46 protein-coding genes, 4 tRNA genes, 1 rRNA gene and 1 pseudogene (1 of these 52 running past the window's edge) are annotated in these 57671 nt (G+C 57.8%); 23 read left to right on the top strand and 29 right to left on the bottom strand.

Annotated elements, in window-relative coordinates; all coding sequences use genetic code 11:
- The 14 genes from rpoC to GPM19_RS11745 all read right to left on the bottom strand — a co-directional run.
- Nucleotides 1–1942, bottom strand: the start of a protein-coding gene (gene rpoC, locus GPM19_RS11810; RefSeq protein WP_160419239.1) for a DNA-directed RNA polymerase subunit beta'. The gene continues 2276 nt to the left of window position 1, outside the view; 1942 of the gene's 4218 nt are visible here — the first part of the coding sequence; it begins with the start codon at nt 1940–1942; the stop codon falls past the left edge of the window.
- Nucleotides 1943–1952: 10 nt separating this feature from the next.
- Nucleotides 1953–6029: a DNA-directed RNA polymerase subunit beta gene (gene rpoB / locus GPM19_RS11805; RefSeq protein WP_160419238.1), complete on the bottom strand. Its 4077-nt coding sequence runs from the start codon at nt 6027–6029 to the stop codon at nt 1953–1955.
- A gap of 214 nt (nt 6030–6243) precedes the next feature.
- Nucleotides 6244–6612: a 50S ribosomal protein L7/L12 gene (gene rplL, locus GPM19_RS11800; protein ID WP_114485796.1), complete on the bottom strand. Its 369-nt coding sequence runs from the start codon at nt 6610–6612 to the stop codon at nt 6244–6246.
- Between the two features lie 99 nt (nt 6613–6711).
- Nucleotides 6712–7215, bottom strand: a complete 504-nt coding sequence (rplJ, locus tag GPM19_RS11795) for a 50S ribosomal protein L10 (RefSeq protein ID WP_160419237.1) — start codon at nt 7213–7215, stop codon at nt 6712–6714.
- Between the two features lie 282 nt (nt 7216–7497).
- Nucleotides 7498–8190, bottom strand: coding sequence for a 50S ribosomal protein L1 (rplA, locus tag GPM19_RS11790; protein ID WP_160419236.1), 693 nt, complete (start codon nt 8188–8190; stop codon nt 7498–7500).
- A 2-nt stretch (nt 8191–8192) separates the two neighbouring features.
- Complete coding sequence (gene rplK / locus GPM19_RS11785; RefSeq protein WP_160419235.1) at nt 8193–8624, bottom strand: 50S ribosomal protein L11; 432 nt, start codon at nt 8622–8624, stop codon at nt 8193–8195.
- A 135-nt stretch (nt 8625–8759) separates the two neighbouring features.
- The gene (gene nusG / locus GPM19_RS11780) at nt 8760–9293 is read right to left on the bottom strand and encodes a transcription termination/antitermination protein NusG (protein ID WP_114485800.1); all 534 of its coding nucleotides are present in this window, start codon (nt 9291–9293) and stop codon (nt 8760–8762) included.
- Between the two features lie 8 nt (nt 9294–9301).
- Nucleotides 9302–9670 (bottom strand): preprotein translocase subunit SecE, encoded by a 369-nt coding sequence (gene secE, locus GPM19_RS11775; RefSeq protein ID WP_160419234.1) that lies wholly within the window; start codon nt 9668–9670, stop codon nt 9302–9304.
- An 86-nt stretch (nt 9671–9756) separates the two neighbouring features.
- A tRNA-Trp gene (locus tag GPM19_RS11770) sits at nt 9757–9832 on the bottom strand.
- Between the two features lie 201 nt (nt 9833–10033).
- Nucleotides 10034–10108: transfer RNA gene (locus GPM19_RS11765), tRNA-Thr, on the bottom strand.
- Nucleotides 10109–10121: 13 nt separating this feature from the next.
- Nucleotides 10122–10195: transfer RNA gene (locus GPM19_RS11760), tRNA-Gly, on the bottom strand.
- A gap of 143 nt (nt 10196–10338) precedes the next feature.
- Nucleotides 10339–10422 (bottom strand) — tRNA-Tyr (locus tag GPM19_RS11755).
- A 136-nt stretch (nt 10423–10558) separates the two neighbouring features.
- Nucleotides 10559–11398: a type III pantothenate kinase gene (locus GPM19_RS11750; protein WP_160419233.1), complete on the bottom strand. Its 840-nt coding sequence runs from the start codon at nt 11396–11398 to the stop codon at nt 10559–10561.
- Complete coding sequence (locus GPM19_RS11745; protein WP_160419232.1) at nt 11395–12378, bottom strand: biotin--[acetyl-CoA-carboxylase] ligase; 984 nt, start codon at nt 12376–12378, stop codon at nt 11395–11397. Before GPM19_RS11745 ends, GPM19_RS11750 begins: the two co-directional genes overlap by 4 nt.
- A 275-nt stretch (nt 12379–12653) precedes the next feature.
- Between GPM19_RS11745 and typA the strand changes: the two genes are divergently transcribed.
- The 6 genes from typA to GPM19_RS11715 all read left to right on the top strand — a co-directional run bounded on the left by typA (nt 12654) and on the right by GPM19_RS11715 (nt 20125).
- Nucleotides 12654–14504: a translational GTPase TypA gene (gene typA / locus GPM19_RS11740; RefSeq protein ID WP_160419231.1), complete on the top strand. Its 1851-nt coding sequence runs from the start codon at nt 12654–12656 to the stop codon at nt 14502–14504.
- 240 nt (nt 14505–14744) lie between these two features.
- Nucleotides 14745–16190, top strand: coding sequence for a sodium-dependent transporter (locus GPM19_RS11735; protein ID WP_160419230.1), 1446 nt, complete (start codon nt 14745–14747; stop codon nt 16188–16190).
- A 45-nt stretch (nt 16191–16235) separates the two neighbouring features.
- Nucleotides 16236–17006: an ABC transporter ATP-binding protein gene (locus GPM19_RS11730; protein ID WP_160419229.1), complete on the top strand. Its 771-nt coding sequence runs from the start codon at nt 16236–16238 to the stop codon at nt 17004–17006.
- A 78-nt stretch (nt 17007–17084) separates the two neighbouring features.
- Nucleotides 17085–17789: an ABC transporter ATP-binding protein gene (locus GPM19_RS11725; RefSeq protein ID WP_160419228.1), complete on the top strand. Its 705-nt coding sequence runs from the start codon at nt 17085–17087 to the stop codon at nt 17787–17789.
- 24 nt (nt 17790–17813) lie between these two features.
- Nucleotides 17814–18818 carry a branched-chain amino acid ABC transporter permease gene (locus tag GPM19_RS11720; protein WP_160419227.1) on the top strand — a complete coding sequence of 335 codons (1005 nt, stop codon included), beginning with the start codon at nt 17814–17816 and terminating at the stop codon, nt 18816–18818.
- The gene (locus GPM19_RS11715; RefSeq protein WP_160419226.1) at nt 18818–20125 is read left to right on the top strand and encodes a branched-chain amino acid ABC transporter permease; all 1308 of its coding nucleotides are present in this window, start codon (nt 18818–18820) and stop codon (nt 20123–20125) included. The genes GPM19_RS11720 and GPM19_RS11715 overlap by 1 nt, the downstream gene beginning before the upstream one ends.
- A 110-nt stretch (nt 20126–20235) precedes the next feature.
- Here the strand turns inward: GPM19_RS11715 and GPM19_RS11710 are convergent, their stop codons facing one another.
- From GPM19_RS11710 to GPM19_RS11700, 3 genes are all read right to left on the bottom strand, one after another.
- On the bottom strand, nt 20236–21444 hold the full coding sequence (locus tag GPM19_RS11710) for an ABC transporter substrate-binding protein (RefSeq protein WP_160419225.1): 1209 nt from the start codon (nt 21442–21444) through the stop codon (nt 20236–20238).
- Nucleotides 21445–21558: 114 nt separating this feature from the next.
- The gene (locus tag GPM19_RS11705) at nt 21559–23052 is read right to left on the bottom strand and encodes an SLC13 family permease (RefSeq protein ID WP_160419224.1); all 1494 of its coding nucleotides are present in this window, start codon (nt 23050–23052) and stop codon (nt 21559–21561) included.
- A 27-nt stretch (nt 23053–23079) separates the two neighbouring features.
- Nucleotides 23080–23328 (bottom strand): hypothetical protein, encoded by a 249-nt coding sequence (locus tag GPM19_RS11700; protein WP_160419223.1) that lies wholly within the window; start codon nt 23326–23328, stop codon nt 23080–23082.
- A gap of 132 nt (nt 23329–23460) precedes the next feature.
- Here GPM19_RS11700 and GPM19_RS11695 point away from each other — a divergent pair, with 132 nt between their 5' ends.
- Together GPM19_RS11695 and rapA are read left to right on the top strand one after the other, a co-directional pair.
- Nucleotides 23461–24264, top strand: coding sequence for a TlpA disulfide reductase family protein (locus tag GPM19_RS11695; RefSeq protein ID WP_160419222.1), 804 nt, complete (start codon nt 23461–23463; stop codon nt 24262–24264).
- Between the two features lie 111 nt (nt 24265–24375).
- Nucleotides 24376–27324 carry an RNA polymerase-associated protein RapA gene (rapA, locus tag GPM19_RS11690; protein ID WP_160419221.1) on the top strand — a complete coding sequence of 983 codons (2949 nt, stop codon included), beginning with the start codon at nt 24376–24378 and terminating at the stop codon, nt 27322–27324.
- Nucleotides 27325–27337: 13 nt separating this feature from the next.
- Here the strand turns inward: rapA and GPM19_RS11685 are convergent, their stop codons facing one another.
- On the bottom strand, nt 27338–28243 hold the full coding sequence (locus GPM19_RS11685) for a TIGR01777 family oxidoreductase (RefSeq protein WP_160419220.1): 906 nt from the start codon (nt 28241–28243) through the stop codon (nt 27338–27340).
- 134 nt (nt 28244–28377) lie between these two features.
- On the opposite strand from GPM19_RS11685, the gene GPM19_RS11680 reads away from it, so the two are divergent.
- The 11 genes from GPM19_RS11680 (at nt 28378) to fabB (ending at nt 39144) form a co-directional block, all read left to right on the top strand.
- A complete protein-coding gene (locus GPM19_RS11680; RefSeq protein WP_160419219.1) occupies nt 28378–29430 on the top strand; it encodes an NAD(P)/FAD-dependent oxidoreductase in 1053 nt (350 codons plus the stop codon).
- Between the two features lie 36 nt (nt 29431–29466).
- The gene (locus tag GPM19_RS11675) at nt 29467–29841 is read left to right on the top strand and encodes a sirohydrochlorin chelatase (RefSeq protein WP_160419218.1); all 375 of its coding nucleotides are present in this window, start codon (nt 29467–29469) and stop codon (nt 29839–29841) included.
- Between the two features lie 183 nt (nt 29842–30024).
- Nucleotides 30025–30945, top strand: coding sequence for a MerR family transcriptional regulator (locus GPM19_RS11670; RefSeq protein ID WP_202114812.1), 921 nt, complete (start codon nt 30025–30027; stop codon nt 30943–30945).
- Between the two features lie 38 nt (nt 30946–30983).
- Nucleotides 30984–32399 (top strand): deoxyribodipyrimidine photo-lyase, encoded by a 1416-nt coding sequence (gene phrB / locus GPM19_RS11665; protein WP_160419217.1) that lies wholly within the window; start codon nt 30984–30986, stop codon nt 32397–32399.
- Between the two features lie 47 nt (nt 32400–32446).
- Nucleotides 32447–32881 (top strand): nuclear transport factor 2 family protein, encoded by a 435-nt coding sequence (locus tag GPM19_RS11660; RefSeq protein WP_160419216.1) that lies wholly within the window; start codon nt 32447–32449, stop codon nt 32879–32881.
- Between the two features lie 39 nt (nt 32882–32920).
- Nucleotides 32921–33718, top strand: coding sequence for an SDR family NAD(P)-dependent oxidoreductase (locus GPM19_RS11655; protein ID WP_160419215.1), 798 nt, complete (start codon nt 32921–32923; stop codon nt 33716–33718).
- Nucleotides 33715–35070: an NAD(P)/FAD-dependent oxidoreductase gene (locus GPM19_RS11650; protein WP_160419214.1), complete on the top strand. Its 1356-nt coding sequence runs from the start codon at nt 33715–33717 to the stop codon at nt 35068–35070. Before GPM19_RS11655 ends, GPM19_RS11650 begins: the two co-directional genes overlap by 4 nt.
- A complete protein-coding gene (locus tag GPM19_RS11645; RefSeq protein WP_160419213.1) occupies nt 35067–35831 on the top strand; it encodes a DUF1365 domain-containing protein in 765 nt (254 codons plus the stop codon). The genes GPM19_RS11650 and GPM19_RS11645 overlap by 4 nt, the downstream gene beginning before the upstream one ends.
- Nucleotides 35828–37135 (top strand): SAM-dependent methyltransferase, encoded by a 1308-nt coding sequence (locus tag GPM19_RS11640; protein WP_160419212.1) that lies wholly within the window; start codon nt 35828–35830, stop codon nt 37133–37135. The genes GPM19_RS11645 and GPM19_RS11640 overlap by 4 nt, the downstream gene beginning before the upstream one ends.
- 263 nt (nt 37136–37398) lie before the next feature.
- Entirely contained in the window at nt 37399–37914 is a 516-nt protein-coding gene (fabA, locus tag GPM19_RS11635) for a 3-hydroxyacyl-[acyl-carrier-protein] dehydratase FabA (RefSeq protein WP_114485825.1), read from the top strand.
- Between the two features lie 12 nt (nt 37915–37926).
- Nucleotides 37927–39144: a beta-ketoacyl-ACP synthase I gene (gene fabB / locus GPM19_RS11630; RefSeq protein ID WP_160419211.1), complete on the top strand. Its 1218-nt coding sequence runs from the start codon at nt 37927–37929 to the stop codon at nt 39142–39144.
- An 83-nt stretch (nt 39145–39227) separates the two neighbouring features.
- Here fabB and GPM19_RS11625 read toward each other — a convergent pair whose 3' ends face one another.
- From GPM19_RS11625 to GPM19_RS11610, 4 genes are all read right to left on the bottom strand, one after another.
- Entirely contained in the window at nt 39228–39962 is a 735-nt protein-coding gene (locus GPM19_RS11625; protein ID WP_160419210.1) for a lysophospholipid acyltransferase family protein, read from the bottom strand.
- Nucleotides 39959–40852 (bottom strand): sugar nucleotide-binding protein, encoded by an 894-nt coding sequence (locus GPM19_RS11620; RefSeq protein ID WP_160419209.1) that lies wholly within the window; start codon nt 40850–40852, stop codon nt 39959–39961. Before GPM19_RS11620 ends, GPM19_RS11625 begins: the two co-directional genes overlap by 4 nt.
- Before the next feature lie 61 nt (nt 40853–40913).
- Complete coding sequence (gene ssb / locus GPM19_RS11615) at nt 40914–41489, bottom strand: single-stranded DNA-binding protein (RefSeq protein ID WP_160419208.1); 576 nt, start codon at nt 41487–41489, stop codon at nt 40914–40916.
- Between the two features lie 115 nt (nt 41490–41604).
- Nucleotides 41605–42996, bottom strand: coding sequence for an MFS transporter (locus GPM19_RS11610; protein WP_160419207.1), 1392 nt, complete (start codon nt 42994–42996; stop codon nt 41605–41607).
- A 174-nt stretch (nt 42997–43170) separates the two neighbouring features.
- Between GPM19_RS11610 and uvrA the strand changes: the two genes are divergently transcribed.
- Together uvrA and GPM19_RS11600 are read left to right on the top strand one after the other, a co-directional pair.
- The gene (gene uvrA, locus GPM19_RS11605) at nt 43171–46008 is read left to right on the top strand and encodes an excinuclease ABC subunit UvrA (protein WP_160419394.1); all 2838 of its coding nucleotides are present in this window, start codon (nt 43171–43173) and stop codon (nt 46006–46008) included.
- Between the two features lie 112 nt (nt 46009–46120).
- On the top strand, nt 46121–46897 hold the full coding sequence (locus GPM19_RS11600) for a Crp/Fnr family transcriptional regulator (protein WP_160419206.1): 777 nt from the start codon (nt 46121–46123) through the stop codon (nt 46895–46897).
- A gap of 1 nt (nt 46898) precedes the next feature.
- Here GPM19_RS11600 and GPM19_RS11595 read toward each other — a convergent pair whose 3' ends face one another.
- The 3 genes from GPM19_RS11595 to GPM19_RS11585 all read right to left on the bottom strand — a co-directional run bounded on the left by GPM19_RS11595 (nt 46899) and on the right by GPM19_RS11585 (nt 50799).
- Entirely contained in the window at nt 46899–47792 is an 894-nt protein-coding gene (locus tag GPM19_RS11595) for a DUF481 domain-containing protein (RefSeq protein WP_160419205.1), read from the bottom strand.
- Between the two features lie 70 nt (nt 47793–47862).
- Nucleotides 47863–48633, bottom strand: coding sequence for a ribonucleoside-diphosphate reductase (locus tag GPM19_RS11590; protein ID WP_160419204.1), 771 nt, complete (start codon nt 48631–48633; stop codon nt 47863–47865).
- A gap of 54 nt (nt 48634–48687) precedes the next feature.
- Nucleotides 48688–50799: an adenosylcobalamin-dependent ribonucleoside-diphosphate reductase gene (locus GPM19_RS11585; protein ID WP_160419203.1), complete on the bottom strand. Its 2112-nt coding sequence runs from the start codon at nt 50797–50799 to the stop codon at nt 48688–48690.
- 191 nt (nt 50800–50990) lie between these two features.
- Between GPM19_RS11585 and GPM19_RS15610 the strand changes: the two genes are divergently transcribed.
- Nucleotides 50991–51191, top strand: coding sequence for a hypothetical protein (locus GPM19_RS15610; RefSeq protein WP_160419202.1), 201 nt, complete (start codon nt 50991–50993; stop codon nt 51189–51191).
- A gap of 46 nt (nt 51192–51237) precedes the next feature.
- On the opposite strand, the gene GPM19_RS15605 is transcribed toward GPM19_RS15610, so the two are convergent.
- From GPM19_RS15605 to GPM19_RS11565, 3 genes and pseudogenes are all read right to left on the bottom strand, one after another.
- A complete protein-coding gene (locus GPM19_RS15605) occupies nt 51238–54024 on the bottom strand; it encodes a bifunctional diguanylate cyclase/phosphodiesterase (protein WP_160419201.1) in 2787 nt (928 codons plus the stop codon).
- 44 nt (nt 54025–54068) lie between these two features.
- Nucleotides 54069–56132, bottom strand: a complete 2064-nt coding sequence (locus GPM19_RS11570) for a sensor domain-containing diguanylate cyclase (RefSeq protein WP_227842384.1) — start codon at nt 56130–56132, stop codon at nt 54069–54071.
- Between the two features lie 5 nt (nt 56133–56137).
- Nucleotides 56138–56254 (bottom strand): annotated as a pseudogene (locus tag GPM19_RS11565) (OmpA/MotB family protein); the annotation flags it as partial.
- Between the two features lie 441 nt (nt 56255–56695).
- Here GPM19_RS11565 and GPM19_RS11560 point away from each other — a divergent pair.
- Complete coding sequence (locus GPM19_RS11560; protein WP_160419200.1) at nt 56696–57436, top strand: SDR family NAD(P)-dependent oxidoreductase; 741 nt, start codon at nt 56696–56698, stop codon at nt 57434–57436.
- 150 nt (nt 57437–57586) lie between these two features.
- Here the strand turns inward: GPM19_RS11560 and rrf are convergent.
- Nucleotides 57587–57671: ribosomal RNA gene (gene rrf / locus GPM19_RS15745) — 5S ribosomal RNA — on the bottom strand; the annotation flags it as partial.

Below are 57671 nucleotides of genomic sequence, written 5' to 3'. Positions count from 1 at the left end.
GGATAACGAAGTCATTGACGCCGATAGAGGCACCCGACCAGGTCGCCAGACGGAAGCCGGTGTACATCAGTTGATCAGCGAAGATCACCGTCGGCTTGAGGCCGGCACGGCGATAGACTTCATTGATCAGCTTGGAGATGGCCTTCTTCTTCATCGGCTGATCGATCAGCGCGAAGGGCACTCCTTCAGGCAAGATGCGGAACAGCATCGCACGACCGACGGTGGTGTCGTAGATGCGACGATGGTCAGTGCGCTCACCGGTCTCTTCGTCAACGTCCACTTCTTCCAGACGGACCTTGACCCGAGCGTGCAGCGAAACGTTCTGAGTGCCGAAAGCGCGCTCCACCTCGTTGAGGTTCGAGAACGCCATGCCCTCGCCCTTGGCGTTGATCTTTTCGCGGGTCATGTAATACAGACCCAAGACCACGTCCTGGGACGGCACGATGATCGGCTCGCCATTGGCTGGTGACAGGACGTTGTTGGTCGCCATCATCAGCGCCCGCGCTTCGAGCTGGGCTTCCAGGGTCAGCGGTACGTGGACCGCCATCTGGTCACCGTCGAAGTCGGCGTTGTAGGCGGCACACACCAGCGGGTGCAGCTGGATTGCCTTGCCTTCGATCAACAGCGGCTCGAACGCCTGGATGCCTAGACGGTGAAGTGTCGGGGCGCGGTTAAGCAGTACCGGGTGCTCACGGATAACATCGGCAAGGATATCCCACACTTCCGGCAGCTCGCGCTCGACCATCTTCTTGGCGGCCTTGATCGTTGAGGCGTAGCCCAGCGACTGCAGCTTGGAATAGATGAACGGCTTGAACAGCTCCAGCGCCATTTTCTTGGGCAAACCACACTGGTGCAGACGCAGGGTCGGACCCACGGTGATCACCGAACGGCCGGAGTAATCGACACGCTTACCCAGCAGGTTCTGACGGAAGCGCCCCTGCTTACCCTTGATCATGTCGGCGAGCGATTTCAGCGGGCGCTTGTTGGAACCGGTAATCGCACGACCGCGACGGCCGTTATCCAGCAGCGCATCGACCGCTTCCTGGAGCATGCGCTTCTCGTTGCGCACGATGATATCCGGCGCATTGAGATCGAGCAGACGCTTCAGGCGGTTGTTACGGTTGATCACACGACGGTAAAGGTCGTTGAGATCCGAGGTCGCGAAGCGCCCGCCGTCCAGCGGCACCAAGGGACGAAGATCCGGTGGCAACACCGGCAGCACTTCCATGACCATCCACGCCGGGGCATTGCCGGAGTGGTAGAAGGCTTCCAGGAGCTTCAGGCGCTTGGAGAGCTTCTTGATCTTGGTTTCAGAATTGGTCTGCGGAATTTCTTCGCGCAAGTGATTGATCTCTTCTTCGAGATCGATGTCCTTGAGCAATTCCTGCACCGCTTCGGCACCCATGCGGGCATCGAAGTCGTCACCGAATTCTTCCAGCGCTTCGAAGTACTGCTCGTCGTTGAGCAATTGACCACGCTCAAGCGTGGTCATGCCCGGGTCGATGACCACGAAGCTTTCGAAATACAGCACACGCTCGATGTCGCGCAGGGTCATGTCGAGGAACATGCCGATACGTGACGGCAGCGACTTCAGAAACCAGATGTGCGCGACTGGCGAGGCCAGTTCGATGTGCCCCATGCGCTCGCGGCGCACGGCGGCCTTGGTCACTTCAACGCCACATTTTTCGCAGATGATGCCACGATGCTTCATGCGCTTGTATTTGCCGCACAGGCATTCGTAGTCCTTCACCGGGCCGAAGATCTTGGCGCAGAACAAGCCGTCCCGCTCCGGCTTGAAGGTGCGGTAGTTGATGGTCTCAGGCTTCTTCACCTCGCCGAAGGACCAGGAGCGAATCATGTCCGGAGACGCCAGGGTAATCTTGATCGCGTCAAACTCTTCGGACTGAGACTGCGATTTGAGGACTTTCACCAAATCTTTCATTCGGAGGCTCCTAGCTCTCTAACTCGATATCGATGCCCAGCGAGCGGATTTCCTTCACGAGTACGTTGAAGGATTCCGGCATGCCTGCCTGCATGGTGTGATCGCCATCCACGATGTTCTTGTACATCTTGGTGCGTCCTTCCACGTCATCGGACTTGACCGTGAGCATTTCTTGAAGCGTATAGGCCGCGCCGTAAGCTTCCAGTGCCCAGACCTCCATCTCACCGAAGCGCTGACCACCAAACTGCGCCTTACCCCCCAGCGGCTGCTGGGTTACCAGCGAGTAAGAGCCGGTGGAACGGGCGTGCATCTTGTCATCGACCAGGTGGTTGAGCTTGAGCATGTACATGTAGCCCACTGTCACCGGACGGTCAAAGAGGTCACCGCTACGCCCGTCGTAAAGCGCCATTTGTCCGGACTCCGGCAGATCGGCAAGCTTCAACAGGTGCTTGATCTCGTGTTCCTTGGCACCGTCGAATACCGGCGTGGCCATGGGAACACCACCTTTCAAATTCTTGGCCAAGGCGATGATTTCGTCGTCGGTCAACGAATCCAGATCTTCGATCCGCGTGCCCGGTGTATTGTAGATCTGCCCCAGGAAGTCGCGAATTTCGGCAACCTGCTGACCACGAGCATCGCGCAGCATGGCGTCGATTTTCATGCCCAGCCCACGTGCAGCCATGCCCAAGTGGGTTTCCAGAATCTGACCCACGTTCATGCGTGACGGTACACCCAAGGGGTTGAGGACCACGTCGACCGGCTCACCGTTATCGTCAAACGGCATGTCTTCGATCGGCATGATGGCCGAGATGACACCCTTGTTACCGTGACGGCCGGCCATCTTGTCGCCCGGCTGAATACGACGCTTGACCGCCATGTAGACCTTGACGATCTTGAGCACGCCCGGCGCCAGATCATCGCCTTGGGTCAGTTTGCGCTTCTTGTCTTCGAAACGCTCGTCCATTTCCTTGCGACGATTTTCCAGCTGTTCATCGGCCTGGGCTAGCAGCTCGTTGAACGTTTCGTCCTGCATGCGCAACTTGAACCACTGTTGACGCGGCAGTTCATCCAGATACTCATCGGTAAGCACGTCGCCTTTGCCAAGCGCAGGACCACCGTTGACTACCTGACCTTGCAGGGTACGCTTGAGACGCTCGAACGTGGCATCTTCGGCAATACGGTAGGTTTCCTGGAGATCCTTGCGTACTTCATCAAGCTGCATGCGTTCGATGGTAAGTGCACGGGCATCTTTTTCCACCCCATCACGAGTGAAGACCTGAACATCGATGATGGTGCCCTTGATACCGGTCGGGGCGCGCAGTGAGGTATCTTTCACATCACTGGCCTTCTCACCGAAGATGGCACGCAGTAGCTTTTCTTCCGGCGTCAGCTGGGTTTCACCCTTGGGCGTCACCTTACCCACCAGAATATCCCCGGGGCCGACTTCAGCACCGATATACACCACGCCCGCTTCATCCAGTTTGGAAAGCGCCGACTCGCCCACGTTGGGAATGTCGGCGGTGATTTCTTCCGAGCCCAACTTGGTGTCACGCGACACGCAGGTCAGCTCCTGGATGTGGATGGTGGTGAAACGGTCTTCCTGGACCACCCGCTCGGAAAGCAGGATGGAATCCTCGAAGTTGTAGCCGTTCCAGGGCATGAAGGCCATGCGCATGTTCTGGCCCAAGGCCAGATCGCCCATATCGATAGACGGACCATCGGCCAGGATATCGTCACGTGCCACTACATCACCGGGGCGCACAATAGGGCGCTGGTTCATGCAGGTGTTCTGGTTGGAACGGGTGTACTTGGTCAGGTTGTAGATATCCACCCCGGCTTCACCGCCGATGATTTCATCTTCGTTGACCCGTACCACAACCCGGCGAGCATCCACCGAGTCGATCACCCCGCCACGCTGTGCCACGGCGCAGACGCCGGAGTCACGGGCGACGAAACGCTCCATACCGGTACCCACCAATGGTTTCTCGGCACGCAGGGTCGGTACCGCCTGACGCTGCATATTGGAACCCATCAAGGCGCGGTTGGCGTCATCGTGCTCGAGGAACGGAATCAGGGCCGCAGCCACGGAGACCACCTGGCGCGGTGACACATCCATCAGCGTGACCTGTTCGGGACGCATGAAGGTGGTTTCACCCTTATGACGCACCTGCACCAAATCATCGCTGAGCTTGCCGGATTCATCCACGGCAGCCGATGCCTGCGCGATAACGTAATCACCTTCCTCGATTGCCGAGAGATGGACGATTTCATCGTTCAGCTGGCGGTCTATCACCTTGCGGTACGGTGTCTCGAGGAAGCCGTAGCTGTTGGTGTGACTGTAGGTGGCCAAAGAGTTGATCAGACCGATGTTCGGTCCTTCCGGCGTTTCGATCGGGCACAGACGACCGTAGTGCGTGGCGTGAACGTCACGTACTTCGAAGCCGGCACGCTCACGAGTCAAACCGCCCGGGCCGAGCGCCGAGACACGCCGCTTGTGCGTCACCTCGGAAAGCGGATTGTTCTGGTCCATGAACTGCGAGAGCTGGCTGGAACCGAAGAACTCCTTGACCGCTGCCGCCACCGGCTTGGCATTGATCAGATCCTGCGGCATCAGGCCTTCGCTCTCGGCCATCGAGAGGCGTTCCTTGACTGCGCGCTCGACACGCACCAGGCCTACGCGGAACTGGTTTTCGGCCATTTCGCCGACGCAGCGAATACGACGGTTGCCCAGATGGTCGATATCGTCGACATTGCCGAAGCCGTTACGGATGCTGATCAATTCCTTGAGCACATCCAGAATATCGCGACGGTCGAGCACACCGGAACCAGTATCAGTATCGCGGCGCAGGCGACGATTGAACTTCATGCGACCGACGCCCGACAGATCGTAACGGTCTTCAGTAAAGAACAGGTTGTGGAACAGCGTTTCGGCAGCTTCCTTGGTAGGCGGCTCGCCGGGACGCATCATGCGATAGATTTCCACCAGCGCTTCAAGCTGCGAGTTGGTGGTGTCCAATTTGAGGGTATCGGAGATGAACGAACCACAATCCAGATCGTTGGTGTACAACGTTTCCAGTTGGGTAATCTTCGCCTGACCCAGACGCTCCAGCAGCTCCGGGGTGATTTCGGTATTACACGGACAGATCAGCTCACCGGTATTGGGGTCTACCTGATCTTTGGCCAACGTTTTGCCGAACAGGTACTCCATCGGCACGTTCAGGCGCTCAAGACCGGTTTTTTCCAACTGGCGGATATGCTTCTGGGTGATACGCCGGCCCTCTTCGACAATCACGTTGCCATCGGCATCCTGAATATCGAAGGTGGCGGTTTCACCGCGCAGGCGCGAGGGCACCAGCTCTACAGAGAAACCGGATTTTTCCACATGGAAGATGCTGGTTTCAAAGAACTCTCCGAGTATTTCCTCGGCGCTCATGCCCAAAGCACGCATCAATACGCTCGCCGGCAACTTGCGGCGGCGATCGATACGCACGAAAACGTTGTCTTTGGGATCGAATTCGAAGTCCAGCCAGGAGCCACGGTAAGGAATCACTCGCGCGGAGTACAAAAGCTTGCCCGAGGAATGGCTCTTGCCCTTATCGTGATCAAAGAACACACCGGGTGAGCGGTGCAGCTGGGAAACGATGACACGCTCGGTACCATTGATTACAAAGGTGCCGTTCTCGGTCATCAGGGGCATTTCCCCCATGTAGACTTCCTGCTCCTTGATATCCTTGATCGCCTTGTTGGAAGAGTCGCGATCATAGATGATCAAGCGAACCTTCACGCGCAGCGGTGCCGAATAAGTTACGCCACGCAACTGGCATTCCTTGACATCGAATGCTGGCGTACCAAAGCGATAGCTGACATATTCCAGCCCTGCGCTGCCGGAGAAGCTCTCGATCGGGAACACGGATTTGAACGCCGCGTGCAGGCCAATTTCATGGCGCTCATCGGGCGAACGATCCTGCTGGAGAAAGTCGTAATAGGAATCAAGCTGGATTGCCAGCAAGTAAGGCACATCCATCACTTGGGGCAGTTTGCCGAAATCCTTGCGGATGCGTTTTTTCTCAGTATATGAGTAAGCCATCTGTATTCCCCAGCTTGTTCACCATGGGTGACCGATGCGTAGTCATCGCTGCCCGGCGGGCTTCGTCAGGCACTGACGGCAAACTCCCTGTGGGGCAGCTCGCCGTCGTAATTCTTGAACGATATATCTTTAACAACAGAAAAAGGCCGACAGCGGGATTTCCCGCCGCCAGCCGTGGAAGCTTACGCAGCGCGTGAAGCCGTGAGCACAAAAATTACTTGAGCTCGACGGTCGCGCCGGCGTCTTCCAGTTTCTTCTTGGCTTCTTCAGCGTCATCCTTGGACATGGCTTCCTTGATGGTAGCCGGTGCGCCGTCAACGGCACCCTTGGCTTCCTTCAGGCCCAGACCAGTGATTTCGCGAACAGCCTTGATCACGTTGACTTTCTTATCGCCGGTAGCGGTAAGCACCAGGTCGAATTCAGTCTGCTCTTCTTCAACAGCCGCTTCGCCACCCGGACCTGCAACCACGGCCGCAGCGGCAGAAACGCCGAACTTCTCTTCCATTGCCTCGATCAGCTCGACAACTTCCATTACGGACATGTCAGCAACAGCGGTAATGATATCGTCTTTGGTCAGTGCCATTTTCATTTCCTAAACTTTGCGGGAGTTTCGACAACGCGAAAACTCAAGGATTCAATGTTCGGCTCGGGCAGTCCAACGACTGCCCACGCAGGTACCGATTTAAGCGGCTGCTTCCTGCTTCTGGTCGCGCAAGGCGGCCAGGGTCCGAACCAGCTTGCCGGCGGAGGCTTCTTTCATTACCGACATCAGCTGAGCGATAGCTTCATCGTACGTCGGCAGTGTTGCCAGGCGGTCAATGTCGCTTGCCGGGATCAGCTCGCCTTCGTAGGCCAGCGCCTTGACTTCGAAGCTTTTCTCATCCTTGGAGAATTCCTTGAACAAACGAGCGGCAGCGCCCGGATGATCAGTGGAAAACGCCAACAGAGTCGGGCCCACGAAGCTGTCGTTCAGGCATTCCCACTGGGTGCCTGACAGGGCGCGGCGTGCCAGAGTGTTGCGCACAACACGGATCTGGACGCCATTCTCACGGGCCTGCTTGCGCAGGTCGGTCATCTTGCCGACCGTAACACCACGAGAATCGGCAACTACGACGGAGAGAGCGCCCTTGGCCGCTTCACTGACCTCGGCAACAATTGCTTTCTTGCCTTCAAGTGCTAGTGGCACAATGATCACTCCTTCGTGCCGGAACCTCGGTAGGAAGGCTCCGGTGGTTACCATCTCTTCCCGCCCTTGATGTGTCGCCTTGCTGTACACACATCGACGGAAAGCCTTGGGGATGGTGCCCACCAGCCTTGGCTAACTGGAGGCGACACCATCTGCGCAGGCGCCTGGGGCGATTAAGCCGCTCGTTCAAGACGAAGAGCGGCACCTGCGGTCTTTGACGGTGCCCCGAACGAATGGCACGGGGACCGCAAAGTTATTGCCTGTTACTCGACCCAGCCTGATTTACACCAGGGCGGAATGGTCGAGAGTCAAACCCGGGCCCATGGTAGAGGACAGGGTTACTTTCTGGAGATAAATGCCTTTGGACGTGCTCGGCTTGAGACGTTTCAGGTCGGCAACCAGCGCTTCCAGATTGCCCTGAATGGCGGCGGCGTCAAAGTCGACCTTGCCCAATATAGTGTGAATGATGCCGTTCTTGTCGGTACGGAAACGCACCTGACCCGCTTTGGCATTCTTCACCGCGGTGGCGACATCCGGGGTCACGGTGCCGACCTTGGGGTTCGGCATCAGACCGCGCGGGCCGAGGATCTGGCCCAGCTGGCCAACAACACGCATGGCGTCCGGCGAGGCGATAACCACGTCGAAGTCCATCACGCCTTTCTTGACCTGGTCAGCCAGGTCTTCCATGCCCACGATGTCGGCACCGGCTTCTTTCGCGGCGTCGGCATTGGCACCCTGAGTAAAGACGGCAACGCGCACGTCCTTGCCAGTACCATTGGGCATGACAGTGGCGCCACGCACGACCTGATCGGATTTACGCGGATCAACACCCAGGTTGATCGCGACATCCAGAGATTCATTGAACTTGACAGTGGACAAAGCACTGAGCAAAGCCACAGCTTCTTCCAGCGAATAGGCCTTGTTAGTATCGACCTTTTCCTTGATCAGCTGGGCGCGCTTGGATAATTTAGCCATGATCAGAGACCCTCCACGTTAAGGCCCATACTGCGGGCACTACCGGCAATGGTACGCACTGCGGCGTCGAGGCTGCCAGCCGTCATGTCCGGCTCCTTGGTCTTGGCGATCTCTTCGAGCTGCTCGCGAGTCACGGTGCCGACTTTCTTCTTGTTGGGCTCACCGGAACCGGACTTGATGCCAGCGGCTTTTTTCAGCAGCACGGCAGCAGGCGGGGTCTTGGTGACGAACGTGAAGCTACGGTCGGAATACACGGTAATCACGACAGGCGTCGGCAAGCCCGGCTCAATTTCTTGAGTCGCGGCATTGAACGCCTTACAGAATTCCATGATGTTGACGCCGTGCTGACCCAATGCAGGGCCTACGGGCGGACTCGGATTGGCTTTACCTGCTGCGACTTGCAGTTTGATATAAGCCTTTACTTTCTTGGCCATCGTTATGCTCCAGTTGGGTTCAAGCGCCTTGCGGCTCCCCGGTAACATTGGGCCGGCATCGGTTGCCGACCCATTATGAACTCAGTGCTACTTAACAGACTATTTTTACGAATTATTTCGACTGTTTTTTACGGGCTATTCTTTTTCCACCTGGGCGAACTCGAGCTCGACAGGCGTTGAGCGACCGAATATCAGCACGCTGACATGTAGACGACTCTTCTCGTAGTTGACTTCTTCCACCACGCCGTTGAAATCTGCGAACGGCCCATCGGTGACACGCACCGACTGGCCCGGCTCGAACATGGTCTTCGGACGCGGCTTGTCGACGCCTTCCTTGACACGATGCAAGATAGCGTCAGCTTCTTTTTGCGTGATAGGTGCCGGTTTTTCCTTGGTACCGCCGATAAACCCCATGACACGCGGTGTTTCGTTGACCAGGTGCCAGGTCTCATCGTCCATTTCCATCTCGATCAGGACATAGCCGGGATAGAATTTACGCTCACTCTTGCGGCGTTTGCCGTCACGCATTTCGACGACTTCTTCGGTCGGCACCAGGATCTCGCCAAAGCGGTCTTCCATGGCGTACATCTTCACGCGCTCGATCAGTGAGCGCATGACGTGCTTTTCAAAACCGGAATAAGCGTGAATGACGTACCAACGCTTGGACATGAAAACTCCTAACCAATGACGCCGGACATCGCCCAGCCAAGAAGGGTATCGATCAACCACAGCATCAAACCGACCACCAATACGGCGACCAATACAATAACAGTGGTCTGCACGGTTTCCGCCCGGGTCGGCCAGATAACGCGCTGAATCTCTTTCTTGGCGCTTACCGCCAGCTCGACAAGGTCACGCCCTTTGGTCGTGGTAAGCGCAATTAACCCAGCGCCCGCACACAGCACAACGACACCCAATACTCGGTAGAGCAGGGCGATATCGGCAAAGTACGTATTACCTACGACGGCTACCACAAGAAGAGTCGCAACTACCGCCCACTTGAGCCCGTCGTGGCGCGGTTGCTGCACCTCGGCGTTATGTTTCATGAAAACGAGACTCCTCAGGGTACGGCAATCGAATAAGGAATTCTTTGAAGATCTAAGTCTTGAAGCTCTACCAATCTGGGGAAGATTGGCAGGCCAGGAGGGAATCGAACCCCCAACCTGCGGTTTTGGAGACCGCTGCTCTGCCAATTGAGCTACTGGCCTGTATTTTTACCGCTAGCATTTACTGCGTTTGCTATCTTTGCGACGGCCTACGCAATAGCGGGCGCCATTATAGCGAGCAAAAAACCGCCTGGCAACCCTTTCCTCGCTGCTTTCTCATGATTACGACCAGATTGCCAGCCGACACATTCTTAGAAAAGCAGTAAAGACAAAAAAGGCGAGCTTCGCTCGCCTTTTGCAATATGGAGCTCATGGACGGATTTGAACCGTCGACCTCACCCTTACCAAGGGTGTGCTCTACCCCTGAGCTACATGAGCACAACTATTTAACTGGAGCGGGCAGCGGGAATCGAACCCGCACCATCAGCTTGGAAGGCTGAGGTTCTACCGTTGAACTATGCCCGCACAACTGCATCTGCAAGCCATGACTCTTAAGCTTCGTACACTGTCATGCCTTACGCAAACCTTTTAGCTGACGGCGACCCAGTAGGCAATGCCCGCTTACCGGCTTGTTTCGAGACACTGACGCAAATCAGTGCCTTTCAATTTGGTGGAGGGAGAAGGATTCGAACCTTCGAAGCTTTCGCGGCAGATTTACAGTCTGCTCCCTTTGGCCACTCGGGAATCCCTCCAACTGTGGCGGCATATTATGCCAGCTCCGAAGTTTTTGTCAAGCAATACCTGCTTTTACTTGATTTTATTCGACAATTTCGCCTTAAATTGAAAATGGACGACCTTGCCGAGCACCTCGGAACGCGCTGCATTCTTTCAAAGCAGCATTGAAAATGCAAGGCCTGCGTGAATTTTTTCCAACGACACTGGCTCAGCCACTTTGGGAGCACCAGCCATTTTCCCCGCCCGCTCCGCCAAGGTCAGCGGAAAACAGGCTTCAAGCCCACCATAAACCATATCCGGCCAGACGGCATGAGGCACCTGCACTCCGCGCGAAATAACGCGCGCATCGCCACCTGTAAGCAACATGGGAAGCGCAACCCCATGCTGGTCGCACACTTCGCAATAGATTCGGTTGATAGCACTCACTGCCGCCATGTAGATACCGTGATTCACCGCCTCGACGGTGCGACGCCCAGGTTCAAGCAATTCTTCGGCTTCACTGTCGGGATCGATTGCAACGTTGCGCGTACCCAGTTTCAGGCTTTCCTTCATCAGGCGCAGTCCCGGCAGAATGTACCCGCCCAGGTGCTTGCCTCCGGGCAGCACGAAGTCAACGGTAATAGCACTACCGCAGTCTACTGCGCAGCAACCTCCCGCTAACTGATAACCCGCCAATGCGCCCATCCACCGGTCGACACCCAGCCTGCCCGGCTCTTCATAGCCATTTATCACCCCTAACGCTTCTGCGGTGGATCGCGCCACATGCACGGCACCCACCCGATGGCGCAACAGCTTGACCGTATCATCAAGCACGGCGGCGCGTGCTACGCTTGAGATACGTACTGCCTCGACTACATCCAAGTCGGGGATGTCTGACCCCGGGCGCCACTCTTCACGGGTCCACACTGCCCCTCGAGAGCGTATCTCACTGCTGTCAGCATCTTTGAGGCGCCATTTCGACAAGGTATTTCCGATATCCAGATCAAGAATCATAAGGCGCCACGCACGCTGATCTCACCGCCCGCCAGGCGCCTCTTCCGCCCCCCTTCGTTGACCCAGAGATTGCCTTTCTCATCCACATCACCGGCCACCGCCTCGGTGACCCGGGTGCCTTGAATCACTTTTACCGGCACGTCGACATAGGCGTGACGCTGATTCCATGCTTGTTGCCAACCAGCAAAGCCCGACGTTTCAAACTCCGCCAGCAGCCCCAATAATGCCGCCAGCACCTCGGCCGCCAGCTGGTTGCGCGAAAGCATCGGCAGATAATCATGCAGGGCCGCCACAGGCTGTTCGATATTCACACGTAGCGATTCGGGCAATGAAAGATTCATGCCCATTCCCACCACCACCTCGCAGGGACCTGCTGCATCCCCGACCACCTCGATCAAGATACCCGCCAATTTGGCAAGGCACCCTTCGGCGTCGGGCAAGAGCACATCATTGGGCCACTTCAATCTCGGGAAAACTCCATGGCTTTCCAGTACCTGGGCAACGACCACACCCACCGCCAGGCTCAAGCCTTCAAGCGCCGCCACACCGCCTTCAAAGCGCCACCCCAGGGAAAGCATCAAGCTTTGCCCCCAGGGAGTCGTCCAGGCTCGACCGCGCCGGCCACGTCCAGCAGTTTGCCATTCAACCAGGCAGACTTCGCCATGACCTGCGCCTTGGGTAAAGCGCTGGCGAATGTATTCGTTGCTTGACGGCAGCTGGTCTTCCACGAACAGGCGTACCAGATGACGACGCGCCCCGGATGGCAGGCGTGACACGATATCGGCGCCATCCAATGGTTCAAGCCGCTGCGCCAATGAGTAGCCCCGACCCTTGACGGCCTGTAACTCGACACCCAGCCCCTCGAGTTTTTTCAACTGTTTCCATACCGCGGCGCGGGAAATGCCGAGTGCCTCACCCAGCTGCTCGCCGGAATGGACCTTGCCATCACTCAACAAGCGCATCAGGTTACCGATGGTCATGCTCTTGCCCCAGCTGGGAAAAATGCCATTCTAGCGGATGCGGCTCTACACCGAAAACATTCCCCACCTAATGGACGAAAAGCAACCAACGGGCACTGCCAGCAATGGCCTGAGATCAGGAATCCTGCGGCGAGTAATATCAGCCACGGCCAGGTCATGATAGAATGCCCGCTGGACGCAAGCCCCGAGCCAAGGCGGTCGGCGTCTGCCCAACCTTGCGCCCCGCATTTTCCGACCCGTGGACGAACGGGTGTTCACAAGAGTTATCTCCCAGCATGCAAAATCAGCAAAATCCTAGCGCGGTCAACAACCTGCGCAATGTCGCCATTATTGCTCACGTTGACCACGGCAAGACCACTCTGGTCGATAAACTCCTGAGCCAATCCGGTACGCTTGACCGCAAAGCTGAAGGCCAGGAACGCGTCATGGACTCCAGTGACCAGGAGAAAGAGCGCGGCATTACCATTTTAGCCAAGAATACTGCCATTCAATGGCAGGACCAATCCGGCCAGGATTACCATATCAATATCGTCGACACGCCGGGACACGCCGATTTCGGTGGTGAAGTCGAGCGCGTGATGTCGATGGTGGACTCCGTGCTGCTATTGGTCGATGCAGTCGATGGCCCCATGCCGCAGACTCGCTTTGTGACTCAGAAGGCCTTCGCCCAAGGGCTTAAGCCAATCGTGGTGGTCAACAAGATCGACCGCCCTGGCGCACGGCCTGACTGGGTCATCGACCAGATTTTCGACCTGTTCGATAACCTCGGCGCTACCGATGAGCAGCTCGACTTTCCGATTATCTATTGCTCGGCGCTGAATGGCGTTGCCGGCATGGACCCGGAAGACCTGGCCGACGACATGACGCCAATGCTTCAGTCCATTGTCGACATCGTCGAGCCGCCCAAGGTTGAGCTCGACGGTCCCTTCCAGATGCAGATCTCGGCGCTGGACTACAACAGCTATGTCGGCGTTATCGGTCTGGGCCGCATCAAGCGCGGTGCAGTCAAGCCCAACCAGCAGATCAGCGTGATCGGTGTGGATGGCAAGGTGCGCAAGGGCAAGATCGGCCAGGTGATGACTCACATGGGCCTGGAGCGCGTGCAAACCAACGAGGCCACCGCCGGCGATATCGTCTGCGTGACCGGCATCGATGACCTCTCCATCTCCGATACGCTGTGCGACCCATCCAAGGTCGAGGCATTGCCGCCACTGTCAGTGGATGAACCCACCGTCTCCATGTCCTTCCAGGTCAATGATTCTCCGTTCGCGGGCAAGGACGGCAAATTCGTCACCAGCCGCAACATCAAGGATCGTCTCGACCAGGAGCTGATCCACAATGTGGCGCTGCGTGTCGAGCAAGGCGAAACGCCGGAGAAATTCAAGGTATCCGGCCGTGGTGAGCTGCACCTCTCGGTGTTGATCGAAACCATGCGTCGTGAAGGCTTCGAGCTTGCCGTGGGCCGCCCTGAAGTGATCATCAGAGAGATCGGCGGCGAGAAGCAGGAGCCGTACGAAGAGGTGATCATCGATTGCGAAGAGCAGCACCAGGGCGCGATCATGGAAGAGTTGGGCTATCGCAAGGGTGAGATGACCAACATGCACCCGGACGGCAAGGGTCGTGTTCGCCTGGACTTCATCATCCCGGCACGCGGTTTGATCGGCTTTCGCGGCCAGTTCCTGACCTTGACCTCCGGTACCGGCATCCTCACCAGTCGCTTCGACCACTACGGCGAGCTCAAGCCCGATGCCTCCATCGAGCGTCGCAATGGTGTGCTGGTGTCGATGGTCGACGGCAAGGCACTGGCCTATGCACTGTTTGCGCTTCAGGAACGCGGCAAGCTGATCATCGATCACGCCACCGAAGTTTATGAAGGCATGCTGATCGGCATCAGCAACCGTGCCAATGACATGATGGTCAATCCGACCAAGGGCAAGAAACTCGACAACATGCGCTCCACGGGTAACGACGAGAACATCGTCCTGACCCCACCGGTGAAGTTCAGCCTGGAACAAGCCATCGAGTTTCTTGACTCCGATGAGCTGGTTGAGGTGACACCGCACCACATCCGGCTGCGCAAGAAGCTACTCAAGGAAAACGAGCGCAAGCGTTCCAGCAAGAAATAAGCGCTGCGCTTCCTCAGTGTACCTATCGGGCCCGCCATGTGCGGGCCCGATTCGTATGCGCTCATTCTGGCCAGCCAGCCTCAAGTCACATTAATAAGCCCCATCAGCCAACGCAGCCTTAACGCTAGGCAGCTGGAAAACCGACGGCTTGTGACGCACAGTGTCGACATCGTTTCAGCTAACCTGCCAAGTACGTTTGCATGTCTCTCCTTTTCAAGCCAACGATACGGATTCTGACTCATGAGTGGTCACAACGTCTGGACACATAAAGGCACCTTCCTGCTGGCTGCGGTCGGCTCGGCAGTAGGCTTGGGGAACCTTTGGCGGTTTCCTTATCTTACCGGTGAAAATGGCGGCGGCGCCTTTATTCTGGTGTATGCAGTGACTATCTTCGCCGTGGGCATTCCCATCCTGATTGCTGAAATCATGCTTGGGCGGGCCAGTCGGCAAAGCCCGATCATGGGCATGCGTCACCTGACCAAAACCCACAATACCTCGAGAGCTTGGGAAACGATTGGCTGGCTGGGTGCCGCCTCGGCATTTCTGATCTTGAGTTTCTACTCGGTAATCGCCGGCTGGGCAATCCATTACACCTGGCTGATGTTGACCGGCTCGCTGGTCGGCGCCGATGCCGCGATCATCGCTGCCGGTTTCGACGCCTTGCTCGCCTCACCGGGCCTTTTGACGCTTTATCACACCTTGTTCATTATTGCTTCCGGCCTGATCGTGGGCATGGGCATTCACAAGGGTATCGAATCGGGCCTGCGCATCATCATGCCGGCCCTATTCGCCATCTTGCTGCTGGTGCTGGCGTATAGCGTGATGCACGGCGATATCGCCGCGGCGGCAAGCTTCCTGTTTACCTTCAACCTTGCGGAATTGAGCCTGGAAGGCTGGTTGCAGGCCGTGGGGCAATCGTTTTTCACCCTGAGCCTGGGGATGGGTGCGATCATGGCGTATGGCGCTTACATGTCCAGCACCGCCTCTCTCACGCGTACCGCGATTGCCGTAGCCATTGTGGATACCGCCGTAGCCATGGTCGCCGGGCTTGCCATCTTCTCTCTGGTGTTCGGCGCAGGGCTGGAAACCGGCCAAGGACCCGGACTGATGTTCGTGACGCTGCCGCTGGCCTTTGCCGAAATGCCTTTGGGCGGACTGGTGGGAGGGGTGTTCTTCATTCTGGTCCTGGGGGCGGCGATCAGCTCCTCGATATCGCTGATCGAACCAGTAGCAGCCTTTCTGGTTGAGCGTTTCGACTTGACGCGCCCTCAGGCGGTCGCCCTGATGGTCATTGCCAGCTGGGCACTGGGGCTGCTCACCGTGGTCAGCTTCAATATCTATGCCGAAGGCACCATCTTCCATACCCTGTTCGGGCGCAGCGCCTTTGATTTCATCGAGCTGCTGACCAATATCTTCATGCCTCTGGGCGGGATATTGATTGCAATGTTTGCCGGCTGGGCGCTGACCCACTCCGAGGTGATGAAGGAAATGCGCACCAACGAAACCTGGTTCAGCATCTGGCGCTTTCTGGTGCGCTTCATTGCGCCAGCAGCGGTGGCGTTTGTCTTTCTGCGCACGATCCCGCAGGTCGACGGCTACTTGATTCCCGCTATAGGGGCGGTACTGCTTGTGGGTGCCTTTGCCGTCGGGCGCACCTTTCTGATGGAAAATAGTCAGGAAAAATAACACTAACGCCTGTGGCAGCCTGCCAAGGCCTGACAGGAATTGCTCATGACAGCCATCATTGACGTCCGCCACCTCAACAAGGCATTCGGTGGTATGCAGGTCATCAACGACTGCTCGATCCATGTGGAAGAAGGCTCCATCACCGGCATGATCGGACCCAACGGGGCCGGTAAGTCAACCCTGTTCAACCTTATTGCCGGTGCCTTGGCGCCGGACAGTGGCCAAGTGCTGTTCAACGGCGAAGATATCACCAGGCTCAGCCCCGACCAGCGCTTTCACAAGGGACTGCTGCGTACCTTTCAGATCGCTCATGAGTTCAGTCATATGAGCGCCCTGGAAAACTTGATGATGGTGCCTCCTCACCAGGCCGGTGAAAGCTTGTTCAACGCCTGGTTCAAGCCTGCCCGTGTTCGCGAGGAGGAAACCATCGTTCGGCGTCGGGCACTTGAGGTGATCGACTTCGTCGGTTTGCATCATGTGCGCAACGAACTAGCAGGCAATCTTTCCGGCGGACAGAAAAAGCTTCTCGAACTGGGGCGCACCATGATGACCGACGCCAAGGTGGTGCTTCTGGATGAAATCGCCGCCGGGGTCAACCGCACCCTCCTGGGTGATTTAGTCGGCAATATCGAGCGCCTCAATCGAGAAATGGGGTATACGTTCCTGGTCATTGAACACGACATGGAAATGATTGCTCGATTATGCGATCCGGTGATCGTCCTGGCACAGGGCAGCGTCATGGTGGAAGGCAGTATCGAGGAAATACAGAACAACCCTGCCGTGATAGAAGCCTACTTCGGCGCTGGGGCCGCTTGACGGCTCGTACTTAAAAAATGACTCGCACTTAAAAAGTGCCTTTAAAAACAATTTCAAGCTCCTTGTCTGGGAACCAGCATGCCATTACTCGAAGCACGTGACGTGCACGGCGGCTATGGCGGCATGAACATCCTCAACGGGATCAACATGACGCTTGAAGCCGATGAAGTCGGGGTCATCGTCGGCCCCAACGGGGCCGGAAAATCGACCATGCTCAAGGCGATTTTCGGCCTGCTCCTCGTCAATCAAGGCGAAATATTGTTACGCGGTGAGCCGATCCATAACCTGCCGCCCAATAAGCTGGTGCAGAAAGGCATGGGCTTTGTGCCTCAGGAAAACAACATCTTTCCCAGCATGACGGTTAAGGAAAACCTGGAAATGGGGGCTTTCCTCAAACCCAATAGCGTCAAGCCTATGCTCAAGCAGGTCTACGAGGCGTTTCCGCCCCTTTATGACAAGCGCCATCAGCGTGCTGGTGAACTTTCCGGTGGTCAGCGTCAGATGGTAGCCATGGGACGTGCCTTGATGGCTGAGCCTAGCGTACTGCTACTGGACGAACCCACCGCTGGATTGTCACCCCTTTACATGAACGAGATCTTCGCCCGCATCAGAGAAATCAACGCCATCGGGGTGGGCATTCTGATGGTGGAACAAAACGCCAAACAGGCGCTGGCCATCGCCGACAAAGGCTTCGTGCTGGCGGCGGGGCAGAATCGTTTCACTGACACCGGTGCCTCTCTGCTTGCCAACCCGGACGTCGCCAAAAGCTTTCTCGGTGGCTAGAGCCCGTATCTGGAGAATTTCGTCTTGAATGAATTCATGTTTTTCATCAATAACGTCTTGGTTGCTGGCAGTGTGTCCGGATCGATCTATGCGATCGGTGCGGTAGGCGTCACATTGGTATTCAGTATCATGCGCTTCGCTCATTTTGCCCATGCCGACATGATGACCTTCGGTGCCTTCATGGTACTGGCGCTGACCACCGCCTTTCCGGCGGCGGGCGCTGGCTTCGGGATGCCCACCGCCGTTGTGATGCTACCTGTTGCCATGGCGCTGACGGCGCTTTTGGCCGTGGGAATCGACAAGGCTTTTTACAAACCGCTGCGTGCCCATGGCGTCAAACCGATCGTGCTGGTGATCGGCTCGCTGGGCGTCACTCTCATGCTTCAAGGAGTCATTCGCCTGTTTGCCGGAACCGGCGGGCAAAACCTCTACGTGGACGACCGCAAGGAAATCTTTCGCATGGTGCTGCCCCTCGAAGGGGTACGAGTGCCGGTGGTAATTACCGAACCGCAGCTCTATCTATTCGTCCTCACTCTCGTGTCGGTGGTGGCATTACACCTGTTTCTTAACCGCTCACGGCTGGGCAAGGCCATGCGCGCCATGTCGGACAACCCCGAGCTGGCTCAAGCATCGGGAATCAATACCAACACCATTGTGGCGGTTACCTGGGTGATTGTCGGTTCTTTGGCAGCAATCGCCGGCACCTTGCTGTCGTTGGATGTGACATTCAAACCTGACTTGAGCTTCTTTCTGCTATTGCCGATTTTCGCCGCCGCGATTGTGGGCGGCGTAGGCCACCCTTATGGCGCGATTGCCGGGGGTTTCGTGGTCGGTTTTGCCGAGACACTGGCGGTCTTCAACTGGAATGTATTGCTGCGCCCTTATCGCGACAGCTTTCCCGACTGGCTTGAATTGCCCAGTAACCTAGCCTTCGTCGGCACCGAGTACAAGATCGTGGTGCCCTTCTTCATCCTGGTCGCCATCTTGATCTGGCGTCCGACCGGCATCTTCAAGGGCAAGGTGATCTGATGAATACGCCAACTGCATCTCCCAATGAAATCGCCGCTCCCCGCCGCTTCCCTCTGCGTGAAGTGGTGCTCTTTGCCATCTTGCTGGTGGCCGTGCTGGGGGTCTATGCCCTCATGGGTGCCGCCTATAGCACCCGCATGCTGGTGGAAGCCGCCTGTTATGCGATTCTTGCCCTAGGCCTGACCATTCAGTGGGGTTATGCCGGCCAATTCAATGCCGGGGTCATGGGGTTCGTGGCGCTCGGGGGTTTCTGCGCCATGTTCTTCAGCATTCCAGTGAACGATGCGTTCTGGAACACCGAGCTTCCCGGTGAACTAGGCCGGGTACTGTTGTACGTGGTCGGCGCTGTCCTGGCAGTCGTAGGCGCCAGCAAGCTCGACCGCCTCGGTGTGCCCAAGAAGTTGCGCAGCGTGTTGACGGTAATCCTCGCCGTGGTGCTTTACATGGTGGTCATCAGTGCATTGCGCGGTGTCACCGGCGAGATTGAATCACGCGCCGGCTTCATCGGTGGCTTGGGCCTGCCCGCCTGGGTAGGCTGGATAGTCGGCGGGGCGCTGGCCGGGGGCGTCGGTTACTTCATCGGCCATGTGTGTCTGGGGTTACGTAGCGACTATCTGGCCATCGCCACGCTGGGCATCGCCGAAATCATCAAGGCCTTTCTCAAGAATTCCGACTGGCTGACGCGCGGTACCGCGACTGTCTCGCCGCTACCCTGGCCCACGCCCGGCCCCGCGGAACTGGGGTTCACCTTGTCGAGGGCATTGTATCTGTCGGTTACCGCCCTCATCATTGCGGTCATCTTCTTTCTTCTGCACCGGGCCTATCACGCCCCTTGGGGACGCATGATTCGCGCCATCCGGGATAACGAAATCTCGAGTGCCGCCATGGGCAAGGACATCAATCGGCGACGCCTGGAAATCTTCGTGCTGGGCTGCATTCTGATGGGTATCGGGGGCGGGGTAATGACCACGTTCAATAGCTTGTTCGACCCCCAGGGTTACTTGCCGCTCAACCACACCTTCCTGGTATTGGTAATGGTGATTCTGGGCGGGCCGGGCAATAACTTGGGTACCATTTTCGGTGCCGTGGCGGTGTACATCATCTGGATCATGTCGGAGCCGTTGGCACTCTTTCTGATGCAGCTGGTGGTCAACCTGGGAGAAGGCGTGTTCGGCTGGGACTTTCCCGCCAACATGGAGAGCCGCGCGCTTCAGGCGCGAGTCTTGGTGATCGGCTTATTGATCACCTTAGTGCTGCGCTTTGCGCCCAAGGGACTCTTGCCGGAAAAGATCAAGCACCACGGCTGAGCTATCTGCATTGATTGGCGAAAAAAAGCCCCGACGGATAAACGTCGGGGCTTTTTCATCACTCAAGCGCTACTTTTCAATGGAGCATCTTGTCAATAGGGCATTCTCGCTCAGAGATCGACCAATCCCTTGCTGACGAAGCTTCCGTCTTCCACCACCATCTCGACCACCACGCCGGGTACGTCGCCGTTATCGTCGAATTCATGCGTACCGGAAGCGCCTTCGTAGTTGATTTCAGTACCCGAAGCGATCAACTCCACGGCTTTTTCCCATTCACCGGGAAGAATCACTTCACCGGGTTCGGAGGCCACACTACGCAGCGCCTCGGAAAGCCCTTCGCGCTCGGCGCTGCCATTCTGTTCGATGGCTAACGCCACCAGGAAGGCGGCATCGTAGGCTTGCGCCGCAAACACTGCGCTGGGATCGATACCCGCCGCTTCTGCCTGCTCGACGAACATATCGGTACCCGGCAGTTCCGGGCTTCCCGGACGGGTGGCGATCATGCCTTCGAGTACATCGGCGCCGATCGCTTCGATCAGGCTATCTCCGACCATGCCGTCGGCACCCACATACTGCGTGAACATGCCGCTTTCATATGCTTGACGCAGCACGGTCTGGCCCGAGGTATCGGCATAAGCCAGCACCACCAGGTTGGGAACGCCGGTGGTGGCAAGTGAGCCCAGTTCGGAGCGGTAGTCGGCACGGTTATCCTCGTGTGCCAGATTTTTCTCCACTGTGCCGCCGCCCTGGGTAAAGGCCTCGGCAAAGGCATCCGACAGGCCACGACCGTAGTCATTATTGACGTAGGTGACCACCACTTCATCGATGCCTTTCTGCAATAACAGCTTGGCCAGCATCTCACCCTGGAAAGCATCCGAAGGCACGGTACGGAACACCAGGTCATTATCATCCAACTCGGTCACCGCCGGTGCGGTCGATGCCGGGGAGACCATGAGCACATTCCCCGGGATGGCCGCATTGTTGGCCGCGGCAATGGTGGCCCCGGTGCATAACGCTCCCACAATGGCGGTAACCTGCTCGGTATTGACCATGCGGTCTGCCGCGTTCGATGCAGCCGAAGCATCACTGCAGGTGGTGTCACCGGTGGGCATTACCAATTCCTGACCGCCGAGAATGCCGTCCTGCTCGTTGACCTGCTGTACCGCCAGTTGTGCGCCATCGAAGATGGGCGGGGTGAGGCTTTCAATCCCTCCGGTAAAGCCCCCCAGAAAGCCAACCTTGACTTCTGCTTGTGCCATGCCCGTGAAGGCCAGTGAAGAAGTCGCTATAGCGACGGCGAGTGCGCGCTTTTTCATCATGTTGTATCGCTCTGCCAGTGAAAAAAGTAAGCCATGCCCTGGCTCAGGGTATAGGGTTAATTTGGAACCCATTGCGCAAAAACACAAGTGGCACTTTTAACGCTAGGCTTACCGTCACGCTGTCTTCCAGCCAAATCCGAGTATCGGCATCGCCAGAGCAAACACGGCCAGGCTGATCATGACGATGGCCACGGCACTGATTAACGCCCCGGCACGCACCATGTCGATGACCTTCAAACGTCCACTGGCGAATACCACGGCATTCGGCGGTGTTGCCACCGGCAGCATGAAAGCACAAGAGGCGGCCATGGCCACCGGCACTGCCAACAGCAAGGGGCTGGCATTCAGGCTAACCGTCAGCGCGGCGGTCAAGGGTAGAATCGCGGCCGCCGTTGCGGTATTGCTGGTCACATGGCTCATCAGCATCACTACCGTGACGACCATTACTACCATGGCCCAGGTCGGCCAACCGCCCAGCCCCGCCAAGGCATTGGCGACGACTTCCGCAAGCCCTGAACTTTCGATAGCGGCACCCAGGCTCAAACCGCCACCCACCAAGATCAACACCCCCCAAGGCAGGTTGCGCGCCGTGTCCCAGTCCATCAAGAACTGGCGTTGCTTCCAGCGTGCCGGCACCACGAACAACAGCAAGGCGCCAATCACCGCGATGCCCCCGTCACTGAGCTGGATTCCCAGCCAGCGCTCGAGTAGCGGACGCGTCACCCAAGCCAAGGCCACCAACCCGAACACCACCGCCACCCGGCGCTCGGGTGAAGCCATTTTCCCTAGATCCCGAGACTGCTGTTCAAGCATATGAGAAATCCCCTGGATTTCATCACGCGGCACCGGATACACCAGCCGAGTCAGCAACCACCAGGCCAGCGCCAGCAATACAAGTGCGGGTGGCACCGCAACCAGCATCCACTGAGCGAAGTCGATCTGGATGGCGTAATTGTCCGCCATGAATCCCGCCAACAAGGCATTGGGCGGAGTTCCGATCAAGGTACCCATGCCGCCAATATTGGCCGCCAGGGCAATTCCCAGCAGCAAGCACAGCGCCATGCTGCGATTCGGTCCCATGCTGTCCTCCTGCTCCAGCAGGACCAGCACGGATAGCCCAATAGGCACCATCAAGGCGGCGGTCGCGGTATTGCTCACCCACATGCTGAGAAATGCCGTTGCCGCCATGAAGCCTCCCACCAGATAATCAGGACGCTTACCCGCCACCCTGAGCACCCCTAACGCAATGCGCCGGTGCAAGTTCCAACGCTGAATCGCCTCGGCCAGCATGAAACCGCCCAGAAACAGAAAAATCAGCGGATTGGCATAGGGGGCGGCGGCCTCGTTGATGGGCGCCACTTCCAGCAGCGGCAACATCGCCACGGGCAACAAGGCGGTCACCGCTATGGGTACTGGCTCGAGTATCCACCATATCGCCATCCAGGCGGTCAGGATGAGGACCTTCCATGCCATGGGCGGCATCTCGGCCGGCGCCCCCATTCCCAGCAAGGCAACCGCGAGCAGCGGCCCGGCCAATAGGCCGACAGTGATCTTTATTCGTTCCCAGCGGGCGGCGTCACTCTTCCGAGCGTCATCTGATTGCAGCATCCTGCTTCCTTTTCATGCTCAAGCTCTTCAGGGCTGGCGAGGTTCATCGTCGGGGTCGCTCACGCGCTGGTCCCAGCGCTTGCGCTGCTTGTTTCGCCGGTACAGCCGCGCCAGGGCAATGAGTAACGCAGCAGCCACCATGGCAGCCAATACAACGCCCTGCCACGGCCGGGCAGTGTCACCCATCACAGTCTCCAATGTGATGATCAAGGTCAGGCCCAGCGCCTGGGAGGCAATCGCCAGGGCGCGCAACCTATCGAAGTTCTTATGGGGCATGCATCACTCCTGCCGGTACGCAATGGATGACAGCGCAGGCCGGCGACAGTAGGCTTGTCGAAAATCGTTTTGCCTAGTGTACCCGCTGCGCCGTGCCTTGTTCCAAGGTCGTCACCTCCACCGAGTCCCTGCATGAATGCGATAGCTCTTGGTCCTGTATTGATTTCCCTTCCCCGCCTGTATGCCATCGGCTGCGCGCTGGCACTACTCTTGGCCAGCCGTTACCTCCTGGGCCTGCCTCGCCACCAACATAACCGCTGGTTCAATGGGCTGGTAGTCGTGTGGCTGCTGGGCGCGCGTCTGGGACATGTGATCATGCAGCTTGAAAGTTATGCGGGTGCTCCACTGGATGTCCTGAAATTCTGGCAACCCGGCTATCACGGCCTCTGGGGCATGGCGGCCGCGCTGGCCTGGACCGCCTGGACCTTGCGTCGCCGACCCCTGGCCATGGGCGGTGCCTTGGCCCTGGTAGTGGGCAGTTCGACGTTATGGCTGGTGCTGGTAATGCTGTCACCCCTGGGAGGGCAGCTTCCCGTCAGTGAACTGCCGGATATTACCTTGGAAGATATCGAGGGCAGGGAAGTCCATCTGCCCGACCTGATTCAGGATGACAAACGTATCATCGTCAATCTCTGGGCTACCTGGTGCCCGCCCTGCCTGCGCGAAATGCCGTTACTCGAACAAGCTGCCCAGCGGGAAGACGTTACGGTGGTGATCGTCAATCAGGGTGAAGACCTCTTGCCCATTGTACGTTATCTGGACGAACAGCAGCTTGAGTTTGGTTACGCGCTGCGCGACCCGCGTCAGCAATTGATGGCTTTATTCGAATCGCCGGGATTGCCGACGACGCTGCTGTTTGACGCCCAGGGACGCGCCATCGAGCAGCATGTGGGTGAGCTTACCCGTGCTCAGCTCGACAGCTGGCTGAACGATTGAGCCAATCACAGCTTAATCCTCCCGCTCCTTTGGGTTAGAATCGCCCGCCCTGTTGCCGTCGGTGGCTAACCTCCGGCGGTGCGCGCACCGTTTTCCGTATCCCGAGGCATCATGAGCGATTTTTCTCCCGGCCAACGCTGGATCAGCGACGGCGAGGCCGAACTTGGGCTTGGCACCGTGCTTAGCAACGATTTCCGCAGTGTCACCATCTTGTTCAGCGCCAGTCAGGAAACCCGGACTTACAATACCCGTCAGGCACCGCTGACGCGGGTCATGTTCGGTAGCGGCGACCGTGTTCTTTCCGCAGACGGCTGGAAAATGATCGTCGACGAGAGCCGCGAAAGCCGAGGTCTCATCACCTATGTCGGGGAAGACGAACATGGCAACCTGCGTGAACTGCCGGAAGCCAAGCTCGCCGACACCATGCAGTTCGATCAGGCGCGTGACCGTCTCCTGACCGGGCAGGTCGACCGTAATGACTGGTTCGATCTGCGCTTTCGCACCCTGCACCATTTTCAGCGTATCGAACGGCATCCGGCGCTGGGACTGTCCGGCCCACGTATCGACCTGATTCCCCATCAGCTGTATATCGCTGACGAAGTCTCGCGCCGCCATGCTCCCCGGGTATTGCTCGCCGACGAAGTCGGTCTGGGCAAGACCATCGAGGCGGGCCTGATTCTCCACCGTCTGTTGCTCAACGGGCGTATCGAGCGCGCCTTGATCCTGGTGCCGGACAGCCTTACCCATCAATGGCTGGTGGAACTGCTGCGGCGCTTCTCGCTGGATGTCAGGCTGCTCAATGAAACTCAGAGCCAGGCGCACGGCCTCGCCAATCCCTTTGAAACCGCTCAGCTGGTGCTCGCAAGCCAGGACTGGCTATTCGCCAATCCTCACCGCCAGGAGCAGGCCGAGGCCAGCCAGTTCGACCTGCTGATCGTCGACGAAGCCCATCATCTGGCCTGGTCGGAAGAAGAAAGCGGCGCCAGCTACCAGTGCGTTGAACGCCTGTCATCAAAGATACCGGGGTTGCTGCTGCTCACCGCCACGCCCGAACAGATGGGCCTGGCCAGCCATTTTGCCCGCCTGCGCCTACTCGACCCCGAACGCTACCATGACTTCGAACGGTTCAAGGAAGAAGAGCAGCACTACGGCGAAGTGGCCGGTGCCATCGATGCCCTGGAACGCCTGCCCGGCGATGCCGAGGCCCGGGAAGCCATCGATGCCGTGGTGGATGATCGCGATAGCCAGGCGCTGCTGGCAACCCTGACCAACCCCGAAGCCGACGCAGCCCAGCACGAAAGCGCTCGCGGCCAGCTGCGCGAGGCACTGCTTGACCGCCATGGCACAGGCCGGGTGATGTTTCGCAACAGCCGCCGTCATGTGGGCGGCTTTCCCGAACGTCGTCTGCACAGGGTGTCACTGGAGATGCCGCCGGCTTACCGCCGCGTGGTGCGCAGGCTGGAGCGCGACGAGGATTACCTTGACGAGCTGTTGATCGAAAGCGAAATGGATCATCCCGATGTGTTGATCTACCCCGATGCCATGTACCGGGCGCTGTCGAATGATCCACTCAATGTGGAGCCCTGGTGGCACATCGACAGGCGCATCAACTGGCTGCTTGAACGACTCAGCGACGATGGCGAGGAAGGCTTCGCCAACGACAAGGTGCTGATCATCGCCCATCACCGCGATACTGCTCTGGGCCTGGCCGAAGGCTTGCGGGTACTCGGCGGCATTCATGCCCCGGTGTTCCATGAAGGGCTTTCCCTGATCGAGCGTGACCGGGCCGCCGCGGCGTTCGCCGACGAGGAGGACGGTTCTCAGGTACTGGTGTGTTCGGAAATCGGTTCGGAAGGACGTAACTTTCAGTTCTGTCGTCACTTGGTGATGTTCGATCTGCCGCAACATCCCGACCAGTTGGAACAGCGAATCGGCCGACTCGACCGTATCGGCCAGAAACACGCCATCGAACTGCACGTACCCACCTTCGTAGGCAGCCCGGGCGAGCGCCTGCTGCGCTGGTACCATGAAGGCATGGATGCATTCAGTGCCCCGCACGGTGTGGGTAGCGACCTGTTCGAGGCCTTTGGCGACGCCCTGGCCGATGCCCTGCTCGACGATGACAGCCTGAACGAGATCATTGCCGAGACCCGCACCCTGTTTAGCGCCCGCCTGGCGGAACAGGATGCCGGGCGCAACCGTCTGCTGGAACTCAATGCCTGCCGCCCGGCCAAGGCCGAAGCGGTCATCGAGGCCATCCGTGAGATGGACCATGACCCCGCCCTGCCGCGTTACATTGAACGTGCGCTGGATATTTTCGGGGTCGATAGCCAGGAGCTGGGAGCGGGCATCATGCACCTTCAGCCCAGCCCGCAGATGCTCGATGGCCTGCCGGGCCTGGCCAAGGGCGAAGAAGGCTTTTCAGCCACCTTCGACCGGGCGCGCGCGCTGAGCCGTGACGATATCCAGCGCCTCTCCTGGGAGCACCCGCTCACCCGCGAAATGATGGGCAGGATTCTCGACGGCACCATGGGCAACACGGCGCTGGCCCTGTTGCGCCATCCTGCGATTTCCAGCGGGCGCCTGATGGCGGAGTTGGTGTTTCGTACTCACTGCCCGGCACCTCGCTCGCTGCACCTGAACCGCTTCTTGCCGCCCACCGCCGTGCGTGTACTGCTCGATGAGTCGGGCGCCAACCTCACCGGCAAGATTTCCTTCACCGGGCTTTCCCAAAACCTGCAGAAGGTCAACAAATCGATGGCTCGCGATCTGATCAAGAGCCGCCACAATCAGCTACGTGAATTGCTCACCCAGGGCGAAAGCGAGGCCGAACGCGAATTGCCCAGCATTATCGAGGCCGGTGAAAAGCGCATGCGCGAGCAACTCGACGGGGAGCTGGCGCGCCTTCAGGCCTTGGCCGAGCACAACCCGGCGGTGCGTGACATGGAAATCGATGCCCTGAGCCGGGAGCGCCAGGCATTGTCTGACGCCATGGAAAGCACCCGCCTACGCCTGGATAGCGTGCGGGTGATTATCACGGCGGACCCCAAGGGACGCTAAGTAGATGTCCAGCTTACTCCAGGATATCGGCTAACGCCTTGTCCAGAGTGGGAAAGTTGAAGCTGAACCCGGCGTCTTCCAGGCGCCGCGGGCGCATGTCGGCCCCGGTAAGCAATAGCCGCGACATCTCGCCGAATATGGTTTCCAAGGCGATGGCGGGCACTGGGAGCACGGCCGGACGCTTGAGCTTATGCGCCAAGGTCTGGGTGAATTCCGCATTGGTCACCGGATTAGGTGCACTGGCGTTGAAGGCACCGTCGAGATCATCGCGCTCCAGCAGGAAAAGTATCGCTCGTACCAGATCCTCCCGATGAATCCATGGCATGTACTGCTTGCCATTGCCGAAGCGTCCCCCCAGGCCGAGTTTGAACGGCGGCAACATTTTTTGCAGCGCACCACCGCCCTCATCCAGCACCAAGCCAATGCGCACAATCGCCAAGCGCGCCCCGTAGGCTTCCACCTCTTGTGCGGTTTTCTCCCAGCGTTGACACAGCCGATGGGCAAACTCGTCGTGAGGCGGCGTCGCTTCGGTGACCACCCGGTCACCCTGGTCGCCGTAGTAGCCCATGGCGGAACCCGAGATCATCACCTTGGGCACGGCTTCTCCCTTATCGCGCAACTCGGCACACAGCGATACCAGATCCTGGGTGATGCCCACCCGTGACTCGATCAGCTTGGCTTTTTGCTCCGAACTCCAACGCTTACCGGCAATCGATTCACCGGCCAGGTTGATCAGTGCTTCGGGTGGCGTGTCGACGAACGCCATCACACTGTCGCGGATATCACAATTATTCGGCAGACGGTCGCGGACGCCCTCCGGGTCACGTGACACCACCTGCACCTCATGACCTTGCTCGACCAGACACCGACACAGGCGTTGCCCGACAAACCCACTGCCTCCGGTTATCAATATGCGCATCGTCATTTCTCTCCTGCTGCCGTTAAACCGCCAGAGTGAGACGGATTTATGTTATACAGATATTGTACGCATCTGCTAGTCTAGAGGAAACTAAACGATTCCGACTCATTTTCCACTAACCATGTGAATAGTGTATGCCTAACACACACTCACGCACGCCCTCTCCAGCGGCTACCGCGATTATCGGGGCCGGCATTGCCGGGCTGGCGTGTGCTCAGAACCTGAATGCCGCCGGCAAGGCGGTACAGCTATTCGAAAAAGCCCGCGGCCCCGGGGGGCGCATGTCCAGCAAACGCCGTCTGCAGGCGATATTCGATCTGGGAGCCCAGTACTTCACGGCCAGAGACGCCGAGTTTCAAGAGGCAGTGGCACGCTGGCAGCAAGCCGATTGTGTCGCGCCATGGCCGGAAAAACTCTGGCAGGCGAGTCCCTTGGGCTGGGAGGCCCAGCATGACGGTCAATTGCGCTACGCTGGAAAACCCCGCATGAGTGCCCTGCCTCGCTATCTGGCCCAAGGGCTGGCTGTCCAGACAGAGACACGTATCGAGATCCTTGAGCGTGACGGTAGCCAGTGGTGGCTTATCGATAGCAACGCCCAACGTCATGGACCTTTCGCCCAAGTGGTCATCAGTACGCCCGCCCCTCAGGCCCAGGCGTTGCTGGGAGAATGGGCGCCACGGCTGAGTGAAATTTGCCGCGCAACGCCCCAGCGCGCCTGCTGGGCGGGCTGGGTAACCTTTACCCAGCCGCTGCCGGTGTTACCCGGCGTACCGGAAACCTGGCAAATAGCGCGCTTGGCGCATCCCGCCCTGCGCCTGATGTCGCGTAACCAGACCAAGCCCGGCCGGGAAGAGCAGGATGAAAGCCTGAGCCTGATCGCTCACCTCGACTGGAGCGAAGCACACCTGGAATCCTCCGCCGATGAAGTGGCAAACTTCCTGCTGGATGCCTTGCGCAGCGTGTTCCCCTCACCCACGCATCTTCCAGAGATTGAGGATCTGGGCGCTCACCGCTGGCGCTATGCTCAGCCCGCCGAGCCCGCCGCCTTCCAGGACGAGGGGCGTCTGGTTGACTTTCATCTGGAAAGCAACGGCCTGGCATTATGTGGCGATGGCTGTCGAGGTGGCCGCGTGGAAGATGCCTGGCTTTCCGGCCATCACCTGGGCCAGGCCTTAGCCAAGACATAATCCACTCCCTTCCCTTCCTCTCAAGGAGCGCCTTACATGGCCTATCATCTGGTATTGCTTGCGCATGGTTCCAGCGACCCCAAGTGGCGCGAGCCTTTCGAAAGCTTCCATCACAGCCTGCGCCAGCGCTTGAGCACTCCAGTACATCTGGCGTACATGGAGCTCAGCGAGCCCTCGCTGGAAACCACGGTAGCCACACTCGAAGCTCAGGGAGCCCACAAGGTGGAGATCCTGCCGCTGTTCTTTGCCGCCGGACGCCACCTGCGCAAGGACGTACCCGGCCAGATCGAGGCACTCACCCGTCTCCACCCCGGCCTGGCATTAACCCTGCTGCCTCCCGTAGGAGAGCATCCCGCCTTTGTCGACGCCCTGGCGGCGGTGATTGCTGAACAGGCCGGGGAAGCTGGATAGAGATACGCAACGGCTGGTTGTGATGGACAGTTGTGATGGACAGTTGTGATGGCAAAGCACAGGTTGTACAAAGTATCTTTGTCCAACATGCTATTGCAGTGACGTTGCATAAAGATTCGGCTTACCGACAACTGTTAGATATTTCACCAAGTAGCACAGACAACTAAAGAGGCACTGGCGCCCATGAGCAACAAGGCGACCCATCCACCCGATACTCCGCTTTACCCCATTCGGGAAGTTTCCCGGATAACGGGTGTGAATTCGGTCACCCTGCGCGCCTGGGAGCGTCGTTATGGTTTGATTCGCCCCCAACGCACACCCAAGGGTCACCGTTTGTATGCGCAGGATGATATCCAGCGCATCGAACGTATCCTGCAATGGCTCAATCGTGGCGTTCCGGTAAGCCAGGTGGTGGATCTGCTCGATCAACCCACCGCACCGGATACACCCACAAGCAACGCCAGTGACTGGAATAGCCAACGTCTACAGCTGCAAGCCGCCATTCAGGCGCTGGATATGCTCAAGTTGGAAGCGCTCTATCACCAGAGTCTAGCGCTATATCCTCTCAGCATCAGTATCAACGAGTTATGGCAACCGGTAATTCATAGCCTGGAAGCCCAATGGAAGGCCCAGCCTGACGACCTGGTACGGCGCACTCTGGAAGCCTTCCTGCGCAGCCAGGTGGGCATACGCCTTTATTACGCTAACCAGGCAACTCGCGGTCCGTTGATATTGCTCAGCACAATGCCTGACGACCCCGGCCCCCTATGGATGTTGATGGCGGCCTTGATGGCCAGCGAACAGGGCTACCGGGTCCAACTGCTGGATGTTCCCTTGGCACTGGATGAGTTGCCGCGGGCCGTTTCACGGTTGCACGTTTCCCTGGTGCTGCTGGCCAGTGGCCAAGCGGAAGATTCAACCTTCATTCAGCAGGCGTTACCCCAGGCCGCTGCCGGGCTGACAGTCCCGTTAGGGATTTGTGGTGAGGTCGCCCGGCTGCGTGCCGCCGACTTGCAGGATACTGAGGTGCATGTCCTTGGCAATGACCTGACCCAGGCCATTTCCCGCCTGCGCCCCTTATTGCGTGAGTCCGGCGTGCTGTAACGCACCGGCCAATTCACTAACATCGAGATGGAGACGCCATGGCCCTGCAGTTGATCTGGCTACGCAGCGACCTACGTATTCATGACAATAGCGCCCTTGCCACCGCGGCCGAAAACGGCCCGGTGTTGGCGGTGTTCCTGCGCAGTCTCGCCCAATGGCGAGCTCATGGGCACGGCGCCAACAAGCTGGATTTCTGGATGCGCGGCGTCGCCGCTCTGAAAGATGCCTTGGAGGGGCTCAACATTCCGCTGTTGCAGCGCGATATCGACAGCTTCGACCAGGCGCCCGCCGCCTTGTTGGCCATCGCTCGGGAACAGGGCATCGAGCACTTGCACTTCAATCATGAATATCCGCTCAACGAAAGCCGGCGCGATCGGGCCGTGGTAGCGGCGTTCGCTCAGGATTCTCGCCGTGCTACCGGCCACCACGACAGCATCGCCTTTGCTCCCGGCAGTTTGCGCACCGGCAAGGGCGATTATTACGGCGTTTTCACGCCTTTCGCCAAGGCCTGGCATAAGCAGCTGCAACCCGAGCAGTTGGCATTGCGCGACACTCCCTCGCCGCAGCAACGCCTGAGCATTGTCAGTGACGCCATGCCCGAGCCGTCCGCCCATGAGGAGCCAGCGGTCGATGCCCGGCAGTGGCCCGCCGGGGAAGATGCCGCCGCAGACCGTTTGGAGCGTTTCCTGCATTTTCGCGGGCGTCATTACCACCAGCAGCGTGATGTTCCCGCCATTCGCGGCACCAGTGAACTTTCCCCCTACCTGGCGCTGGGGATGATCTCCTATCGTCAGTGCCTGCAGGCAGTACTGGCGCACAACGACGGCTCTCTCGCCGAGGGCGATGCGGGGCTGACCACCTGGGTCAACGAACTCATCTGGCGAGAGTTCTACCAGCACGTGGCCGTAGGTTTCCCCAAGGTATGCCGCCGCCAACCGTTTCAAGACCATACCCAAGCCCTTGCCTGGCGGGAGGATGAGGAAAGTTTTGCTGCCTGGTGCGAGGGGCGCACCGGCTACCCCCTGGTGGATGCCGCCATGCACCAGCTAGTCAAAACCGGCTGGATGCATAACCGTTTGCGCATGGTCAGCGCCATGTTCCTGTCCAAGCACCTGCTGATCGACTGGCGTCGTGGCGAGGCATTTTTTCTGCGCCATCTCGTCGATGGCGAGTTCTGTGCCAATAACGGTGGCTGGCAATGGGCGGCCTCCACCGGTACCGATGCCGCTCCCTACTTTCGCATCTTCAACCCGACCACCCAATCCACCCGCTTCGACCCCCAGGGGGAGTTTCTTGCCCGATGGATACCGGAACTTGCCCAGCTTCCGGCCAAGGCGCGTCATGCGCCCCCGCGTGATCTATTGAACCGGCTTGATTATCCGGCACCCATTGTGGAGCACAAATTCGCCAGACAACGGGCGCTGGACGCCTTTAAAGCCCTCAACTCCAACTGACCTCGCTTCAGTAGATTCAGCGAGAAAGCTTCATTGAGGATTTCGTCATGTCTCATGCCGCCCTGGAGGCCTTTTGTGCCTTCTTTAAAAAACTAGACAAAACATGTACAGATAATATTTACAAGGTATATACTGAGGACGTTATTTTCGTAGACCCCTTGCATCATATCGAAGGGCGCGAAGCACTCAAGAGTTACTTTGCCACCCTTTACGACAACGTCCAGGAATGCGGTTTTACGTTCCACCAGCAGCTCTGCCAGGGCGACAGCGCCTTCGTGACCTGGACCATGCATTTTTCCCATCCACGCCTAGGTGGGGGGAAACGCATCGACGTAGAGGGCTGCAGTCGGCTGCAGTTCGCGGATGACGGCAGTGGCCGAGTAACCCGCCACCGAGACTACTTCGACGCCGGGGCCATGCTTTACGAACATTTGCCGCTAATGGGCGGCACCATACGCTGGCTGAAACGACGCTTGAACTGACTTTGGACAGAGCGACGAGACAGGCCGCAGGAGAGCTTCATGAGCACTTGGAGTACGCCACAACGCATCTGGCTGACCGGCGCCACTTCCGGTATCGGTAAGGCACTGGCCACCAAACTGTTGGCCGAAGGGCATCAGCTGGCATTGAGCGCGCGCAATGCCGATGCCTTGGCCGAGCTGAGTGAGGGCTTTCCGGACGCCCTGGTCTTGCCGCTGGATATCAGCGATCACCAGGCGGTGCTCGCCGCTGGCAGGCGTATCGAAGCACGCTTCGGCGCGCTGGATCTAGCCTTGTTCAACGCCGGCACCTGTGAATATCTCGACGCGCAAAACTTCGATATGGCACTGATAGAGCGCGTTTTCACACCTAACGTATACGGTACCTTGTATTGCGTAGAGGCCGCCCTTCCGCTACTGCGCCGGGCCCGTGGCGAAGGCCGCCCGGCACGCCTGGCGGCGGTTTCGAGTGCCGCTGCCTATCTGCCGCTGCCACGCGCCGAAGCTTACGGGGCCTCCAAGGCAGCGCTGAGCCATTTTCTGGAATCGCTCCGTCTGGATCTACATGGGGAAGGCATCGCGGTCAGTGTGATTCACCCGGGCTTTGTCAAAACCCCGCTGAGCGATCGTAATGACTTTCCGATGCCTATGCGTATCAGCCCGGAACAGGCCGCCGAGGCGATTCTTGCAGGTCTGGCGCGTGGGCGTCTGGACATTCATTTTCCACGCCGTTTCACCTACCTCGTCAAGCTGCTAGGCATCTTGCCGGCAACGCTGCGCTTACGGATCGGACTGCGCATGGTGCGTGACGCAAGCTCTACCCAGGAGAAGCGCTCATGAGCACTTCCGCTCGCCAACGTATCGCCGTGATCGGCAGCGGCATCAGTGGAATGGCTGCCGGCTGGTACCTTTCTTCGCAGCATGAGGTCACGCTGTTCGAAGCCGATACTCGCCTGGGCGGTCACACCGCCACCATGGATGTCAGCGTAGCGGGTCAGGATTACGCCATCGACACCGGCTTCATCGTCTTCAATGACTGGACCTATCCGCATTTCCTACGCCTTTTGGCCCATCTGGATGTCCCCATCCAGGCCACGGAAATGAGCTTTTCCGTGCACGAGACCGACGTCGACTTCGAATATAACGGCCATACGCTGGGATCGCTTTTTGCGCAACGACGCAACCTTCTGCGCCCGGCCTTTTACCGCCTGCTGGGCGAGATTCTGCGCTTCAATCGCGAAGCAACTCGGGACCTGGCCCAACAGCGTCTGGCGGACGTGATGACACTTGGCGACTACCTGGATGCTCATGGCTATAGCGCTGCTTTTCAACGCCGCTATCTATTGCCCATGGGAGCTGCCATCTGGTCGGCGAGCATCGAAGATTTGCGTACTTTTCCGCTGACTTTTTTCGTGGGTTTTTTCCGCAATCACGGCCTGCTTTCGATCAGCAACCGTCCTCAGTGGTACACCCTGGTGGGAGGTTCGAGATCCTACATCCCCGCCTTGACGGCGCCTTATCGTGAGCGCATTCGCCTGAATGCGCCGGTCACTGCGCTCAGGCGCGATGCGACGGGCGTCACGCTGACTACCGCTTCAGGCCAGGAACGGTTCGATCAGGTGGTGTTGGCCTGCCATGCCGACCAGGCACTCAAGCTGCTGCAAGATGCCACGGTCAAAGAACAGGACGTTCTCTCGGCCATGCCTTATCAGGACAACGAGGTGGTGCTGCATACCGATACCCGGCTGTTGCCGCGCAGGCGCAGAGCCTGGGCCAGCTGGAACTACCGCCTGGACAAGCGCGATGAACAGGCCCGGGTATCGGTCACCTACAACATGAATATTCTTCAACGGCTCTGCGAAAAGGCGCCTACTTTCTGCGTCACTCTCAACGACAGCCAAAGCATCGAGCCAAGCCAGGTGCTCGGGCGCTACACCTATGCGCATCCTCAGTTCACCCTGGCGGGCCAGGCCGCTCAGGCACGCCATTCGGACATCTCCAGCCCTGCTCGACGCACGCATTTCTGTGGGGCATATTGGCGCAACGGTTTTCATGAAGATGGCGTCTGGAGCGCGCTTCGTATAGCACGCACATTAGGCTGTGACGAGCCTTGCGAACTTCCTCGCCCCGAGTCCGCACTGCCCGCCGCCCAGGATCTGTTGACGCCCAATCATACGGAGGGCCCGGGATGATCAAGGCTCCTCGCTCGCGCATTTATCAGGGTGTGTTGCGTCACCGGCGTTTCACACCGCGCAAACATGCCTTTTCTTATCAGGTCTGGATGGCATGGTTGGATCTGGACGAATTACCCGAACTCTTTGACGATGTGCCGGGTTTCAGCGCCCGAGGTCCGGCGTTGATTCGGTTCAAGCGTGAGGATTACCTCGGCCCCACTGACCGCCCGCTGAAGACCGCCGTGCGTGAAGCGCTGATTCGCCATCTAGGCACTGCACCGGATGGCCGAATCTATGTCCTCACCCAGCTGCGTACCCTGGGCATGATATTCAACCCGATTACGCTGTATTACGCCTATGACCAATACGGCCGCCTGGCAGCCGTACTCAGTGAAGTGACCAACACTCCCTGGCAAGAGCGTACCCAGTATGCCTGCCAGGTAACCCCTGAGCGCCATAGCCATCGTGCAAGCTTTACCAAGAACATGCATGTTTCTCCCTTCAACCCCATGTACATGACTTATCACTGGCGTTTCAACACACCCGATGAACGGTTACTGCTACACATGGAAAACTGGAAGGAAGAACACTGTCATTTCGATTCCACCTTGACACTCGATGCCGTGCCCGCCACCCGCAAGCAGCTGTTACGCGTCCTCAGGCGCCATCCCTGGATGAGCCTGAAAACGGTTGCCGGCATTCATTACCAGGCGCTGCGCCTGTGGCTCAAACGCGTTCCGATCCACTCTCATGCCAAGCGCAAGGAGACTCCTTCATGACCACCCTGCGTCCTGTCCCGCCTTCGTCTCTACCCCACTCCAGCCCTTGCACCTCTACGCCACAGGCGTCTGACTTGCAGCAGGATCGTCTCACTCGCTTTCTGAAGCCGCGCCTGCTGGCTCAGCTGGATACCTTCGAACAAGGCAGTATCACGCTGATTGAAGGCAACCAGTGCCACCACTTGGGTCAAGGCGGCCCCCTGGAGGCCAAGGTGGTGATTCTCAATTCGCGCGCCTGGAAACGCATGGCGCTGGGCGGCACGGTGGGCGCAGCGGAGTCCTATATGGACGGTGACTGGGACACGGATGACCTGGTCGTACTGGTACGCTTGTTCGCCGCCAACCTGGAGCATGTCAACGGAACGATGGAAAACGGCAGTGCACGCCTGGCACGCTGGTTGCTGGGGGCGGCTTATCGCTTTCAACGCAACAGCAGGGATGGCTCCAAGCGCAACATTGCCGCCCACTACGATCTGGGCAACGACCTGTTTTCCACTTTTCTGGATCGTGAGCACTGGATGTACTCGAGTGCGGTGTTTCCCTCTCCTGAGGCGAGTCTGGAGCAGGCCTCGACCTACAAGCTCGACCTGATGCTGGAAAAGCTCGACGTGCGTCCTGAGCATCACCTCCTGGAGATCGGCACCGGCTGGGGTGGCCTGGCCATCCATGCCGCCAAGACACGGGGTTGTCATGTCACCACGACCACCATTTCCGAGGCTCAGCATGCCCACACCGCCAAACGCATCCGCGAGGAAGGCCTGGAGTCGCGCATTACGCTACTCAAGCAGGATTACCGTGAACTCGACGGCCATTACGACCGTTTGATTTCGGTAGAGATGATCGAGGCGGTAGGCCATCATTACCTGGATACCTACCTGGCCAAGCTCGACAGCTTACTCAAGCCAGACGGTATCGCCATGCTTCAAGCGATCACCATTCGGGATCAGCGTTTCGAGGCGGCCAAACGCGAAATGGATTTCATCAAACGTTATATCTTCCCCGGCGGTTTCCTGCCCTCGCATCACGCGATTCTGGATAGCATCAGGCGCAAGACATCGTTCAATCTCTTGGCGCTGGATGAAATCGGCACGCACTATGCGCGTACGCTGCGGGAGTGGCGCCAGCGTTTCGAGGCCAGTCTGGAGCAGGTGCAAAAGCTGGGTTACGACGAGCGCTTCATCCGCATGTGGCGCTATTACTTATGCTACTGCGAAGGCGGCTTTCTGGAACGCAGTATCGGTACCTGCCATGTGCTGATGGCCAAGCCCGGCGCTAAGCGTGCCCCTCTTACCGGTGCCCTTTGAGAACCAAGCGAGCCGGGAAGATGAAAACATTGGCCTTAGGCATGCCAGAACAACAACCGTTAGAATAAGAACGAATGCTGAAAGGACTCATCGGCCGCTGAGGCTTAATCGGTAGCCATTGGTCGTTCAAGGTTCAGGCAACGTGCATTCATGGGTTTCGGGAAGTAGACTAGGCAAAACGTCTCGCGGGCCGTACTCGGTACGCTACCCGGGAATACGCGCCGTAAACGGCAAACCACTATCTCGACTCTCGGAACGATTCAGTGACCAAGCAACATTCCTTTGATCGCAAAGAACTGCTGGCATGCTCGCGCGGCGAGCTGTTCGGCCCCGGAAACGCTCAGCTTCCGGCACCCAACATGCTGATGCTTGACCGCATCATCCATATTCATGAAGAGGGCGGCGACCACAGCAAGGGTGAGTTGATTGCTGAGCTGGATATCACCCCAGACTTGTGGTTCTTTGACTGCCACTTCCCTGGTGATCCGGTAATGCCCGGTTGCCTGGGGCTGGATGCCATGTGGCAACTGGTCGGTTTTTACCTGGGATGGCTAGGCCACCCCGGCCGTGGAAGAGCGCTCGGCTGTGGTGAGGTCAAGTTTTCCGGGCAAATTCTTCCCGAGGCAGATAAAGTGACCTACCGCATCAATATCAAGCGGATAATCACACGGCGCCTTATCCTGGGAATTGCCGATGGTACGGTTTGCGTCGATGGACGCGACATTTATCAGGCTAATGATCTGCGTGTTGGCCTATTCACCTCCACAGCAAATTTTTAACAGGAGGCTCCCATGCGACGAGTGGTAGTCACCGGCCTTGGCATTGTGTCTTGTTTGGGCAATGACCAGCAACAGGTTCTCGAAGCGCTCAAGAGCGGACGTAGCGGTATTCGTTTCAAGGAAGAATACGCCGAACGCGGCTTTCGTAGCCATGTGGCCGGCAGTGTCGATATTGACCTGGATGCCTTGGTCGACCGTAAGCTGCGCCGCTTCATGGGCGATGCAGCGGCCTATGCCTATGTCTCGATGGCTCAAGCCATCGAAGATTCCGGCTTGTCGGAAGATCAGGTTTCCAATGAACGTACCGGCTTGATCGCCGGCTCCGGCGGCGCCTCCAGTGCCAACCAGGTCGAAGCCGCCGATGTGCTGCGTGAAAAAGGCTTGCGTCGGGTAGGCCCTTACCGGGTTACACGCACTATGGGCAGCACGGTATCGGCATGTCTAGCCACACCGTTCCGTATCAAGGGCGTCAATTATTCCATCTCTTCCGCCTGTGCCACGTCCGCGCATTGTATCGGCAGTGCCATGGAGCAGATTCAGCTGGGCAAGCAGGATGTGGTGTTTGCTGGCGGTGGTGAGGAAGAACACTGGACATTGTCCTGTCTGTTCGACGCCATGGGCGCCCTCTCGACCCACTACAACGACACACCGGAAAAAGCCTCACGGCCTTATGATCAGGCGCGCGATGGTTTCGTGATCGCCGGCGGCGGCGGCATGCTGGTGCTTGAGGAACTCGAGCACGCCAAGGCCCGTGGTGCCACGATCTATGCCGAGCTGGTCGGTTATGGGGCCACGTCCGACGGCCACGACATGGTGGCACCGTCCGGCGAAGGTGCCGTGCGTTGCATGCGTCAGGCCATGGCCACGGTGGAAGGCGATATCGACTACATCAATACCCACGGCACCTCCACCCCCGTGGGTGACGTCGCCGAGCTCAAGGCAGTACGTGAAGTCTTCGGAGACTCGCCTCCGGCAATGAGTTCGACCAAATCATTGACGGGGCATTCACTGGGTGCCACTGGTGTACAGGAAGCCATCTACTCGATATTGATGATGGAAAACGACTTCGTCACCGCCTCGGCCAATATCGATCACCTCGATGAGCAGGCCCACGGTTTCGATATCGTTACCACTCGGCGGGATAACGTCAAACTCGAACGGGTATTGTCCAACAGTTTCGGTTTCGGCGGCACCAACGCCTGCCTCGTGTTCCAGCGCTACCAGAGCTGAACGAGCCAAGCCCCATCGTTTGGCATCACCGCAAACGGCGCCCCTTGGGGCGCCGTTTGTGTGTGGGCTCTCGTTACGAAGTGTCAGGACACCTTTGGGCGTGGCACTTCGGAAATTTCCTCGAGCTGCGCTTCAATCCAGGCTTCAACTTCCTTGAGCACGTCATCGGGAAGCCGCCCTTGGGTGTCTATCGGCGCACCGATACGCACGCGCAGCACGCCGGGATTCTTCACCCAGTGGCGCCCAGGCCAACGCTCTCCGGCATTATGCGCCACCGGTAACACCGGCACCCCGGCTCGGCAGGCGATTACAGCGCCACTTTTGTTGTAGCGCTTGCGAACGCCCGGATCGACTCGGGTGCCTTCGGGAAAGATCAGCACCGAGAGCCCGCCCTGCAGACGCGTAACGCCTTGGGTCAACACCTGTTTCATGGCTCGAGCGGGTCTTGAGCGATCCAGGCTAATCGGCTTCAGCAGCCGAAGCGCCCAACCGAAGATGGGAATACGCAAGAGTTCCTGCTTGAGCACGGTACATACCGGCGGCTTCATTATCTGTAGAAAAACGGTTTCCCACTCGCACTGATGATTGGCCTGGATGACGCATGGCCCTTCAGGCAGGTTTTGCTGCCCCTGGATGTCGTAACGCACACCGCATGTCCAGCGGAACCACGTCATCAAAAAGTGGTTATATAAATTGAGCAGCCCGTAGCGCCGCTCAAGCGGTAGAAACGGTGCAATGGGCAACAAAAAAAGGCCTGATGCCAATATGGCCACAAAATAGCCCATATAAAACAACACACTGCGCAACACGTTGATCAAGATGTCGACTCGCTTTTGCCTTCTTCCGACGCTTTGTCACGGACCAGACACCAAGCATCCAGCATTCGCCCTACTTCCAGCCGCCAGGCTTTTTGATGTACACCAAAGACGTCCAATACACGCCGACAGTTGAGTACACGACGCAGTTTCTGGTCGTGATGGTGATTGAGCGCCTTGACGTCCCCTAATGCCACCTCTTCACCACGCCCTTCCAGATGAGTGGCCAACTGTGTGCGCACCATCGAGGTGAACGTGAAGGCACTTACCGGTTCAGTGCCGGCAAGGTGATAGGCCCCCCAGGAATCGGCGCCACATTGCTGCTGAAGCAGCATGCCCACCAAGGCCCGGGCGACCGCATCCACCGAGGTGGGACAGAAGATAACGTCTTCCGTGGCGCGCACTTCCTGCCCCATGACCAAACTATCGATAATCTCGTTGAGCCAGGCATGGCTGCCTTCCAGCGCAAATAGCGGTCCCAGACGCACGATCAAGTGCCGATGATATTCGGCCCGAATCCGATCCCCTACCAGCACCAGGCGTCGCAACGATTCATCACGTGGAGCCGGCACCAGATGCTCGTCAATCGCCACCTCGAAGCCATCTTCATAAAGCTGGTCGGACACACACCAGACCAGAGCGACTTCCTGGGCAAGGCAAATCTCCAAGCAAGCTTCCACTGCATCGGCATGCGCCATGACCGCCGCCGGCGCCATATTCAAGGGATGAGCCAAGGGAGGAATGATCACCGCATCCGGGGCGATTGTTTTCAGCCTGTCGCTATCTAGCGACATCCCGGACTCGATCACAAGCTCGGTATCCGAACGTCGACTGGCTTCTCGGGCCAAGGCCAGGCTCAGACAATGGCCGGCATCCAGAATCAACAGCTTCACAAGCGCATCCTAGTGGTTAGCAATCATAGGCACTTTTCAAAGATGACAGTCTCAGGTAAATCTAGAATGGAATTTCATCATCGAAGTCATCGAAATTGCCCGGATCGGGAGCGCCATAGTTATTGTTCTGCTGCTGACCTTGTTGCTGGCCCTGCTGCGAAGGCGCTGGCTGGGGCTGGGGTGGACGTTGCTGGCCACCCTGCTGAGGGTTGGCATAGCCGCTTTGCTGGGGCGGTTGGTTGCCGCCACCCTGTTGAGGCTGCTGTGCACCCTGGTAGCCGCCCTGCTGGCCACCGTCGCCGCGGCCATCCAGCATCTGCATGTCGTTGGCAACGATCTCGGTGCTGTAACGGTCCTGGCCGTTTTGATCCTGCCATTTGCGCGTTTGCAAACGACCCTCAATATAGAGCTTAGAGCCCTTCTTGAGATATTGCTGTCCGATTTCAGCCAGCTTATTGAACATTACCACCCGATGCCATTCGGTACGCTCCTGGCGCTGTCCGCTTTGCTTGTCCATCCAGGTGTCGGTGGTCGCCAGGTTGAGATTGGCCACCGCCGTGCCCGAGGGCGTAAAACGCACCTCCGGATCTTGTCCCAGGTTACCGATCAATATGACCTTGTTGATGCCGCGAGCCATGACGAACTCCTTATTAAAAGATGTTTAAAAAAACCGATGTTTAAAAAAGCTGTTGTTCAAAAAATAATAGACTTGAATCTGAGTGGGGCTACCGTCCACGGTAACACTCACGACATTATTCTTCCTTGCGGGAAGGGCTGGCCATCAGGCGTGATAGGGCGTCTTGATCCAGCTGCTTGCGATTCACTTTCAGATACGCCAGCCGCTCTTCCGGCACCACCATCACATCTTCCACCCCGGCCACATCGGCCAGGCGCAACATCAGCGCATCCAGAGCAGCATCATGGGTATCATCGTCCAGCGCAATCACTTCACTGGAAAGTGGCGGCGGCGGCGGCATTTTCCACATGGCCACCAGCCATCCCAGTGAAAGCAGGGCGCTGCCGATGAAGACCGCATCCTGCCCCCCGTAGTGCGCCAGGGCACCACCCAAGGTACCGCCCAGAAACGCCCCCAGAAACTGGCTGGTGGAGTAAACCCCCATGGCCGTGCCCTTGGCACCGGCGGGGGCCAGTTTGCTGATCATGGAAGGTAGTGTCGCTTCGAGCAAGTTGAAACCTGTAAAAAATATCAGCAGCCAGGCAAACAACCAGAGGCCGCTGGAAGCCGGCGTTCCCAGCCCGAACAGGCTGAGCATGATGGCGGTAATCGCCAGCAAGCACATGGCTTTCATGCGGTAGGTCTTTTCCGCCACGATCACCAGCGGCACCATGGCCACGAACGCTACGCCCATTACACCCAGATACGCCAAGCCATGATGCTCGAGGGCGACACCCGCCTCGAGCAACCGAAACGGCACCACCACAAAGATCGCCATCAGCACTAGGTGCAGGGCAAAGATCGACAAATCCAACCGCCACAGGTCCGGACGACGAATGACACTCTTGAACTGTTTCCGATCCATGCTGACGTCGCGGTGGCGAACGCGGCGCGGCGCGGCGGGCACCCATTTCCACAGCACCACAAGGCTGCATAGCGCAAGCATGGCGGTAACCCAAAACACGCCACTCAGCCCTACCCAAGCCGCTAACCATGGCCCCAGCACCATCGCCACGGCAAAGGATACGCCGATCGAAATCCCGATAGTCGCCATGGCAGCGGTACGCACCTGCTCGCGGGTTTGATCCGCCAGCAGTGCCATAATGGCCGCGGCTACCGCTCCACTGCCTTGCAGGGCACGCCCGACAATTACCCCGGCGATGCTATCCGCCAGGGCCGCTACCACACTGCCCAGCAAGAAGATGAGTAAGCCAATCGCAATCATCTTCTTGCGCCCTAAGCGGTCGGAAAGCACACCGAACGGAATTTGCAGCACGGCTTGAGTCAGGCCGTAAATCCCCAGTGCCACACCGATCAGTAAAGGCGTCGCTCCGGCCAGATTGTCTGCATACAACGCCAGCACCGGCAACACCATGAACAAACCCAGCATGCGCGTGGCATACAGACCTGCCAAACCGCTGATCGCGCGGCGTTCAGACCCCAGCAGCAGTGCGGAAACCTTGCGCATATCACCCTATATTCTGTGGTGGGAGGCTATCCAGCCAATGAGAGAACCCTGCATTCTAGCGGTTTGCTGCTTGACTGGAAACGGCCTGCGACAATAGGAGTTGGGAAACCCGCTTTGCTGCCGGTGCCCATGCGCCCGTATAATCGATCTTTTGCCGTGCGTTTCGAGGTGTCGATGGACAGCATTCTGGTCAGGGGTGCCCGCACCCATAACCTCAAGCAGATAGACGTGGAACTGCCCCGCAACCGACTGATCGTGATCACCGGCCTATCCGGTTCCGGCAAGTCATCACTGGCGTTCGATACGTTGTATGCCGAAGGCCAGCGCCGCTATGTGGAATCGCTATCCACCTACGCTCGCCAGTTTCTCTCGATGATGGAAAAGCCCGACGTGGATCATATCGAAGGGCTTTCCCCGGCGATTTCCATCGAGCAGAAATCCACCTCCCACAATCCACGCTCCACCGTGGGCACCATTACCGAAATCTACGACTACCTGCGTCTACTGTTCGCCAGAGCGGGTACGCCGCGCTGCCCGGAACATGGCGAAGATCTTGAAGCACAGACCGTTTCGCAGATGGTCGATCAAGTGCTCGGCCTGCCCGAAGGCAGCAAGCTGATGCTGCTGGCGCCCGTCGTCAAGGGACGCAAGGGCGAGCACCTGCAATTGCTCGCCGAGCTTCGCGCCCAAGGCTTCGTCCGTGTGCTGATCGATGGCCAGATACTCGAACTTGACGATATTGCGCCACTCGACAAGCGCAAGAAGCACGATATCAGCGTGGTGGTGGATCGCTTCAAGGTACGCGACGACCTGGCCTTGCGTCTGGCGGAATCATTCGAGACCGCGCTTTCTCTGGCAGACGGCACCGCCATGATTCATTTCATGGATGGCACGCACCAGGACATGGCGTTTTCCGCGCGCTTTGCCTGCCCGGTGTGCGGCTATTCACTGGCGGAACTTGAGCCACGCATGTTCTCGTTCAACAACCCCGCAGGCGCCTGCCCCACCTGTGACGGCCTGGGGGTACAGCAATATTTCGACCCTGACAAATTCATCACTCATCCCGAGCTGTCTCTCGCAGAAGGCGTGATCAAGGGCTGGGACCGGCGCAACATCTATTACTTTACCCAGCTGCAAGCGCTTGCCGAGCATTACCGTTTTGCGCTTGAAACGCCCTGGAAGGATCTCGCCCGTCATGAGCGCGATATCATTCTTCACGGCAGCGGTGACGAGGCGATTCCCTTTAGCTATGTCAGCGACCGTGGCCGCAAGGTGACCCGCGAACACCCTTTCGAGGGCGTACTCCCCAACATGCAGCGGCGTTACCGGGAAACAGAGTCGAGCATGGTGCGTGACGACCTGGCCAAGCATATCGCCGTGCAGCCCTGTACCAGTTGTCACGGTTCACGCCTGCGCAAGGAATCCCGCCATGTCTATATCGACAACCATACCATCGCCGATATCGTACATTTCCCGATCGGCGAGGCGTGGGGATATTTCGCCCAGCTCAAGCTGCCGGGGCGTAAAGGAGAAATCGCCGAGAAAATCGTCAGCGAAATCCATGCGCGTCTGGAGTTTCTGGTCAATGTGGGACTGGATTACCTTAACCTGGAGCGCAGCGCCGATACGCTCTCGGGCGGCGAAGCCCAGCGTATCCGTCTCGCCAGCCAGATCGGCGCCGGCCTGGTGGGGGTCATGTACATCCTCGATGAACCTTCCATCGGCCTGCATCAACGCGACAATGACCGCTTGCTGAAAACCCTGGAGCGCCTGCGCGATCTAGGCAATACCGTGATCGTGGTCGAACACGACGAAGAGGCCATTCGCGCGGCTGACCACGTCCTGGATATCGGCCCCGGCGCTGGCGTGCATGGCGGCGAGATCGTCGCTCAGGGCACGCCCCAGGACGTCATGGACAACCCTGCGTCGCTGACCGGCCAATACTTGAGCGGTAAACGTCGGATCGAAATGCCTCCGTATCGCATTCCCGGCAACCCGGAAAAGCAACTGGTGCTGCATGGCGCCACCGGCAATAATCTCCAGGATGTCACCCTTCATTTGCCGTTGGGATTGTTCATCTGCATTACCGGGGTGTCCGGCTCAGGCAAGTCCACCCTGATCAACGGCACCTTGATGCCGATTGCCGCTCGGGATCTCAATCGCGCCACCACCCTGACTCCAGCACCCTATACGCAAATCGAAGGGCTTGAGCTGCTGGACAAGGTGATCGACATCGACCAGAGCCCCATCGGGCGTACCCCCCGTTCCAACCCGGCCACCTATACCGGCATTTTCACTCCGATTCGTGAGTTGTTTGCCGGCACTCAGGAAGCCCGTTCCCGCGGCTATAAACCCGGTCGGTTCTCGTTCAACGTCAAGGGTGGGCGCTGCGAGTCATGCCAGGGCGAAGGCCTGATCAAGGTGGAAATGCACTTTCTGCCGGATATCTACGTGCCTTGCGACGTCTGCAAGGGCAAGCGCTACAACCGCGAAACCCTGGATATCCATTACAAGGGCAAGAACATTCATAATGTCCTGGAAATGACCGTAGAGGATGCCCTGGAATTCTTCAGCCCGGTTCCCGCCATCGCCCGGCGCCTGCAAACCTTGCTCGACGTGGGACTTGCCTACATACGCCTGGGCCAGAGCGCCACCACCCTTTCCGGCGGCGAGGCCCAGCGCGTCAAGCTGGCACGGGAATTGGCCAAACGCGATACCGGCAAGACCCTGTATATTCTTGACGAGCCGACGACCGGGCTACACTTCGAAGACATCCGTCAACTGCTGACCGTCCTCCATCGCCTGCGTGACCATGGCAATACGATTGTGGTGATAGAGCACAATCTCGACGTGATCAAGACTGCCGATTGGCTGATCGACCTGGGTCCGGAAGGCGGCTCAGGCGGCGGACGGATTATCGCTGAAGGCACGCCCGAGCAGGTGGCAAAACAGCCAGTCTCACACACGGGACGCTTTCTCCGACCGCTACTTGAGCGGCACGCTAAGCCATAATGATTTAAAGGGGAAACCTGCCTGATCGTTTTATGTCCGGAAAGCGCTGTTCAGAAAACAAGGAAAGGTGTGATAAAATTATTGTCGGGGCTTTTACAAGAGGTTTCTTCTCATGGACTACTCAGATAGCTGTATCGTTCGGCATTTCGATTACTATTGCGCTCTGAGTCCAAAGGACAAAAAAATACTGGCGGCACTCGAAGAAAACCCCGTAGAAATCGCCCGCGGCACCTCGCTTTGGCAAGAAGGCGAGGATGCCGACGAGTTCTACACACTGAGCCAAGGATGGGCCTACTCTTACCGCTACCTGGAAAACGGTGCTCGACAGATTCTCGAGGTATATCTGCCAGGGGAGATTCTCGGGTTACAGGAATTCGCCTTTACCGAGCGCCTGGAAGGGCTGGCCATGATCGAGGATGGGATCATCTGCCCCTTTCCGCATCAGCGTATGCTGGAGCTGTTCAATGAGTCGCTGACCTTGACCGCAGTGATGTTTGCCATCGCCAGTCGCCAGCAAGCCCTGCTTTCCGAGCGTCTGGTAAGCATCTCCCGACGTAGCGCCCGGCAAAGACTGGCGCACTTTCTTCACGAAATATTTCTGCGCCAGCGGCAAACCGATCCGAGAGGCGGTTCCAAGATGCGCCTACCGCTGACTCAAGAGCAGCTTGGCGATCTTCTCGGCATGAGCCCGGTCCACGTCAGCCGTACATTTTCCGTCTTGAATGAAGCCAAGCTGGCCTATCGTAACCGCCATCACGTCACCATTCCCGACCTGAAGGCCTTGGCCAAGGAAGGCGGTTTCGACGAGCGATACCTTGATAGCGACCTGACCTGCTTTCTTCGCAAGAATCCACCTATCCCACCCTTAGCCCAAGCACTCGAGCGCTAAGCTACCAGTTCACCCCAAGGCCGACATGGTAGAGAGTATCGCGCAAGTCTTCGGCGCTATTCTCGACCCAGTCGGCCTCTACTCCCATATTGAGCGACATCCACTCGGTCAGTGGGTAGCGCACGCCGATTTCCGCGTTGAACTGGAAGCCGGTGGCGCCAGAGAAAGCACGGCCGGTACGGCCTGCAGCGTAAAGCTCAAACAGCTCCTGCCAGAAATGGCGATTGAACTGCCACTGCAATGCCCAAGAGTAAAAGCGCTCTTCCGGTTGGCTCGCATAGGCAAAGCGGTTGTAGGTGAGCAGCGCCGAGAGCGAAAACGCGCTTTGCTCGGTATTCCATAACTGATATCCCGGCCCCAACCCGAGCGCAAAACGCCGGGAAATATCCTCCTCCCAATCGCGTTTCGAGCTCACCCGCCCCTGCCAAAAGCGTTGCCGGGTCACAAAGCGCTCCGGCGAGTAGGCGAGCTCCCAGTCGTTGTCGCGCCGCTCATTGTCGCGGTGCTCACGATGATAGCTAGCTCGCCACCTGTGACGCCAAACCCCTTGGGTCACATGTTGACGCAGGGCGATATCAACTTCGTGCGTATCCACGGCGCTGTTTTCGTACTCTACTGCCACATCGAGACCGCCGCGGGAGGAGAACGGGTGATCTTCCGGACGATTCCTTTCGCGCGCCTCCGCTAGAAAATCGCTAACCGGCATTTCTGCCCCGCTCCACTCCACCCGCGAGACGTGCGCGGCATCGATGTGGATGATACCGGCAACGTCCGACGCCACCTGCCATTCGCTCACCGTGTGACGCAGCACCGTCCCGGTAATACGATCGCCATTTTCCAGCCATAGCGTATCGGCTGCCAAGGGCAACGGTATCCATGCCCAGCAGAGCAGCAAAAACAATTTCCCCCCGCAAGCGCGAGGGGAAATCAAACGGCCTGCCACCACCCTCGGCACTATCGACCCGTTACCCGCACTTCGACCAACCACAGCCGGCATAGCAGGTGGGGCAGCCATCCATCATGATCAATTCACCACGACATTCGGGGCAGTGTCCGACGATGGCCGGACCCTCTCCTTCAGGCTTTTTTGCCAAGGTAACCGCCACGGCGGGTTCTGCTTGGGCCGTCTCGCTCGCCTCTTCCGGCGGATGCCAGGCATAGCCGTGAGTCATGCGGTGAGCGTAGCGCTCGACCAAGGTTTCCACCGGCACCTGGTTGCCATCGGCATCCAGAAAGCCCCGGCGATAAAGAATCTGCTGAATTGACCAGGCAATCGCCGCCACTTCGGAATCGTGGAACATGGGCTTGTTCCATTGATTCATGCCACAGCGCACCAGCCCTTTATCCCAGGCTACCTTGCGCAGATCCGCCACCGCTTGAGTAACGTAGCCACCCCGTGCGGCCAACGACAGGCTGCGCATGGTGGCGGTAATCCATTGGTGTTCGCTTGAAAGCTGACCTGAGGGGAAGAAAAATTCCACCGGCCGCTCGATCACCACGCGCTTGCCGCCCAGCACACCTTCCACCGGCATGAACGACACCAAGAGGTAGACTTTCTTGCGCCCTTCCGCGCCGACATAGGAAATCTTTTCCGAAACGGCTTCCAGGGTTCCTTCGGGGCGCGAAGGAATACGCACCGTTAGGGGAGTTTCTTCCTGAAGCTCCGGCACGGCAGCCGGCTGCTCCTTTTGCTTGATGCTATATCCGACGATCTTGGATTTTATTTCAACGGTCATCAGTCAGTCCCTTCGGTCAGCAGAATGTGTGCGTTTCGCGCTTGATGGAAAACCTCACCATTTGCCATAGGTGCCTTCCTTCAGTCCATCGAACAAATTGGCGGCATTGTGCTCCTCGCCATCGTAAATCACGCTTTCATCACCGGTAAGTTCCAGTGTTTCACCGTTTTCCAGCTCGAATACATAGGTGGTGTTCTTGAGATCGTCCTCACGCACCAGCACGCCCTGGAAAGCTTCGGGGTTGAAGCGGAAAGTGGTACAGCCTTTGAGACGGCTTTCGTAGGCCTGCAGATAAAGGCTCTCGAACTGCTCGAAAGGAAAATCCGTGGGAACATTGACCGTCTTGGAAATCGCCGAGTCAATCCAGTTCTGTGACGCCGCCTGTACCGCCACATGCTGTTCCGGTGTCACCGAATCGGCCGTGACGAAATAATCCGGCAGGTCGCTTTCCACTGCATCGCTGGCAATGAAGTGGCGATAGGCGGCCAGCTCGAACGACACGACTTCGACTTGTTCCTTGGTCTTCTTGCCGGACTGGATGATATTGCGGAAATAACGATGCGAGAAAGAGGGCTCGATACCGTTGGATGCATTGTTGCCCATCGACAGGCTGATGGTGCCGGTCGGGGCGATTGAACTGTGGTGAGTAAATCGAGCACCCTGTTCCGCCAGTGCCGCGACCAATTCCGGCTCGAGCTCGGCGATCTTGGCCATGTACTGGCTGTAGCGCGCATGCAGAATGCGTCCCGGCACCTTGTCACCAATCTCATACCCGTCTTTGGCCAGCTGCGGACGTTCGCGCATCATCTTGGCGGTAATGAGGTGCTCTTCTTCCAGCACCGGTGCCATACCCTTCTCGCGAGAAAGTTCCAGCGCCTGCTTCCAGCCTTCAATCGCCAGGTTGCGGCTGACTTCCTCGGTAAAGGTCAGCGACTGCGCCGAACCGTAGGGAATCTTGAGCATGGTCAGGGTTGATCCCAGGCCCAGAAAACCCATGCCGTGACGACGCTTGGCTTCAATTTCACGCTGCTGCTGGGGCAAGGGCAGACCGGCGATTTCCACCACGTTATCCAGCATACGGGTGAAGATTGCCACTACCTTGCGGTAGCGGTCCCAGTCGAAACGCGGCTTCTTGCCGAAGGGATCGATAACGAACTGGGTCAAGTTGACCGAGCCCAGCAGACAAGCGCCTTCCGGCGGCAGGGGTTGCTCGCCGCAAGGATTGGTCGCGCGAATATCTTCGCAAAACCAGTTGTTGTTCATGCGATTGACCTGGTCGATCAGGATAAAGCCAGGCTCGGCATAGTCGTAGGTGGAATGCATGATGGTATCCCACAATTCCCGTGCCTTGATGACTTCGATGATACGGCAAGCCACTCGGCCTTTGTCGTCTACCGTGTAACCTTCTTCGATGACCGGCCAGTCGCGGTAGATCAGGTCTTCCGCCTTGACGTCATCCTTCTCGCCGTGGTGCAGCGGGAACGCCAGTGGCCAGTCGGTATCGTTCTTGACCGCTTCCATGAATTCATCGGTGATCAACAAGCTGAGGTTGAACTGGCGCAGACGCCCGGCTTCACGTTTGGCCTGGATGAACTCACGCACATCGGGATGGCCGATATCGAAAGTGCCCATCTGGGCGCCGCGGCGTCCACCGGCAGAAGCCACGGTAAAACACATCTTGTCGTAAATATCCATGAACGCCAAAGGGCCGTTGGTACCGGCGCCGGCGCCAAATACGAAGGCGCCCTTGTGGCGCAAAGTGGAAAAATCATAGCCAATACCGGCACCGGACTTCAGCGTCATGCCCGCATCCACCACACTATCCAGGATATCGCGCATGGAGTCGCGAATGGTGCGCGAGACGGTACAGTTGATCAAGCTAACCGTTGGCTTATAGTCTTCCGCACCGGCGTTGGATAAAATCCGCCCGGCAGGTATGGCGCCCTGTTCCAGCGCCCAGCGAAACTTGGGCAACCACTCCTCGGCCTTGTCACCTTCCACCGCGGCAAGGGCACGCGCTACCCGCTCGAAGGTGCCGCCGACATCCTTGTCCACCGGTCGGCTATGGCGATCTTTGAGGCGATACTTGGCATCCCAGATTTCCCGTGACGGCGCTTGTAGCGGAACATCATGAGAGATCTTGCTGACCTTGATAGAGGTGCTCATGTCGCGGGACTCCTTCACAGCGAGGCAGAATTGGTGACCGGAAATGCGGCGATTATACGGACTACACGGATGAAGTATAGACTTGACTTTCCACCACATGGGCCATTTTTTATATAATCTTCTACCATATGTAGACACACGCAAAGAAAACAGCACCTTAGCTTTTTTCCTTGCCTTGGCTGGAAATGCACGTGGAACTTGATGAGCGACAGGGCGAAAGCCATGCAGTGAACCTGGTGCCGGCGCGCCTACGCGTGGATGATACCACCCGCCACGAGAGCATGGCGGAGTTCATCATCGAGCGCGGAGACAAGGGTTTCTATACGCACTTTTATCTAAATGATTTGTCGTCACTTATCGAGGAAATGCGCGAGGGGGCGCTTTTTATCTAGGCTTCGACCAAGGAGAACAAGCGCCTTGGTACATGTCCTTCAGCCTTCAGGGCGCAGATGCTGCTATTGAGCGCATGCAAGCTGCTTGTCGCTCGACTACCAAAGCGCCAACCGGCACCGGACGTGAAAACAGGTAGCCTTGATATGCCATGCAGCCATGCTCATAAAGCCATTGGCAATGCGCCTGCGTCTCTACCCCTTCGGCGATCACTTCCAGCTCCAGACTTTGCGCCAAGGCGATGACGGTACGCACGATGGCCTCATCAATGGGATCATCCAGCACATCACGCACAAAAGACTGATCGATCTTGAGTTGATCCAGAGGTAATCGCTTGAGATAAGCCAGCGAGGAATAACCGGTACCGAAATCATCCAGAGAGAAGCAGATTCCCTCACTTCGCAGCGCTTCCATGCGGGCTCGCACCGTATCGCCTTCCGCCATGAACAAGCTTTCGGTCACTTCCAACTTCAATCGACGAGGGTTGGCACCGGTATGCGCGAGAATATCGAGTATTTCGTCAACGAAGCAGGCCTGACGAAACTGATGGGGGCTAACATTGACCGCAATACTCAACCCTTCAGTGGCTGAGGAACGTGCCCATAATGCTAATTGCCGGCAGGCGGTTTCCAGCACCCAGGCACCAATGGGGCTAATCAGATTGTTTTCTTCGGCCAGTGGAATGAACTCGGCTGGCGACACCATGCCGCGAACCGGATGCTCCCAACGCAGCAATGCTTCCACGCCGACCACCACGCCCTGAGCATTCACCTGACTCTGATAATACAGGCGGAATTCTTGATTCTCCAACGCCTGGCGAAGGTCGCTCTCCAGCCGTGCCCGTTCCACCACGGCGGTCTGCATGGCCGTATCAAAAAAGCGCAAGGCATTACGCCCGGCGGACTTGGCTTGATACATCGCCAGATCCGCCTGTTGAAGAATATCACTGACGCTAACCTCACTACCGGTGAACAAGGCAATACCGATACTGCCGGTCACTTGCAGCACTTGTTCCTGCACATCGAAGGGCGCCATCAGCGACATCAACAGCTTATTGGCGATAATTTCGGCATGCGGTGCCGCAAGCGCTAGATCACCTCCCAGCTCATGCAGCATCACTACGAATTCATCACCCCCCAGACGGGCCACGGTGTCGCCGTCACGCACGACCTGTTCGAGACGTCGCGCCACGTCTTGCAGCAAGGCATCGCCCAGATAATGCCCCAGGCTATCGTTGATGGTCTTGAAATTGTCCAGGTCGATGAACATGACGGCGGTGTAGTGCCCGTCTCGCTGAGTATCCTTGAGCGCGGCCTCCAGACGGTCGATCAGCAGACGGCGATTGGGCAAGCCGGTAAGGGCATCGTAAAACGCCAACTGATGAATTTCTTTTTCGGCGGCCTTGCGCTGGGTAATATCGCTCAGCGTGGCCACGTAATTGGCAATGGCACCGGCATCATTACGCATCACGCTGATGGTCAGCCATTGGGGATATATTTCACCGTTCTTGCGCCGATTCCATACTTCGCCTTGCCAACTATCCTTTGCTTTCAAGCGCTGCCATAACGTGCGATAGAAGGCGGCACCGTGACGTCCGGAACTCAAGAATCGAGGGTTGTATCCAAGCACTTCCTCGGCGGCGTAACCGGTAATCGTGGTGAAGGTGGCATTGACCTGAACGATACGGTTCTCTGCATCGGAAATGAACATGCCCAAATGCGTTTCAAATGCCATGGCGGCGATCTTCAGCTGGGCAGCTTCCAGCTCACTGGCTTGCTGTGCCTGGAGCTGGGTCTCCATTTCCATGGCCAGGCGGTTGCGGTGTTGGCGCAGCTCCTGTTCCGCGGCATACAGATGACGGTAATGACGCATTGCCACCGCCCCCATCACCACTAATGCCAACCATCCCGCCATCAATGCCCAGAAGCGCCGCCACCAATCATTCAAATAAAAGGTAGTATCCGTACCGGCAATCACTACCCAGGGGGCATTTTCCAACTTACGCGCGCTGTACAGCCGATGCACGCCATCCACTGGCGACTCTCTGATCCAGCTTCTACGAATATCACTTCCCGACTGAAATGCGAGTAATTGCGGGGTACGTACTTCTTTTCCCACCGACATACTTGCGGCAATTCCAGCTTCCGCACGCCGTGCTAACACTCGAAGGGTGGTATCCACCAATCCCAGGCTGGTGCCTTCATTTAATGTCAGGCGCTCCAGCATGTCGGCAAATACAGAAGGGGCAAACCGCGCCAAGGCCAGTCCTTGCAGCTCCCCTTCAGGGTTTTCCAGGCGTAATGCGTGCAATAGGCGCAGCTCCCCTCCAGCGGTTTCGGAGGAGTACAACCCGGAAACCGCCTCCAATACGGGAGCAGTGTGGCTTAACAAAGGAGTGAAGAAAGCATGTTGGTCAAGTTCGATGCGTGTCAACGACGAGGAGAGCGTCGACGCGACAATCCGTCCGGAGGGTGACACCAGAGCGACTTCCTCCCAGAATTCCAGACTGTCGCGACGGCGAACCAGCAGCGTCGCCAAGGCTTCGGCATCGATGCTGCCCGGTTGCGCCTGGGTCAGATCGTAAAGTTCTTTTATTCCTCGCAGTGAATGCGCCGAGGCAATCAAGGTACTGTCCACCCACTGGGCCACCATGTCGGCACTTGCCACGCTACGCGATTGCGCCCCATGCTGCTCTTGACCATGGTGTTTATGCATTTCCCACCCCAGCAGGCACAATAGTAACAAGCCAATCACAAAGCCTGTAAAGCCGGCTTGGGAGGGCGATATTCGCCACTTCATGGCAGGGATTGACTGTACCGGACCTACTGCACTCACGCCTTACTCTCCTTAACGACACCCAACAAGACGGCTATTCCCGTTCAAGGTGCCTTGTCGCCAGGTTCAAGGCCTGTTTCCTGAGCAAGTTCTACCCGATTACGTCCGCTATGCTTGGCTCGATACATAGCGGCATCTGCTCGCCCCATCAGCGTCTTGCACGAATCTCCGGCATTCCAGTCCGCCAGTCCGATACTGACCGTAATCGATTGTTCGAGTCCTATCACCTCCAGTGACGCAATCAAGGTCCGAAGCCTCTCGGCCAACCCCACTGCGGCTTCCAGATCCGAATGAGTGGCAAGCACGATAAATTCCTCGCCTCCCCATCGTCCCAAGTGGTCACAACCCCGCAATGAGCCTTCCACGAGGGCGGCAAGCGCCACCAGCACATCATCGCCCAAGGCATGACCATAGGTGTCATTAATGGTCTTGAAGTTATCCACATCAAACAGCAACAGGCAAAACGGCGTACCGTAACGCTGGGCGGCAACCAACTGCGCATCGATCGCCTGTTCAATACGGTAGCGGTTCCACACCTGGGTCAAGGGGTCAAAGTGCGCAAGTTGCTCCAAACGCTGATTGGCTTTCGCCAAGGCCTGCCGCTCAGCCTGCAAATGAGCATTCAAATTATTGATTTCATAAGCGAAAATAGCCAAGGTCAAATCTTCTCCCAAGTCTACGGCAGCCAGCCGCTCAACATGCTGCCAGGCTTCGCTCTTGCCTACCACTTCTTCACGCCAGGCCGCCGAGCCCGCCAGATCGGTCGACATCATGAACTGCCCGGATGCCTCGGTAGGCTGCATCGCCCAGTACAGCGTTTCCACCTGCTCAGGGCGAAAAAATACCAGCCAGCTGCGCTGGGATGGGTTCATGGCCAGCGGTATCGCCATGACACCACAATGGTGGCCCATGGGTAACGTCCTGGTGACGGGATCACTGCGAAGATTTCGGCTACACCAAGGCCGGGCATGGGCGTGTGCTGTTTCCAGCCGTGCGGTCAATTGCTCGATGACGGCACTGGCGGGCACCTGACCGGTGCTGATAACTTTGCCATTGATACACAAAGCCACTCCGGTAGAGCGAAATAGTTCCAGCCAAGTGGCAGCTTGCTGCTGCAATAATTGTGCGGGGCTGTAGGGCTCTTCCTGTGAAGCTGGTAATACCAGACTATCCTGCACCCTTTCCAGATAGCGGGCTTCCTGGCGGGCACGCAACAGCAGAAGACGCTGGGTAGCCATTTGCACCAGGGCGCGTACGGCATCGCGTATAGGAGGAGGGACCTGATGAGGGGTGGCCGAATGACAGATCACCAAGCCCCACAAGCCGGCATCATCTCCTTGCATGGCCAAGCTTAACGAGCCCCGAACGCCCATGCGGGCCAGATACGTTTGCCGCTCAGGCGCCGGGGCACGCAGCAAACTTACCGTTACATCGACGCTGTTGTCGCTCGTGCGTGGAAGCAAGGTCACCGGCGGTGCCTGAGCATCAGTAATTGCGCGTACGGGTGTACGCTCGTAACTGCGTCGCAGGCTCAAGGGGAAGTCACTGGCAGGAAAGCGTTGCCCCAGCAACGCTGGCAATTTCCCGGAGGTGGCTTGCGCCACCATCAGGCCGTGCCAGTCACTATCGAAGTGGCACACCACCACGCGATCATGGCCGGTAAGTTGTCGAATGGCATTGACCAAACTATCGAGCAAGGCATCCTGATGAGGTGCATCGGCAAGCTGCACCAGGCTTTCATTGACCGTGCCCAACAGGCGACGTTTATCCGAGGTATTGAGCGGTTCCAGTTCGACCAGGACATGCTTGCCACTGCGCAGGGCATTAAGTTGAAAACGTTGGCTTCTACCTTGCACGAGACAAGAAAATGCCAACGGCCCAGGCAAACGCAACGCGTCCCGCATTTCATCTTTCACGTGCCGGGCCAATCGATTACCGAGAAGTGTAGTAACGCTATCTTCGGTTTTGCCCGGCCACTCAAGCCCGGTCAATTCCGTCAGATTGGCACTGACCTGACATACCCGACGACAGCTAGCATCCAACACCAGCATGGCACCAGATGGCTGCAGCCATGGTGGGGATTTCAATAGCGTGATGTTGTCAGGCAATGTTTTCAACTCCCCAGTACTTGACGCAATAGCAACTCGACACGCCGGTTGGCCGCGCGACCTTCAGGCATGGCATTGTCATGCATCGGCTGGGTATCGGCGTAACCCACAGCACGCAGACGGTTGACATCGTCACCCTCCACGGCCCTGATCGATACTCAACTCGGGAGGCTTAGCCCGGAAAATCGCGGCTATCTAATATTGTGACTCGGCATGATGCCGATTGAACGCTGTGCCAGCAGGAACGGCGCTATCCTTTGCTAGGGGCGGGTTTCGAAGATACCTGTCTTTCATGAACTTTATCATGAAAGTCGGTGATGAAGGAATTGAGTGTTTTTTTCGAAGGGAATTAGACAGCACTTGGTAAACAGGCGATCTTCGGTATGCCATTCCAAATTATCCGCTATGGGTTTGTAGATCAGGTTAGCTGTCAGTCCCGGATGATTGTTTGTCCCGCTGATGAAATAGCTCCCAGCCCAGACGCATCAGCGCCACGGCCTGACCCTCGACTTTCCCGCCTTAACACGCTTGAATGACTGCTCACCAGTCTTTAGAGCTTACCTATGCTAACGCAATTACCCGAGAATTTTACTGCCTTGGTCACTGGAGCTTCAGGTGGCATCGGCGCTGCCATAACCAAGGCATTGCTGAATTGCCCGCACCTGGGCCAAGTCATTGCAGTCAGTCGCCAGTCGCCAACAATTACCGATCCACGCCTTACATGGCTCAAGCTTGATGTTTCGGTAGAAGCCGACCGCTTGGCATTATGTGAACACTTGAATAAACAGCCACTGCATTTGGTGTTCAATGCCATTGGCATACTTCACGATGAAGTAGGTGGCATTCAGCCGGAAAAACAACTTGGCCAACTCAATGAGGAAGCCTTGTCAGGCTTGTTTCATACCAATGCGATAACGCCAGCATTGCTTCTTAGCGCTTTGCAGGACTCCCTTAAAGGCAGCCATCCCGCTATTTTTGCTAGCCTTTCGGCACGGGTGGGATCCATTTCTGATAACCGGCTGGGCGGCTGGTATGCCTATCGTGCAAGCAAGGCCGCGCACAACATGCTGATGAAAACGGCAGCGATAGAGCTGAAGCGCTTTAACAAGAAGGCCATCGTGCTTTGCCTGCATCCCGGCACGACTGACACCGCTCTTTCCCAGCCCTTTCAAGCTCGCGTCCCCGAACACAAACTGTTCACACCCGATTTCGTGGCAGAACGCTTATTGTCAGTCATTTCACAACGCACACCTCAAGACACCGGTACATTCTGGGATTGGGAAGGTAAGCCGGTCGATTGGTAATACAGTTTTATTCTTTATCGTCCGTGCTACGAACACCTCCCGGCCTGCCCGCCATGAGCAACAGACCGGGAGACCGGCTATAAATAAAAACCTCCAGGCAAAAAAAACGCCCCCGCGGCAAGGCCGTGGGGGCGTTTTTTTCGAATAGGTGCCTGACGATGACCTACTCTCGCATGGGGAGACCCCACACTACCATCGGCGCGGAACGGTTTCACGACTGAGTTCGGCAAGGGAT

The organism is Vreelandella zhuhanensis (assembly GCF_009793355.1).
Classification (GTDB): domain Bacteria; phylum Pseudomonadota; class Gammaproteobacteria; order Pseudomonadales; family Halomonadaceae; genus Vreelandella; species Vreelandella zhuhanensis.
The sequence above is the reverse complement of the archived record's forward strand: the minus strand, read 5'-3'. Positions and strand labels throughout refer to the sequence as shown.

Excerpts from the sequence above, each read along its gene's own strand:
- rpoB (WP_160419238.1), bottom strand. The coding sequence starts at position 6,029 with ATGGCTTACTCATATACTGAGAAAAAACGCATCCGCAAGGATTTCGGC.
- rplL (WP_114485796.1), bottom strand. The coding sequence starts at position 6,612 with ATGGCACTGACCAAAGACGATATCATTACCGCTGTTGCTGACATGTCC.
- rplA (WP_160419236.1), bottom strand. The coding sequence starts at position 8,190 with ATGGCTAAATTATCCAAGCGCGCCCAGCTGATCAAGGAAAAGGTCGAT.
- rplK (WP_160419235.1), bottom strand. The coding sequence starts at position 8,624 with ATGGCCAAGAAAGTAAAGGCTTATATCAAACTGCAAGTCGCAGCAGGT.
- nusG (WP_114485800.1), bottom strand. The coding sequence starts at position 9,293 with ATGTCCAAGCGTTGGTACGTCATTCACGCTTATTCCGGTTTTGAAAAG.
- secE (WP_160419234.1), bottom strand. The coding sequence starts at position 9,670 with ATGAAACATAACGCCGAGGTGCAGCAACCGCGCCACGACGGGCTCAAG.
- GPM19_RS11750 (WP_160419233.1), bottom strand. The coding sequence starts at position 11,398 with ATGATTCTTGATCTGGATATCGGAAATACCTTGTCGAAATGGCGCCTC.
- GPM19_RS11745 (WP_160419232.1), bottom strand. The coding sequence starts at position 12,378 with ATGACCATCGGTAACCTGATGCGCTTGTTGAGTGATGGCAAGGTCCAT.
- typA (WP_160419231.1), top strand. The coding sequence starts at position 12,654 with ATGCAAAATCAGCAAAATCCTAGCGCGGTCAACAACCTGCGCAATGTC.
- GPM19_RS11735 (WP_160419230.1), top strand. The coding sequence starts at position 14,745 with ATGAGTGGTCACAACGTCTGGACACATAAAGGCACCTTCCTGCTGGCT.
- GPM19_RS11730 (WP_160419229.1), top strand. The coding sequence starts at position 16,236 with ATGACAGCCATCATTGACGTCCGCCACCTCAACAAGGCATTCGGTGGT.
- GPM19_RS11725 (WP_160419228.1), top strand. The coding sequence starts at position 17,085 with ATGCCATTACTCGAAGCACGTGACGTGCACGGCGGCTATGGCGGCATG.
- GPM19_RS11715 (WP_160419226.1), top strand. The coding sequence starts at position 18,818 with ATGAATACGCCAACTGCATCTCCCAATGAAATCGCCGCTCCCCGCCGC.
- GPM19_RS11710 (WP_160419225.1), bottom strand. The coding sequence starts at position 21,444 with ATGATGAAAAAGCGCGCACTCGCCGTCGCTATAGCGACTTCTTCACTG.
- GPM19_RS11705 (WP_160419224.1), bottom strand. The coding sequence starts at position 23,052 with ATGCTGCAATCAGATGACGCTCGGAAGAGTGACGCCGCCCGCTGGGAA.
- GPM19_RS11700 (WP_160419223.1), bottom strand. The coding sequence starts at position 23,328 with ATGCCCCATAAGAACTTCGATAGGTTGCGCGCCCTGGCGATTGCCTCC.
- GPM19_RS11695 (WP_160419222.1), top strand. The coding sequence starts at position 23,461 with ATGAATGCGATAGCTCTTGGTCCTGTATTGATTTCCCTTCCCCGCCTG.
- rapA (WP_160419221.1), top strand. The coding sequence starts at position 24,376 with ATGAGCGATTTTTCTCCCGGCCAACGCTGGATCAGCGACGGCGAGGCC.
- GPM19_RS11685 (WP_160419220.1), bottom strand. The coding sequence starts at position 28,243 with ATGCGCATATTGATAACCGGAGGCAGTGGGTTTGTCGGGCAACGCCTG.
- GPM19_RS11680 (WP_160419219.1), top strand. The coding sequence starts at position 28,378 with ATGCCTAACACACACTCACGCACGCCCTCTCCAGCGGCTACCGCGATT.
- GPM19_RS11675 (WP_160419218.1), top strand. The coding sequence starts at position 29,467 with ATGGCCTATCATCTGGTATTGCTTGCGCATGGTTCCAGCGACCCCAAG.
- GPM19_RS11670 (WP_202114812.1), top strand. The coding sequence starts at position 30,025 with ATGAGCAACAAGGCGACCCATCCACCCGATACTCCGCTTTACCCCATT.
- phrB (WP_160419217.1), top strand. The coding sequence starts at position 30,984 with ATGGCCCTGCAGTTGATCTGGCTACGCAGCGACCTACGTATTCATGAC.
- GPM19_RS11660 (WP_160419216.1), top strand. The coding sequence starts at position 32,447 with ATGTCTCATGCCGCCCTGGAGGCCTTTTGTGCCTTCTTTAAAAAACTA.
- GPM19_RS11655 (WP_160419215.1), top strand. The coding sequence starts at position 32,921 with ATGAGCACTTGGAGTACGCCACAACGCATCTGGCTGACCGGCGCCACT.
- GPM19_RS11650 (WP_160419214.1), top strand. The coding sequence starts at position 33,715 with ATGAGCACTTCCGCTCGCCAACGTATCGCCGTGATCGGCAGCGGCATC.
- GPM19_RS11645 (WP_160419213.1), top strand. The coding sequence starts at position 35,067 with ATGATCAAGGCTCCTCGCTCGCGCATTTATCAGGGTGTGTTGCGTCAC.
- GPM19_RS11640 (WP_160419212.1), top strand. The coding sequence starts at position 35,828 with ATGACCACCCTGCGTCCTGTCCCGCCTTCGTCTCTACCCCACTCCAGC.
- fabB (WP_160419211.1), top strand. The coding sequence starts at position 37,927 with ATGCGACGAGTGGTAGTCACCGGCCTTGGCATTGTGTCTTGTTTGGGC.
- ssb (WP_160419208.1), bottom strand. The coding sequence starts at position 41,489 with ATGGCTCGCGGCATCAACAAGGTCATATTGATCGGTAACCTGGGACAA.
- GPM19_RS11610 (WP_160419207.1), bottom strand. The coding sequence starts at position 42,996 with ATGCGCAAGGTTTCCGCACTGCTGCTGGGGTCTGAACGCCGCGCGATC.
- uvrA (WP_160419394.1), top strand. The coding sequence starts at position 43,171 with ATGGACAGCATTCTGGTCAGGGGTGCCCGCACCCATAACCTCAAGCAG.
- GPM19_RS11600 (WP_160419206.1), top strand. The coding sequence starts at position 46,121 with ATGGACTACTCAGATAGCTGTATCGTTCGGCATTTCGATTACTATTGC.
- GPM19_RS11590 (WP_160419204.1), bottom strand. The coding sequence starts at position 48,633 with ATGACCGTTGAAATAAAATCCAAGATCGTCGGATATAGCATCAAGCAA.
- GPM19_RS11585 (WP_160419203.1), bottom strand. The coding sequence starts at position 50,799 with ATGAGCACCTCTATCAAGGTCAGCAAGATCTCTCATGATGTTCCGCTA.
- GPM19_RS11560 (WP_160419200.1), top strand. The coding sequence starts at position 56,696 with ATGCTAACGCAATTACCCGAGAATTTTACTGCCTTGGTCACTGGAGCT.